This is a genomic window from Variovorax sp. efr-133-TYG-130 (genome assembly GCF_030208835.1).
Taxonomy (GTDB): domain Bacteria; phylum Pseudomonadota; class Gammaproteobacteria; order Burkholderiales; family Burkholderiaceae_C; genus Variovorax.
Genome location: NZ_JARVTD010000008.1, coordinates 1 through 56,953, shown reverse-complemented (window position 1 = coordinate 56,953; position 56,953 = coordinate 1). Strand labels below are relative to the sequence as shown.

The 56,953-nt window shown below is 68.4% G+C and carries 48 protein-coding genes and 1 riboswitch (1 of these 49 cut by a window edge); of the genes, 11 read left to right on the top strand and 37 right to left on the bottom strand.

From position 1 onward, the window contains the following. The 12 genes from QRN67_RS10285 to QRN67_RS10230 all read right to left on the bottom strand — a co-directional run. Window positions 1–3,429, bottom strand: the 5' portion of a protein-coding gene (locus tag QRN67_RS10285) for a molybdopterin cofactor-binding domain-containing protein (RefSeq protein ID WP_285411673.1). 342 nt of this gene lie to the left of the window's left edge; only the first 3,429 of its 3,771 coding nucleotides appear in the window; the start codon lies at window positions 3,427–3,429; its stop codon lies off the left edge, out of view. Continuing rightward, window positions 3,426–3,926: a (2Fe-2S)-binding protein gene (locus QRN67_RS10280; protein WP_285411672.1), complete on the bottom strand. Its 501-nt coding sequence runs from the start codon at window positions 3,924–3,926 to the stop codon at window positions 3,426–3,428. Before QRN67_RS10280 ends, QRN67_RS10285 begins: the two co-directional genes overlap by 4 nt. Then, complete coding sequence (locus tag QRN67_RS10275; RefSeq protein ID WP_285411671.1) at window positions 3,904–5,073, bottom strand: ABC transporter substrate-binding protein; 1,170 nt, start codon at window positions 5,071–5,073, stop codon at window positions 3,904–3,906. The genes QRN67_RS10280 and QRN67_RS10275 overlap by 23 nt, the downstream gene beginning before the upstream one ends. Before the next feature lie 43 nt (window positions 5,074–5,116). Next, window positions 5,117–5,842, bottom strand: a complete 726-nt coding sequence (pncA, locus tag QRN67_RS10270) for a bifunctional nicotinamidase/pyrazinamidase (RefSeq protein WP_285411670.1) — start codon at window positions 5,840–5,842, stop codon at window positions 5,117–5,119. A gap of 28 nt (window positions 5,843–5,870) precedes the next feature. Further along, window positions 5,871–6,605, bottom strand: a complete 735-nt coding sequence (locus tag QRN67_RS10265) for an ABC transporter ATP-binding protein (protein ID WP_285411669.1) — start codon at window positions 6,603–6,605, stop codon at window positions 5,871–5,873. Next, on the bottom strand, window positions 6,602–7,384 hold the full coding sequence (locus QRN67_RS10260) for an ABC transporter ATP-binding protein (RefSeq protein WP_081268101.1): 783 nt from the start codon (window positions 7,382–7,384) through the stop codon (window positions 6,602–6,604). The genes QRN67_RS10265 and QRN67_RS10260 overlap by 4 nt, the downstream gene beginning before the upstream one ends. Beyond that, window positions 7,381–9,312 (bottom strand): ABC transporter permease, encoded by a 1,932-nt coding sequence (locus QRN67_RS10255; RefSeq protein WP_081268100.1) that lies wholly within the window; start codon window positions 9,310–9,312, stop codon window positions 7,381–7,383. Before QRN67_RS10255 ends, QRN67_RS10260 begins: the two co-directional genes overlap by 4 nt. A gap of 79 nt (window positions 9,313–9,391) precedes the next feature. Beyond that, complete coding sequence (locus tag QRN67_RS10250) at window positions 9,392–10,597, bottom strand: ABC transporter substrate-binding protein (RefSeq protein ID WP_285411668.1); 1,206 nt, start codon at window positions 10,595–10,597, stop codon at window positions 9,392–9,394. A gap of 139 nt (window positions 10,598–10,736) precedes the next feature. After that, the gene (locus tag QRN67_RS10245; RefSeq protein WP_081268098.1) at window positions 10,737–11,321 is read right to left on the bottom strand and encodes an amino acid synthesis family protein; all 585 of its coding nucleotides are present in this window, start codon (window positions 11,319–11,321) and stop codon (window positions 10,737–10,739) included. A gap of 41 nt (window positions 11,322–11,362) precedes the next feature. Then, the gene (locus tag QRN67_RS10240) at window positions 11,363–12,004 is read right to left on the bottom strand and encodes an amino acid synthesis family protein (RefSeq protein WP_081268097.1); all 642 of its coding nucleotides are present in this window, start codon (window positions 12,002–12,004) and stop codon (window positions 11,363–11,365) included. A gap of 21 nt (window positions 12,005–12,025) precedes the next feature. Then, window positions 12,026–12,943 carry a UPF0280 family protein gene (locus QRN67_RS10235; RefSeq protein ID WP_285411667.1) on the bottom strand — a complete coding sequence of 306 codons (918 nt, stop codon included), beginning with the start codon at window positions 12,941–12,943 and terminating at the stop codon, window positions 12,026–12,028. An 8-nt stretch (window positions 12,944–12,951) separates the two neighbouring features. After that, window positions 12,952–14,571 (bottom strand): 6-hydroxynicotinate reductase, encoded by a 1,620-nt coding sequence (locus QRN67_RS10230; protein WP_285411666.1) that lies wholly within the window; start codon window positions 14,569–14,571, stop codon window positions 12,952–12,954. A gap of 324 nt (window positions 14,572–14,895) precedes the next feature. On the opposite strand from QRN67_RS10230, the gene QRN67_RS10225 reads away from it, so the two are divergent. The 3 genes from QRN67_RS10225 to QRN67_RS10215 are packed head-to-tail and all read left to right on the top strand — an operon-like array spanning window position 14,896 to window position 17,598. Beyond that, on the top strand, window positions 14,896–15,669 hold the full coding sequence (locus QRN67_RS10225) for a ferredoxin--NADP reductase (RefSeq protein ID WP_081268094.1): 774 nt from the start codon (window positions 14,896–14,898) through the stop codon (window positions 15,667–15,669). A gap of 19 nt (window positions 15,670–15,688) precedes the next feature. Next, on the top strand, window positions 15,689–16,444 hold the full coding sequence (locus QRN67_RS10220; protein WP_285411665.1) for a TetR/AcrR family transcriptional regulator: 756 nt from the start codon (window positions 15,689–15,691) through the stop codon (window positions 16,442–16,444). Then, the gene (locus QRN67_RS10215) at window positions 16,399–17,598 is read left to right on the top strand and encodes an amidohydrolase family protein (RefSeq protein ID WP_285411664.1); all 1,200 of its coding nucleotides are present in this window, start codon (window positions 16,399–16,401) and stop codon (window positions 17,596–17,598) included. The genes QRN67_RS10220 and QRN67_RS10215 overlap by 46 nt, the downstream gene beginning before the upstream one ends. 9 nt (window positions 17,599–17,607) lie before the next feature. On the opposite strand, the gene QRN67_RS10210 is transcribed toward QRN67_RS10215, so the two are convergent. The 4 genes from QRN67_RS10210 to metH are packed head-to-tail and all read right to left on the bottom strand — an operon-like array spanning window position 17,608 to window position 23,575. Next, a complete protein-coding gene (locus QRN67_RS10210) occupies window positions 17,608–18,009 on the bottom strand; it encodes a GtrA family protein (protein ID WP_081268091.1) in 402 nt (133 codons plus the stop codon). Then, window positions 18,006–18,980: a glycosyltransferase gene (locus QRN67_RS10205; RefSeq protein ID WP_285411663.1), complete on the bottom strand. Its 975-nt coding sequence runs from the start codon at window positions 18,978–18,980 to the stop codon at window positions 18,006–18,008. Before QRN67_RS10205 ends, QRN67_RS10210 begins: the two co-directional genes overlap by 4 nt. Further along, window positions 18,977–20,806 (bottom strand): ArnT family glycosyltransferase, encoded by a 1,830-nt coding sequence (locus tag QRN67_RS10200; RefSeq protein ID WP_503010889.1) that lies wholly within the window; start codon window positions 20,804–20,806, stop codon window positions 18,977–18,979. The genes QRN67_RS10205 and QRN67_RS10200 overlap by 4 nt, the downstream gene beginning before the upstream one ends. A gap of 54 nt (window positions 20,807–20,860) precedes the next feature. Beyond that, complete coding sequence (gene metH, locus QRN67_RS10195) at window positions 20,861–23,575, bottom strand: methionine synthase (protein ID WP_253819856.1); 2,715 nt, start codon at window positions 23,573–23,575, stop codon at window positions 20,861–20,863. 79 nt (window positions 23,576–23,654) lie between these two features. Further along, window positions 23,655–23,730: riboswitch (S-adenosyl-L-homocysteine riboswitch) on the bottom strand. Window positions 23,731–23,917: 187 nt separating this feature from the next. Between metH and QRN67_RS10190 the strand changes: the two genes are divergently transcribed. Both QRN67_RS10190 and QRN67_RS10185 read left to right on the top strand, forming a co-directional pair. Continuing rightward, a complete protein-coding gene (locus QRN67_RS10190) occupies window positions 23,918–24,874 on the top strand; it encodes an esterase/lipase family protein (RefSeq protein ID WP_285411660.1) in 957 nt (318 codons plus the stop codon). A gap of 16 nt (window positions 24,875–24,890) precedes the next feature. Then, on the top strand, window positions 24,891–25,826 hold the full coding sequence (locus QRN67_RS10185) for a lipase secretion chaperone (protein WP_285411659.1): 936 nt from the start codon (window positions 24,891–24,893) through the stop codon (window positions 25,824–25,826). A gap of 12 nt (window positions 25,827–25,838) precedes the next feature. Here QRN67_RS10185 and QRN67_RS10180 read toward each other — a convergent pair whose 3' ends face one another. Further along, window positions 25,839–26,276, bottom strand: coding sequence for a PACE efflux transporter (locus QRN67_RS10180; protein WP_285411658.1), 438 nt, complete (start codon window positions 26,274–26,276; stop codon window positions 25,839–25,841). 122 nt (window positions 26,277–26,398) lie between these two features. On the opposite strand from QRN67_RS10180, the gene QRN67_RS10175 reads away from it, so the two are divergent. After that, window positions 26,399–27,328: a LysR family transcriptional regulator gene (locus tag QRN67_RS10175; protein WP_106936154.1), complete on the top strand. Its 930-nt coding sequence runs from the start codon at window positions 26,399–26,401 to the stop codon at window positions 27,326–27,328. Between the two features lie 7 nt (window positions 27,329–27,335). Here QRN67_RS10175 and QRN67_RS10170 read toward each other — a convergent pair whose 3' ends face one another. The 15 genes from QRN67_RS10170 to QRN67_RS10100 form a co-directional block, all read right to left on the bottom strand. Continuing rightward, window positions 27,336–28,016 (bottom strand): SH3 domain-containing protein, encoded by a 681-nt coding sequence (locus QRN67_RS10170; RefSeq protein ID WP_285411657.1) that lies wholly within the window; start codon window positions 28,014–28,016, stop codon window positions 27,336–27,338. Between the two features lie 167 nt (window positions 28,017–28,183). Continuing rightward, on the bottom strand, window positions 28,184–29,236 hold the full coding sequence (locus QRN67_RS10165) for a homocysteine S-methyltransferase family protein (RefSeq protein WP_081271405.1): 1,053 nt from the start codon (window positions 29,234–29,236) through the stop codon (window positions 28,184–28,186). A 40-nt stretch (window positions 29,237–29,276) separates the two neighbouring features. Beyond that, window positions 29,277–30,101: an N-formylglutamate deformylase gene (gene hutG, locus QRN67_RS10160; protein WP_081271406.1), complete on the bottom strand. Its 825-nt coding sequence runs from the start codon at window positions 30,099–30,101 to the stop codon at window positions 29,277–29,279. Window positions 30,102–30,108: 7 nt separating this feature from the next. After that, window positions 30,109–31,491, bottom strand: a complete 1,383-nt coding sequence (locus QRN67_RS10155) for a formimidoylglutamate deiminase (protein ID WP_285411656.1) — start codon at window positions 31,489–31,491, stop codon at window positions 30,109–30,111. Then, window positions 31,488–32,714, bottom strand: a complete 1,227-nt coding sequence (gene hutI, locus QRN67_RS10150; protein ID WP_285411655.1) for an imidazolonepropionase — start codon at window positions 32,712–32,714, stop codon at window positions 31,488–31,490. Before hutI ends, QRN67_RS10155 begins: the two co-directional genes overlap by 4 nt. 27 nt (window positions 32,715–32,741) lie before the next feature. After that, window positions 32,742–33,314, bottom strand: a complete 573-nt coding sequence (locus tag QRN67_RS10145) for a HutD/Ves family protein (RefSeq protein WP_285411654.1) — start codon at window positions 33,312–33,314, stop codon at window positions 32,742–32,744. A gap of 148 nt (window positions 33,315–33,462) precedes the next feature. Further along, complete coding sequence (locus tag QRN67_RS10140) at window positions 33,463–34,131, bottom strand: amino acid ABC transporter permease (RefSeq protein WP_081271409.1); 669 nt, start codon at window positions 34,129–34,131, stop codon at window positions 33,463–33,465. A 7-nt stretch (window positions 34,132–34,138) separates the two neighbouring features. Further along, window positions 34,139–34,900, bottom strand: coding sequence for a transporter substrate-binding domain-containing protein (locus tag QRN67_RS10135; protein WP_285411653.1), 762 nt, complete (start codon window positions 34,898–34,900; stop codon window positions 34,139–34,141). 45 nt (window positions 34,901–34,945) lie between these two features. Then, window positions 34,946–35,680 carry an IclR family transcriptional regulator gene (locus QRN67_RS10130; protein WP_106936161.1) on the bottom strand — a complete coding sequence of 245 codons (735 nt, stop codon included), beginning with the start codon at window positions 35,678–35,680 and terminating at the stop codon, window positions 34,946–34,948. Window positions 35,681–35,811: 131 nt separating this feature from the next. Further along, the gene (gene hutU, locus QRN67_RS10125; protein ID WP_285411652.1) at window positions 35,812–37,539 is read right to left on the bottom strand and encodes a urocanate hydratase; all 1,728 of its coding nucleotides are present in this window, start codon (window positions 37,537–37,539) and stop codon (window positions 35,812–35,814) included. Between the two features lie 28 nt (window positions 37,540–37,567). Continuing rightward, a complete protein-coding gene (hutH, locus tag QRN67_RS10120) occupies window positions 37,568–39,127 on the bottom strand; it encodes a histidine ammonia-lyase (protein WP_081271413.1) in 1,560 nt (519 codons plus the stop codon). A 60-nt stretch (window positions 39,128–39,187) separates the two neighbouring features. After that, on the bottom strand, window positions 39,188–39,925 hold the full coding sequence (hutC, locus tag QRN67_RS10115; RefSeq protein WP_285411651.1) for a histidine utilization transcriptional repressor HutC: 738 nt from the start codon (window positions 39,923–39,925) through the stop codon (window positions 39,188–39,190). A 231-nt stretch (window positions 39,926–40,156) separates the two neighbouring features. Then, window positions 40,157–40,951 (bottom strand): ABC transporter ATP-binding protein, encoded by a 795-nt coding sequence (locus tag QRN67_RS10110; protein ID WP_285411650.1) that lies wholly within the window; start codon window positions 40,949–40,951, stop codon window positions 40,157–40,159. After that, complete coding sequence (locus tag QRN67_RS10105; RefSeq protein WP_172839971.1) at window positions 40,936–41,793, bottom strand: ABC transporter permease; 858 nt, start codon at window positions 41,791–41,793, stop codon at window positions 40,936–40,938. Before QRN67_RS10105 ends, QRN67_RS10110 begins: the two co-directional genes overlap by 16 nt. After that, on the bottom strand, window positions 41,774–42,745 hold the full coding sequence (locus QRN67_RS10100; RefSeq protein WP_081271417.1) for an ABC transporter substrate-binding protein: 972 nt from the start codon (window positions 42,743–42,745) through the stop codon (window positions 41,774–41,776). The genes QRN67_RS10105 and QRN67_RS10100 overlap by 20 nt, the downstream gene beginning before the upstream one ends. 290 nt (window positions 42,746–43,035) lie before the next feature. Between QRN67_RS10100 and recQ the strand changes: the two genes are divergently transcribed. Further along, window positions 43,036–44,928, top strand: a complete 1,893-nt coding sequence (gene recQ / locus QRN67_RS10095) for a DNA helicase RecQ (protein ID WP_081271418.1) — start codon at window positions 43,036–43,038, stop codon at window positions 44,926–44,928. Between the two features lie 19 nt (window positions 44,929–44,947). Next, window positions 44,948–45,829, top strand: coding sequence for a LysR family transcriptional regulator (locus tag QRN67_RS10090; RefSeq protein ID WP_285411649.1), 882 nt, complete (start codon window positions 44,948–44,950; stop codon window positions 45,827–45,829). A gap of 2 nt (window positions 45,830–45,831) precedes the next feature. Here QRN67_RS10090 and QRN67_RS10085 read toward each other — a convergent pair whose 3' ends face one another. The 5 genes from QRN67_RS10085 to QRN67_RS10065 form a co-directional block, all read right to left on the bottom strand. Continuing rightward, entirely contained in the window at window positions 45,832–46,824 is a 993-nt protein-coding gene (locus QRN67_RS10085; RefSeq protein WP_285411648.1) for a tripartite tricarboxylate transporter substrate binding protein, read from the bottom strand. Further along, complete coding sequence (locus QRN67_RS10080; RefSeq protein WP_285411647.1) at window positions 46,821–47,660, bottom strand: amidohydrolase family protein; 840 nt, start codon at window positions 47,658–47,660, stop codon at window positions 46,821–46,823. Before QRN67_RS10080 ends, QRN67_RS10085 begins: the two co-directional genes overlap by 4 nt. Before the next feature lie 127 nt (window positions 47,661–47,787). Continuing rightward, a complete protein-coding gene (locus QRN67_RS10075) occupies window positions 47,788–48,969 on the bottom strand; it encodes a nucleoside hydrolase (RefSeq protein WP_285411646.1) in 1,182 nt (393 codons plus the stop codon). Window positions 48,970–49,122: 153 nt separating this feature from the next. Beyond that, a complete protein-coding gene (locus QRN67_RS10070) occupies window positions 49,123–50,745 on the bottom strand; it encodes a S41 family peptidase (RefSeq protein ID WP_285411645.1) in 1,623 nt (540 codons plus the stop codon). Between the two features lie 117 nt (window positions 50,746–50,862). Then, a complete protein-coding gene (locus QRN67_RS10065) occupies window positions 50,863–53,187 on the bottom strand; it encodes an ATP-binding protein (RefSeq protein WP_081271423.1) in 2,325 nt (774 codons plus the stop codon). A gap of 115 nt (window positions 53,188–53,302) precedes the next feature. Between QRN67_RS10065 and QRN67_RS10060 the strand changes: the two genes are divergently transcribed. The 3 genes from QRN67_RS10060 (at window position 53,303) to QRN67_RS10050 (ending at window position 56,794) form a co-directional block, all read left to right on the top strand. Continuing rightward, complete coding sequence (locus QRN67_RS10060) at window positions 53,303–54,502, top strand: threonine ammonia-lyase (protein WP_285411644.1); 1,200 nt, start codon at window positions 53,303–53,305, stop codon at window positions 54,500–54,502. Between the two features lie 114 nt (window positions 54,503–54,616). Next, window positions 54,617–54,769 (top strand): hypothetical protein, encoded by a 153-nt coding sequence (locus QRN67_RS10055; RefSeq protein WP_172839973.1) that lies wholly within the window; start codon window positions 54,617–54,619, stop codon window positions 54,767–54,769. Window positions 54,770–54,922: 153 nt separating this feature from the next. After that, window positions 54,923–56,794, top strand: coding sequence for a phosphoenolpyruvate carboxykinase (GTP) (locus tag QRN67_RS10050; RefSeq protein WP_081271425.1), 1,872 nt, complete (start codon window positions 54,923–54,925; stop codon window positions 56,792–56,794). The last annotated feature ends 159 nt before the right edge of the window (window positions 56,795–56,953 follow it).

The following is a 56,953-nucleotide window of genomic DNA, read 5'->3' as shown; positions in this document are numbered from 1 at the left end:
GAGCAGCTGGCCCTGCGTGCGCGCCGCGTTGTCGACCATCTGTTGCGCCACGGCCTTGGGATCAGCGGCGGGCTCCGGGTTGAAGGAGCCGAGGTAGGTGGCCATCGCGCGCACGTCTTCGTCGGGAAGCTGCTGCATCTCGCGCACCACCTCGGCCATCGGGCCGCCGGCGATGCCGTGGCGCTGTGTGTGGCCGTGGCGCAGGTAGCGATAGAGCTCGTCGGCATCCCACGGCACGGCGGATTTCGACAGATGCGTGAGCGCCGGCGCTTCCCAGCCGTCGACCATCGCGCCCGAGAGGAATGCGCTGCCGCCCTGCTCCGCGCCCAGCGCGTTGCGCGGCGTGTGGCAGGCGCCGCAATGGCCCAGGCCGTTGACGAGATAGGCGCCGCGGTTCCACTCGGCGCTCTGCGTGGCCACGGGCTGCATGGGCGTGGGGTCGTGGAAGAGCGCGTTCCAGCCGGCCATCAGCGGCCGCATGCTGAACGGGAACCTGAGCTCGGACTTCGGCGTTTCCGCGCGCACCGCGGGCATGGACATGAAGTACGCATAGAGCGCCTGCAGGTCGTCGTCGCTGGTCTTGGCGAAGGCTGTGTAGGGGAAGGCGGGGTACAGGTAGTGCCCGTCGCGCGAGACGCCTTCGCGGATCGCGCGCTGGAAGGCGCTGAACGACCAGCGGCCCAGGCCGGTGTCGGCATCGGGCGTGAGGTTGGTGGTGTAGAGCGTGCCGAACGGTGTGTCCATGGCGCGGCCGCCCGCGTTGGGCACGCCGCCGGGCGCGGTGTGGCACACGGCGCAGTCGCCGGCTGCGGCGAGCACCCGGCCGCGCTCGATGGTGGCCTGGCTGTAGACCGGCGCGGTGAGCGACACGGGCGCGATGGCCGAACGCCAGCCGAGCAGGCCCGCAATGACGCCGATGCCGCCGACGACGAGGGCTGCGCCAGTCGCCCACACGCCCTTGCGGTGCGGCCAGGCTGCATTGCTCCTTGCCTCTCTGGGGGAAGGCCGGGATGGGGGTACGGCAGCGTCACCATCGGAGCGCCGCATGCCCCCACCCCCGCCCTCACCCGGAGGGGCAGCGAGCAGACCCCGGTTCAATTCAGCCAGCACCGTCTCCGGCGTGAACGGCGGCGAGCGGAACCGCACCCCCGTCGCATCGAAGATCGCATTCGCGATCGCCGCCGTGCCCGGCACCGACGACGACTCGCCCGCACCCAGCGAAGGCTCGCCCGGCCGCGGCATGTGCATCACCTCGATCACCGGCACTTCGCGGAAGTTGATGATCGGGTAGCTGCCCCACTCGCGGCTCGCGACCACGCCCGAAGGCAGCACGCCCGGCAGCTGCGCACCGGGCTGCCCTTGGTGGTGCTGCTGCTGTTGCTGCTGCGGCGCGAACTGCACCCGCTCCTTCAGCGCCCGGCTGGTGGTCTGGATCACGTTGCCGTGCACCTGGTGTTCCACGCCCGCCGGGTTGATCATCAAGCCCGCGTCATGCCCCACCACCACGCGGCGCACATGCACCTCGCCGGTCTTGCGGTTGACCTCCACGTCGGCCACCCATGCGGCCCACGCCGCGCCGAAGCCCGGCCACTTGCTGTGGATGTAGCGCGCATAGGCAAAGCCCTGGCCGAACAGGATGTCGCCGCCCTCGCCCAGCCCGCCGTCGGCGTTCTCCTGCGGGCCGGTGCGCATGCGCCAGCCGGCCTTCTGCGCGGTGGCCTGCACCAGCTCGGCCGCGCGCGGGTCCTGCAGGTAGCGCAGGCGGAACTGCACGGGGTCGACACCCGCCGCCGTGGCAAGCTCGTCGATGTACGACTCGTGCGCGAACGAGCTCGGCAATGCCGACACGCCGCGCAGCCATGAGGCGCGCACGATCGGCGCCATGTCGTTCACCTTCACGCGCAGGTTGTCGTAGCTGTACGGCGGGCGCGCGGTGCGGTCGCCCATCTCGTAGGCCTGCGCCACCGGCTCGATGGTGCGCGTGAGCAGCAGCGCCAGCGTGGGCGCGCCGTTCGACGGATACGAGGTCTCGAAGTCGTAGGCGGCGACGCGCCCGTCGGCCATGAGGCCGCCGTCGATCTCCATCAGCTGCGCGGCGCCCTTGGGCTCCCACGCATGCTCCTGCTCGCGCGTGAGCTGCACCCGCACGGGCGCACCCACGGCGCGCGCGAGCAGCGCGGCATCGGCGGCCACGTCGTCGGCGCCGTTGCGTCCGTAGCAGCCGGCCGCCTCCATGCGGACCACGTCGACCTGGACGTCTTCCACGCCCATGAGCTTCGCGAGGTCGGCGCGCAGCACGTGCGGGTTCTGCGAACCGGCCCAGCAGCGCAGCTGCATGCCGCTGCCGTCGGCCGGCTGCCACTCGGCCAGCGCGCACGACGGGCCGATGGACGCGTGCATCTGGTACGGCCACACGTAGGTGCGGTGCATCGGCTGCGCGGCGGCGGCGATGGCGCCATCGACATCGCCTTCGTCGACCAGCAGGCGCTGCGTCGAGGGGTTGTCGCGCAGCGCCTGCGCCACGTCGCCCAGGTCCGGCATGCCGGGCCACGGCTTCCAGGTGACGCGCAGCTCGCGCAGTGCCTGTTCGGCATGCTCTTCGCGCTCGGCCACGATGCCGACGAAGTCGCGAATGACCACCACCGCGCGGATGCCGGGAATGTGCCCGATTGACGACTCGTCGACCGCCTCCAGCGTGTTGCCGATGAACTCGCCGTGGTCCGCGCCCGCGTAGGGCGGGCGCACCACGCGGCCGTGCAGCATGCCCGGCACGCGCATGTCGTGCACGAACACCAGCTCGCCGGCAAGCTTGGCCGGAATGTCGACGCGCGCCTGCCGGGTGCCGACCACGCGATAGTCGGCGGGGTCCTTGGGCTGTGCCTTGGCATCGAGCCGCAACACGGTGCGCTGGCCCGCGACGAGATCGGCGTAGCCGACGTGGCGGTCAGGCGCTTCGGCGACACGCACGATGCCGTTGCGCACCTGCAGCGCATCGGCAGGCACGCCGAGCCGTTCGGCGGCGCGCGCCAGCAGCCATGCGCGCGCCTGCGCGGCCGCAAGGCGCAACGGCTGCGCATGGATCTGGATCGACGCGCTGGCGATGGTCGCGCCCTGGTTGGGGGCGCGCGCGGTGTCGCCGAGCATCATGCGCACGCAGGGCATGCCGAGGTCGAGCTCCTCGGCCACGATCTGCGCGAGCGCGGTCTGGATGCCGGTGCCCAGGTCGACGTGGCCGTTGAGCGCCGAGGCGCTGCCGTCGTCCCACACGGCGAGCAGCACCTCGTCGCCTTCGACGGGGTTGCTGGCGATGAAGGCGGGCTGGCCCTTGGCCGGTGGCGGCGGTGGTGGCGTCTCGCGCAGCACCAGCAGCACGCCGCTGGCAGCGAGGAACTCGGCGCGCGTCCGAGGCAGGTCGGCGCGGCGCGTCATGGCGCTTGCCCGACGCGCATGCGCAGCGCCGCGCGCTGCACGGCATCGAGGATCTCGATGTGCGTGCCGCAGCGGCACAGGTTGCCCGACAGCTCGCCGCGGATGCGCGCCTCGCTTGCGTGCGGATCGCGCGCCAGCAGGGCCGCGGCCTGCATGACCATGCCGTTGAGGCAGTAGCCGCACTGCGCGGCCTGCGCATCTTCGAAGGCGGCCTGCACCGGATGCCAGGCGCCGCGCGAGCCCAGCCCTTCGAGCGTGGTGACGGCGCGGCCCGCCACGCCGTGGGCGGGAATCACGCAAGAACGCGCGGCCACGCCGTCGACGTGCACGGTGCAGGCACCGCACTGCCCCAGTCCGCAGCCGTACTTGGGGCCGTTCAGCCCCAGGTCGTTGCGCAGCAGGTGCAGCAGCGTCGCCTCGCGCGGCAAGCCTTCGATCGACTGCGCCTGGCCGTTGACCAGCAGGTGCAGCGGCTCAGCGCCGCAACTGGCCGTCACGGGTGTACATCTCCAGGTCCACGAAGGTCGAGCCGTTGTGGTTCTTCGCGCTGTATTCGACGGGGAAGTCGCCGAAGCGCGTGCTGCCGATGCTCTCGAGCCCGGCGATGAAGCCGTCGCGCGTGAGCGCCTTGCCCGCGCGGCGCAGGCCCTCGACCATCACGCGCGCGGCGATGTAGCCTTCCAGCGCGGTGTAGCTGTCGATCTTCTCGCCGAACTCGGCGCGGTCGCGCTGGTAGTCGGCCACGATGGGCACGCGCAGCGCCTGCGGCGGCGGCACGATGCTGGCCGTGACCAGCCCCGCGAGCTTGCCGTCGAGCCGCTTGGCCGAGCCTGCCGCGTCGGTGATGCCGACCGACAGCGTGTACAGCGGAGCGCCCGCGCCGCTGGCACGGTAGTCGCGCATGAACACCTCGACCATGCGACCGGCCATGATCATCAGCACGGCGCCCGGCTTCGCATCCGCCAGGCCCGCGACGACCGGCTTCGCGTCTTCGGCGGCGATGGCCAGCGGGAAGGTCTTCACCACCTTCACCTTGTGGTCGGCCGCCAGCTCCTCGCAGGTCGCGAGGTTCGACTTGCCGAAGGCGCTGTCCTGGTAGACCACGGCGATCGACTGGATGCCGATGGTCGACAGGTGGCTGATGATCTTGCGCAGCTCGAGGTCGTAGCCCGCGCGCACGTGGAACAGGTAGCGGTTGGTCTTGGTGCGGAACGACGTGGTGCCCACCAGCGGCGCGAACATCGGCACGCCGGCCTTCTCGGCGAGCGGCATCGCCGCGGCCAGGTTGCCGGTGGCCACGTAGCCGGCGAGCGCGAAGACCTTGTCCTCGTCGATCAGCTTCGCGGTGTTGACGGCGGTCTTCGCGGGGTCGTATGCGTCGTCGTAGGTGACGAGTTCGATCTTGCGGCCGTTCACGCCGCCCGACTTGTTGACGCGGTCGAAGTACAGCTTGATGCCCGCGCGGTAGTCGACGCCGAAGTCCTTGGCCGGCCCGCTGAACACGGCCGACTGGCCGATGCGGATGGCGGTGTCGCTCACACCGTTCGTGCCGTTTTCCGCGCGTGCCGGCCGCAACAGGCCGGGGCCGAGGGCCATGGCAGCGCCGCCCGCCACCATGGCGCGCCTTGAAATGGAAAGCTTCATGCGTCGTGGGTCTCGTGCTTTTGTTGTTGTTCCCGGTGCGGGCTCAGGCGGCGTGGATGTCCGCGGACTGGATGCGCTTCACGCCCTTGGCCGTCATCTGCTTCCACGCGGCGGCCAGCGAGCCGTTGAGGTCGATGCCGCGCGTGGCGTCCTCGATCACGTAGGCCTCGAAGCCGGCCTTGCGCGCGTCCATGGCGGTCCAGGCCACGCAGAAGTCGGTGGCCAGGCCGGTGACGAACACGGTCTTGATGCCGCGCGCCTTCAGGTAGCCGGCCAGGCCGGTGGCCGTCTTGTGGTCGGCTTCCTCGAAGGCGGAGTAGCTGTCCATGTCCTTGTGGAAGCCCTTGCGGATGATGAGCTGCGCGGTGGGCACCTTCAGGTCCTTGCCGAGCGCGGCGTCGTCGGTGCCCTGCACGCAGTGGTCGGGCCACAGTACCTGCGTGCCGTAGCTGAGCTTGGTGGTCTCGAAGGGCTTCTTGCCGCTGTAGGTGCTGGCGAAGGAGGCATGGCCCGCCGTGTGCCAGTCCTGCGTGACGACGATGTTCTGGAACGCGGGCGCCAGCGCGTTGATGACCGGAATGACCTCGTTGCCGCCCTTCACCGCCAGCGTGCCGCCGTCGAGGAAGCAGTTCTGCACGTCCACCACGATCAGCGCGGCCTTGTCGCCGGGCTTGATCTTGCCCGCCGCGAAGGCGTTGAAACCGACACTGCCGAGGCCGCCTGCCAGCCCGAGGGCGGCGGCGGATTTCACGAGGGTTCTGCGATGCATGGCGTGGACTCCGGGGGTTGAAGAAAAATCAGACGCTGAGGTAGGCGCGGCGAACCTCGTCGTTTGCGGCAAGCTCGGTCATCGTGGCGTGATAGCGGATCTGGCCCTTCTCGAGCACATAGGCGCGGTCGGACACCAGTTCGGCGAAGTGCATGTTCTGCTCCGACAGCAGGATGCTCACGCCCTGCGCCTTAAGCTCCAGGATCATGTTGGCCATCTGCTCGACGATCACCGGCGCCACGCCTTCGGAGGGCTCGTCCAGCAGCACGAGGTAGGGGTTGCCCATGAGCGTGCGCGCCACGGTGAGCATCTGCTGCTCGCCGCCGCTCATGCGCCCGCCGGGACGGTTGGGCATTTCGCCGAGATTGGGGAACAGCTTGAACAGGCGCTCGGGCGTCCACAGCGGCGCGTCGGTGCCGTCGGCCCAGCGGCGCGCGGGCTGCTTGCCGACCTCGAGGTTCTCCATCACCGTGAGGTCGGTGAACACGCGCCGGTCTTCGGGCACGAAGCCCAGGCCCAGGCGCGCCGCGTGGTGCGGCTCGCTCTTCGAGATGTCGTGGCCCAGGAAACGCACCGCGCCGCGGCGCTTGGCGAGCATGCCGATCAGCGCCTTCAGCGTGGTCGACTTGCCCGCGCCGTTGCGGCCCATGAGCGCGACCACTTCGCCGCGCCGCACTTCGAGGTCGACGTCATAAAGAATCTGCGCGGCGCCGTACCAGGCGCACAGGGCCTTGGCCTGCAGGAGGGGTTCACGGTCGCTCATGCAGCTTCTCCAACGGCCGCAGCCTTCTTCTCGAATGTCTTGCCCGTGCCGAAGTACACCTCCTGCACCTTGGGATGGTCGCGGATCTCCAGCGGCTTGCCCTGCGCGATGAGCCGGCCGCGCGCCAGCACGATCATGCGGTCGGCATACGCGAACACCACGTCCATGCTGTGCTCGGTGAAGAGCACGGCCATGCCGCGCTGGATGACCAGTTCCTTGGTCAGCGCCATGAGCGAGTTGCGCTCCTTGGGCGCCATGCCGGCGGTGGGCTCATCCATCAGCAGCAGCTTGGGGCTGTTGGCCATGGCAATGGCGAGTTCGACGCGCTTCACGTCGCCGTACGCCAGCACGCTGCAGGGCCGGTCGGCCTGCGACTTCATGCCGACCTGGTCGAGCAGCGCCAATGCCTCGTCGCGCTTGTGGTCGGCCGCGCGGCGCCACATCGAGAACAGCTTGCGGTCATGCGAAAGCAGCGCCATCTGCACGTTCTCGACCACGGTGAGCGAAGCGAAGGTCTCGGCGATCTGGAAGGTGCGGCCCACGCCCATGCGCCAGATCTCGCGCGGCTTGCGCCCCACGAGTTCCTGGCCGTCGAGCGTGATGGAGCCCTGGTCGGCCTTGAGCTGCCCGTTCACCATGTTGAAGGTGGTGGACTTGCCCGCGCCGTTGGGGCCGATGAGCGCGAGCAGTTCTCCCGGCGGCAGCTCGAAGCTGATGCCGTCCACGGCTTTGACGCCGCCGAAAGACTTGCCGAGATTGTCGACTTTGAGGAGGCTCATGCCTTCACCTCCTCGAGCTTGGCTTTGTCGGCATCCGCGTCGTGCCGGGGCGAGCGCCAGCGTTCGGCCAGCTGCTTGATGGAACCCGCGATGCCCTGCGGGAACAGCAGCACCAGGATGAGGATGATGGCGCCGAGCATCGCGCGCCAGTAGTCGGTGTTGCGCGCCACGGTGTCGTGCAGCCACGTGAAGGTGACGGCGCCGACCACCGGACCCGCCAGCGTCTGGATGCCGCCCAGCAGCACCATCACGAGGCCGTCGACCGACTTGCCGACCGACAGGCTCTCGGGCGAGATGCTGCCCTTGGAGAATGCATACAGCGCGCCGGCCAGGCCCGCCACCGTGCCCGCGATGACGAACGCCGCCCACTGCATGCGCTTGACGTCGATGCCGATGGCGTCGGCGCGCAGCACCGAGTCGCGGCCCGCGCGCAGCGCATAGCCGAAGGGCGAGAACAGCACGCGCCGCAGCCACCACACGCCGGCGCCCACGAGCACCAGCGTGAGCCAGTAGTACGCCTGCTTGTTCGACAGCCACTCCGAGGGCCACACGCCCGTGAGGCCATTGCTGCCGCCGGTGAAGCTGTCCCACTGGTAGGTGATGGCCCAGGTGATCTGCGCGAAGGCCAGCGTGAGCATGGCCAGGTACACGCCCGAAAGCCGCACCGCGAACCAGCCGTAGACCAGCGCGCCGAGCGCCGCGACGACCGGCGCAACCAGCAGCGCCACTTCCATCGGCAGGTGCAGCGAACGCACCAGCAGCGCCGCGCCGTAGGCGCCGAGGCCGAAGTACGCGGCATGGCCGAACGAGTGCATGCCCGCCGGCCCCATGATGAAGTGCAGGCTGGTGGCGAACAGCGCGGCGATCAGCAGGTCGATCATCAGCACCATCGTGTAGGGCGAGTTGACGGTAAGCAGCGGCAGCGCGGCGAGCATCAGCGCGAGCACCGCGGCGGCCACGAGGTAGGCATTGCCGGGCCGGCGCAGCGGCTCTTCCTGCATGCCCACGTAGCGGCTCGGCGCCTGCGGCCGGCCGAACAGGCCCCAGGGGCGCCACACCAGCACGATGGCCATGACGAGGAAGTCGACCATCAGCGTGAGCTTGGAGAACGACACGTCGATGCCGAAGATCTGCACCACGCCGAGCCAGATGCACACCGCCTTGATCTCGGCAATGAGCAGCGCGGCCACGTAGGCGCCGGGCAGCGAGCCCATGCCGCCGACCACCACCACCACGAAGGCGGCGCCGATGGTGTTCAGGTCCATTTCGAGCGTGGCGGGTTCGCGCGGCAGCTGCAGCGCGCCGCCCAGGCCCGCGAGCAAGGCGCCGAGCGCGAACACGGCGGTGAAAAGCCAGGCCTGGTTGACGCCCAGCGCGCTGACCATTTCGCGGTCTTGCGTGGCGGCGCGCACCAGCGTGCCGAAGCGCGTGCGGGTGAGCAGCAGCCACACCAGCCCCAGCACCAGCGGGCCGACGACGATCAGGAACAGGTCGTAGGAAGGAAACTGCCGCCCGAGGATTTCGACCGAGCCCTTGAGGCCGGGCGCGCGCGGGCCGAGCAATTCGTCGGGCCCCCAGAGCCACAGCACGGCGTCCTTGATGACGAGCACCAGCGCGAAGGTCGCGAGCAGCTGGAACAGCTCGGGCGCCTTGTAGATGCGGCGCAGCAGCACCACCTCGATCAGCGCGCCGAGCACGCCCACCGCCACCGCCGCGATCAGCAGCGCGGGCCAGAAGCCCAGGCTCGAACCCAGCTTGTCGACGAGCGTGTACGCGACATAGATGCCCACCATGAAGAACGAACCATGGGCGAAGTTGACGATGCGCGTCACGCCGAAGATCAACGACAGACCGGCCGCCACGAAGAAGAGCGAGGACGCGCCGGCCAACCCGTTGAGCAACTGAACAACGAAGCCTGAGAAACTCATAAGGACCCTGAGGAAACTGGAGACATCCGCATCCGCGCCTTGGTGCAAGGGCTGCGGATGCGGTGCAGGAGCCGCGCGATCAGTCGGCGGGGCGCATCTTCTTCACTTCTTCGTCCGAAGGCTGGAACTTGGCGCCGTCGAGGTAGACATAGTCGACCATCACGCCCTTGCCGCCGTCGTTCTTGGTCTTGCCCACGTACGCGCCCATGGTGGACTGGTTGTCCTGCGCGCGATAGTTGATCTTGCCGAAGGGCGTTTCGACCTGCAGGCCCTTGAAGGCGGCCACCAGCTTCTCGGTGTCGGTGCCGCCGGCCTTCTGGATGCCGGCCACGATCGAGTGGATGGCGCTGTAGCCCACCACCGAGCCCAGGCGCGGGTAGTCCTTGAACTTGGCCTGGTAGGCGTCGAGGAAGGCCTTGTGCTCGGGCGTCTTCACGCCGTTCCACGGGTACCCGGTCACGATCCAGCCGTTGGGCGCCTCGTCCTTCAGCGGGTCGAGGTACTCGGGCTCGCCGGTCAGCACGCTGACGACTTCACGGTCCTTGAACAGGCCGCGCGTGTTGCCTTCGCGAACGAACTTGGAGAGGTCGGCGCCGAACAGCACGTTGAAGATGGCGTCGGGCTTGGCGTCGGCCAGCGCCTGCACCACGCTGCCGGAGTCCACCTTGCCCAGCGGCGGTGCCTGCTCGGCGACGAACTCGACGTCGGGCTGCGCGGCCTTCAGCAGCGTCTTGAAGGTGGCGACCGACGACTGGCCGTATTCGTAGTTGGGGTACACGACGGCCCAGCGCTTCTTCTTGAGCTTGGCGGCCTCGGGCACCAGCATCGCGACCTGCATGTACGTGGAGGGGCGCAGCCGGTAGGTGTACTTGTTGCCGTTGCTCCAGACGATCTTGTCGGTCAGCGGTTCGGCCGCCAGGTAGAAGAACTTCTTCTGCTTGGCGAAGTCGGCCAGCGCCAGGCCGGTGTTCGACAGGAAGGCGCCGGCCAGCACGTCGATCTTCTCGCGCGAGATGAGTTCTTCGGCCACGCGCACGGCGTCGCCGGGGTTGGCGTTGTCGTCGCGGCTGATGAGCTCGATCTTCCTGCCGTTGATGCCGCCCTTGGCGTTGACCTCGTCGACCGCGAGCTCCATGCCCTTCTTGTAGGGCTCCAGGAAGGCGGGCTGCGCCTTGTAGCTGTTGATTTCACCGATCTTGATCACGCCCTGCGCGTGCGCGGGGACGAGGGCCGTGGCCAGCGTGACGACGGAGGCGGCGCAGAAAACATGGCGCAATGGATTCATCGAGAAGCTCCTGGAAGGGACAAGAAAAACGGGGTCTTTGCGGGAAACACCGCGGAACCGGCTTTGCCGGGCCGCTGGTGTTGGCCCCGGCGAGGGGGTTGGCGAAGCGACACGCAGTGCGCGAAGACTGGGGGTGTACTCATCTGAGACCGTCTTCGCCCTTGATCTCGCTGGCCTGCAGGCCGCCGATGCGCGGCAGCGGTCGGCCGCTGTCGGTGACGGCAACCGCCACCACGATCTCGTTGGCGCGCGGCGCGTCGCTCACGCGGGCTTCCACCGCGTCGAAATGGCTGCGCACGAAGGCCGCGTCCTTGTGGCCCAGCGGCACGTCGATGGCGGTGCCCAGCGAGCCGCGCTTCTTGGCCGAAGGCACCAGCGCCGCGCCCTTCTCGACCGCCACGCGCAGCGGCGCGCCGAGCTTGGGATGCAGGATGGCGGCGGCATGCTCGAGCTCGCCGTTCTCGCCGACGATCGCGGCCTTGCCGTAGCTCTGTGCCTGGCCGGGCTCGATGCCCAGCGCCTTCACGGCCTTCTGGCCCAGCAGCGCGCCGAGCTCCTCGCCGATGGCGATCAGGTCGTCGAGGTTCTCGCTGTAGCGGCCAGCGTAGGGGTTCTCGATCACGGCGATGGCGACGGCGCGGCGCGTGGGCGGCGTGATGTCCTTGCCCATTTCGCGGCGGGTTTCATCGACCTGGACGACGAGCTTGCGGATGTTGGCGGTCATGTTCTGTGTTCCTTGTCTTGTCTCTGTATGGATGCCGCGGCTCAGCGCAGGCCGTCCCACTTGCTGATGTCCTTGGCGAGCAGGCCACCGACGCGTGCGTGGATGCGATACCCGGTGCTCATCGCGAGGATGAAGACGATCTCGTCGGCCGCCGGCGCGCCGGGCACGCGCACCTCGATGGCGTCGAACTGGCCGCGCACGTAGCTGGCGTTGATGTTGGTGAGCGGCACGTCGAGCGCGGCGCCGGGCGGGCCGACCTTCTTGGTCGAGGGCACGATCGACAGCGCGTTGCCGGGCTGGCCCGTCTTTTCCTCGGGCTTGCCCGCGGTGTAGGCCGCGCGGTCGCCCTTCCAGCCGAGCAGTTCGCGCATGGCATAGCCGCCGGGCACATGCCACAGCGCGCCGTGCTCCAGCTCGCCGTCGGCGCCGACGATGGCGCCCTTGCCGTAGGTGGCGATCTGCTCGAGCGGCACGTCCATGGCGTCGTGCAGGCGGTGCGCCATGTCGACGCCCACGGGGTCGAGCAGCGCCATCATCGGCAGGATGTCGGGCTCGTAGCGGCCCGCGAAGGGATTGGCCAGCACCGCGCCGATGGCACCGCGCACCAGCGGGGTGTCGGCGCGCGGTCCGAACTCGTGGTGGATGTGCTCGACATGGGTGAAGACGCGGCGGATTTCGATCATGAAAAAGAACCTTGCTTTTCGTTAAGCAAATACTGAACCAACTGTTCTGGGCAGCTCTGTCTCGAGCGCCTTCGAGCATAAGGGTTCGACAAGACGCCACTGCCCCTGGCAAACGAGTAGAGCGGCCCATACGAGCCCGCCTTTTTGCAGGACTTTGGCGCACACCGCGCCCGTATCGAGTGCGCTGCGCACCTGCGCGGGGGGCAGCGCGGGCACGTCGACAGTGACAAGGGTGTCGCCAAGGTCGCTGTCGTCCTTGCATTGGCTGGCGGGGCGGCGCGCGATGGCGGCGTCGTCGACATCGACCGCGTTGGCGATCACCGTGGCGGCGGCGTCGGCCTGCGCCGCGGTGGCGGCCAGCACCGTCACGCTGTCGGCGATACCCAGCGAGAAGCTACGCCCGCGCCAGCCGCTGGTGGCGACGCCGCGCACCGGCTGCTCGGCGCGCAGTTCGAACCGGCCGTCGGTGGTGAGCAGGCCGCCCTCGCCGGCCATGTGACTGCGCAAGTCGAAGCGCGCGAGGTCGGCGTACACGCCCACGCGCGCCGACTGTCCGGGCGCGAGATGCAGCGCGATGTCGCCGCCGTTGTTGATCCATGCGCGCTCGATGCCGGGGCGCTCGTAGAACGCGATGAGCTCCTGCGCAACGGAGCCGGCCACGGCGGCCATCGGCGTGATGAACATCGGCGAGAAGGCGGCGCACGCGTCCCACATGCGGCGCGCGACCACGTTGCGCGGCCGCATCCTGTCGGTCACGGGCAGGCGCAGCAGCGGCAGTTCGCGCACCAGTTCGTCGAGCACGTGGACAAAGCGCGCCCACGCCGCGTCGTGCGCGGCGGCCACGGCGTACGGGTCGCCATGCGCCTCGGCCACGATGTCGATCGGGCCGTGGTTGAAGTGCCAGCGCCCTTCGCCGAGCGCGCTGCGTTGGGCGGTCATGGCTGGCCTCAGCCGAGCATCGGTGCGTGGCCCAGGGGCCACGGGTTGGCGTCGTCCATGGCGAGCCATTGGCGCGCGAGCGGCGCGCCGTCTTCCTGCCAAGCACCGCGCGCGAGCGCCTGCTCGAGCGAGAAGATGTGTTCCATGTGGCCGCCGAGCGCCTCGTAGTCGTCGCGCCGCATGCTGAATTCGATGGGCGCGACGATGGCCGGCGTGGGCACGGTGCCGAAGCTGTTGTCGGGCATGCGCATGACGTCGGCCATCACCGTGATGCCGCCGCCGGGCCACACATAGGCCGGCGCGCCGCCGCAGGTGACGTTGACCAGCGCGCGCTTGATGGCGCGCGTGAGCAGCACCGGGTTCTCGGTGACGCCGGCGCGCAGGCTTCCGCCCGCACCGCCGAGGAACAGCACGGTGCACAGGGAAGGCTCGCAGTTCTCGCCGATGCGCTCGACGATGCGGCGCACCTCGGGCGGCATCGGCTGCTCGACGGGCTGGAGCGCGTCGTCGAGCACGTACCACTGCGCGTGCTCGCCGGTGGTCGAGGTCATGAGCAGACGCAGGCCGGGCCGGGCCACGCCCTCTTCCCAGCCTTCGATGATCGCGAGCGGATCGGCGATGTCGGTGCCGCCCCAGCCGTTGCCCGGGTTCGCCACCTGGAAGTAGCGCCCCGGCGTCGACTTGCGCCCCAGCATCTGGATGCCCGAGGGCGCCATGTCGAGGCAGCGGCCGGCCTGGTGCTCGGTGAGCACGCCGGTGATGTGGTCGTCGACCACCACCACCTCGTCGGCCACGCCGGCGAACTGCCGCGCGAAGATGCCCACCGCCGCGGAGCCGCAGCCCACGCGCATGCGCTGCTCTTCCACACCGTTGACGATGGGCGCCTTGCCGGCCTGGATGACGAGCGTGGAGCCGCCGTCGATGGTGCACTCCACCGCCTTCTTGTTGCCCAGCAGCTGCATCAGCTCGGCAGTCATGCGGCCTTCCTTCTTGCTGCCGCCGGTGAGGTGATGCACGCCGCCCAGCGACAGCATCTGCGAGCCGTACTCGGCCGTGGTGACGTGGCCGACCACCTCGCCGCGGTAGCGCACGTTGGCCTGCTCCGAGCCGAGGAAGCGGTCGGTGTCGATCTTCACCTTGAAGCTGCAGTAGCTGAAGATGCCTTCGGTGACGACGGTGACCATGTCGACGCCCTTGGCCTTGGACGCCACGATGAAGGGCGCGGGCTTGTAGTCGGGGTAGGTGGTGGAGGAACCCACGCCGGTGACGAAGACTTCGTCGGCGTGCAGCAGGTCGCCGTTCCAGTCGGGCTCGGCCGGGGCCTCGGCGGGCGTTGCCCCGGGGCGGTCGAAGGGCACCAGCACCGGAGCCTCGCTTTCGACCGCGCGGCGCAGCAGCACCACGGGGTCGACGCGCACCAGCACGCCTTCGCGGTTGGCGTAGCGGTCGCAGGCGCCGGTGCGACCGTCGGAAATCTGGCACAGCACGGGGCAGGCGTTGCACTCGACCTTGGCCGTGCTCATGCGTTCGTTGCGCGGAGGCGCCTTGCCGAAGGCGCCGCTGCCGGCGTCGGCCACCACGGGCATGTCGATGCCGGGCAGTCCGTCTGTCTTGGTGTGTTCTGTCATCGGGGCGATCTCGTGGGCGTGTCGGTCGTGTGCGAAGGTGCAAACCAGGAAGCCGGTCTTTGCAACAAACGTGCCGTCCGCCCGCTTGTGCGCCGAGTTCCGTTTGTGTAGCATTCCCTACACTTTCATGTTGCGTTCACTACATTCGAGGGCAATGTAGCAAACAGGCCCGATGCTTGCAATGGTGTTTTCTCGCGATGTTCATCGGGGTTTTTCCGACCAACGACAATGGAGGGTTCGAAGCCGGCCGACGGCCGCATGCCCCTCAGGCGTGCATTTCGGCTCAGCCACCTTCCTCCGTCCCAACCAACTCTTGAGTTTCGTATGAGTGCATTCAGCGAAGAACGCGTCCTGAGCGTCCACCACTGGACCGACCGCCTGTTCACCTTCACCACCACGCGCGACCCGTCGCTGCGCTTCTCGAACGGTCATTTCACGATGATCGGCCTGAAGGTCAACAACAAGCCCCTGCTGCGTGCCTACAGCATCGTGAGCGCGAACTACGAGGAGCATCTCGAGTTCCTGAGCATCAAGGTGGAAGACGGCCCGCTCACCTCGAAGCTGCAGCACATCCAGGTGGGCGACACCATCATCGTGGGCCGCAAGCCCACCGGCACGCTGCTGATCGACTACACGCTGCCGGGCAAGCGCCTGTACCTGTTCGGCACCGGCACCGGCCTTGCACCGTTCATGAGCATCATCCGCGACCCGGAGACCTACGAGAAGTTCGAGCAGGTCATTCTGGTGCACGGCGTGCGCCAGGTCGACGAACTGGCCTACCACGACCTGGTGACCGACCACCTGCCCAAGCACGAGATCCTGGGCGAGATGATCGCCAACCAGCTGCTGTACTACCCCACCGTCACGCGCGAGGAGTTCCGCAACCAGGGCCGCATCACCGACCTGATCGAGAGCAACAAGCTCACCGACGACCTCGGCCTGCCGCCGCTCAACGTCGAGGAAGACCGCGTCATGCTGTGCGGCAGCCCCGGCCTGCTGGTCGACCTGAAGCACATCCTGGAGAAGCGCGGCTTCAAGGAAGGCAACACCAGCACGCCGGGCGACTTCGTCGTCGAACGCGCCTTCGCCGAAAAGTAGGCAGGACGTCGCGCGCACGATGGCCGACAGCCGCTCCACCGCCAAGCCCAAGCCGCAGCGCCGCACGGGCGTGCGCGAGGCGGCCGCACAGGCCACGCGCGACAGCATCCTGAAGTCGGCGACCAAGGTGTTCGCCAAGTACGGCTACGACGGCGGCAGCGTGGAGAAGATCTCCAAGGCCGCCAAGTCGTACGACCGCATGATCTATTACTACTTCGGCAGCAAGGAAGGTCTCTTCATCGCGGTGCTCGAAGGCATCTACCAGCGGATGGACGACGCCGAGGCCGCCATTGCGCTCGACGCTTCGCGGCCGGTGGAGGCGCTCACCGAAGTCATCCGTTTCGTGCTGGGCTACTACCGCAAGAACCCCGAGTTCGTCACGCTGCTGAACACCGAGAACCTGCACAAGGGCCGGCACATCTCCAAGTCGCTGCGCGCTCGCGAGTATTCGTCGCGCGCGGTGGCGATCATTGCGGAAATCCTGGCCAGCGGCGCCGCGCAGGGCCTGTTCCGCAAGGACCTTGTGGCGCGCGACATCTATCTGCTGATCGCGTCCACCGGCTATTTCTACACCTCCAACAGGCACACGCTCACCGCCTTCCTCGGCGAGCCGCTGGAGTCGCAGGAGGCGATCACGCACTGGGAAGACTTCGTGATCGAGACCGTGCTGCGCACCGTGCGCGCGGACGACGTACAAGACAATACCCCACCCCACGAGGAAAACACGAAATGGCAGAAATCGCAGCCGGCGGCAAGTCGGGCAAGGTCGTCATAAAGAACATCGGGCTGCTGCTCTCGGGCGACATCGACAAGCCCATCCTCGATGCCGACACCATCGTGGTGAACGACGGCCTGATCGTCGCGGTCGGCAAGGAGAAAGACTGCGACCTCGAAGGCGCGAAGACCGTCATCGACGCGAAGAAGACCTGCGTGGCGCCCGGCCTGATCGACAGCCACGTGCACCCGGTGTTCGGCGACTGGACGCCGCGCCAGGGCCAGATCGGCTGGATCGACTCGACCATGCACGGCGGCGTGACCACCATGATTTCCGCCGGCGAAGTGCACCTGCCCGGCCGCCCGAAAGACATCGTCGGCCTGAAGGCCCTGGCCATCACGGCGCAGCGCGCGTTCGACAACTTCCGCCCCGGCGGCGTGAAGGTACTGGCCGGCGCGCCGGTCATCGAGAAGGGCATGGTCGAGAGCGACTTCAAGGAACTCGCCGAAGCCGGCGTGGGCCTGCTCGGCGAAGTGGGCCTGGGCTCGGTCAAGGCCGGCTATGAAGCGAAGGAAATGGTGGCCTGGGCACGCAAGTACGGCATCCAGAGCACCATCCACACCGGCGGCCCGTCGATTCCCGGCTCGGGCCTGATCGACAAGGACGTGGTGCTCGAAGCCGACGCCGACATCATCGGCCACATCAACGGCGGCCACACCTCGCTGCCCGAGGCGCACGTGTGCGAGCTTTGCGAGAAGAGCTCGCGCGCCATCGAGATCGTGCACAACGGCAACGAGAAGGTCGCCATCGCCGCGGCCAAGGCAGCACTGGAGCTCAAGTGCCCGCACCGCGTGATCCTCGGCACCGACGGGCCCGCGGGCTCCGGCGTGCAGCCGCTGGGCATCCTGCGCATGGTGGCGATGCTGTCGTCCATCGCGAACATCCCGGCCGAACTGGTGTTCTGCTTCGCCACCGGCAACACCGCGAAGATCCGCAAGCTCAACTGCGGGCTGGTCGAGGTGGGCCGCGACGCCGACTTCGTGTTCATGGACCGCGCGCAGCATTCGCCCGCGCCGGGCCTGCTCGAAAGTGTGCAGCTCGGCGACATTCCGGGCGTGGGCATGGTGATGATCGACGGCATCGTGCGCTGCGGCCGCAGCCGCAACACGCCGCCTGCGACCGAGATTCCGGTGGTGGTTTCAGGCGCGCACTGACCGGCGGCCTCAGCCGCCGCGGTGCGAGCGAAACACCAGGTAGCGCGCCGACAGGAAATTGGCGCTCATCCCGGCAAGGCTGCCCATGGCCACGCCGAGCGCGGCGGCCCAGCGGCCTTCGACCCAGTGCAGGGTCAGCACGTAGGCGCCGTAGTTCAGCACCGCGCCGGCGGTCATGGTGGCGAGATAGCCGAAGTACTCACGCCAGATGGAACGGCTGGCCGCCGCGCCGGCCGCGAAGGTGTAGCGGCGGTTGAAGGCCCAGGTGGTGGTCGCCGCCGCCAGGAACGACACCACGCGCGCGACGTACCAGCCCAGCAGCGGCGCCAGCAGGTACAGCACCACCACGTCGACGACGAGCCCGATCACGCCGATCAAGGCGAACGACAGGAACTCCCGGCCGATCTTCATCGGTGCACAGCCGCGCGCACGCCCGGTATCGCGAGGTAGCGCAGCCGCTTGGCCTCCCGCCGCCCGAGCGTGATGGCGTGCATCACGATGCCGCAGACGAAGGACAGCATCGCGGCCAGCATGGCGCCCGTCACCAGCACCGCCGTGGGAAGGCGCGGCACGAGGCCGGTGTGCATGTAGGTCATGAAGAGCGGCACCGACAGCACGACCGACAGGGCCACCAGGAAGGCCCCGATGATCGAGAAGAACTGCAGCGGCCGTTCGCTCACGAACAGCTTGCAGATGGTCTTGAGGATGCGCCAGCCGTCGCGGTAGGTCGAGAGCTTGCTCTCGGAGCCTTCGGGCCGCGTGCTGTAGGCGGTGCTTTCCTCCGCGTAGGGCATGCGCAGCTCGAGCGCGTGCACGGTGAGTTCGGTCTCGATCTCGAAGCCGCGCGACAGCGCCGGGAACGACTTGGCGTAGCGCCGCGAGAACACGCGGTAGCCCGAGAGCATGTCGGTCAGGCCGCCGCCGAAGAGCTGCACCACGGCGCCGGTCAGCAGCCGGTTGCCGAAGCGGTGGCCCGCACGGTAGGTGAGCGCGTTCCGGCCGTCGTCGACGCGGTTGCCGACCACCATGTCGAGGTTGCCCTCCACCAGCCGGTCGATCAGCCGGCGCGCGGCGGCGGCGTCGTAGGTGGCGTCGCCGTCGGCCATGACGTACACGTCGGCCTCGACGTCGGCGAACATGCGCCGCACCACGTTGCCCTTGCCGCGCGCGGCCACGTGCGTGACGACGGCGCCGGCCGCGCGCGCGACGGCGGCAGTGCCGTCGCTGGAGTTGTTGTCGAAGACGTGGACCTCGGCCTCGGGCAGCGCCGCGCGAAAGCCCTCGACCACCTGCGCGATGGCCAGCGCCTCGTTGTAGCAGGGGATGACGACTGCGATGCGCAAGGGATGGCGGGCGTGGGCGTGGGGGTCGGCGTCGGTCATGGTGCGACGGGGAGGATACGGTAGACGCGGCTGCCGTCCTGTTCGAACTGCACGGCGAAGTACTTGTCGAAGTCGACCCGGGCGCTGAACACGGGGACGACGGAGTCCGGCAGCACCACGGCGACGAAGCCCAGGCCCGCGAGCTTGCGCGCGAGGTCGCCGCCCGACAGCTTGCCGAAGTCGGTGTAGCGCCAAGGGCCGAGGGTGTCGCCCCAGATCGGGTTGGGGCCGTAGTAGATCGCCTCGTTCAGCGCGACCTGGTAGACCCGGCCGGTGGCGTTGCGGCGTAGGTAGTCCATGGCGGCATAGCCCGGCACGTGCTTGCGCAGGAAGGCTTCGCGCGTCTCGGGCGTGACCGAGATCATGCCGACCTTGACCGCGGTCTGGCGCACCGCCACGGCGGCCAGCACGGCCAGCAGCAGCACGGCCACCCAGTCGCCCATGCGGGCGCCGGCGCGGGCGGTGTCGCGGCTCATGGCGCCTGTCGCGACCGCAGCACCGGCCTCGCGCTCGTCCTTGCGGCCGAACAAGCGGCGCAGGCCCGACGAGATCCAGCCGAACAGCACCTGCCAGCCGACGGCCGAGACCAGGGCCAGCAGCGGGAACGACGCCATCAGGTAGCGCGGGTAGCGCGAGGTCACGACCCACACCGCCACCGAGTAGAAGCAGAACCAGCCCGCCGCGCGCACGGCGGCGGAGCGCTTCCACAGCACGCCGAAGGGCGCGAGGAAGAACGACCAGATCAGCGCATTGGGCATTTCGGCGTGCACGCGCACGTCGGCCACCTGCTGCACGTAGTCGGCCGGCGTCCATTCGGTGAAGCCGAACACACGCGCGCCGATGGGATTGAAGGGATCGCCCGTCATGACGAAGTTGCGCGCGTACCAGTAGATGCACGGCAGCAGGAAGCACACCAGCGCCAGCCCCCAGGCCTTGAGGCTGCGCTCCTGACGCACCACGAACAGCGCCACCAGCGGCATGAAGACCAGCGCCTGGTACTTGGAGCCGGCCGCCACCCCCAGGAAGAAGGCCGCGAGCCCCAGCCAGCGCATGCCGCCGTGCACCGGCCTGCCGGGCTGCGACTCGCGCCACCACCACAGCGCCACGCAGGCCGACAGCACGAACAGCGCGACGCCCATGTCGATGAGCGCGTTGGAGTAGTCGCCGAGCCCCAGCCAGATGGCCGCGCCGATGCAGGCGGTGAGCCGGTTGGCATGCTGCATGCCGAGGCGGTAGAGCATCACCACCGACAGCGCACCCGCCAGCGCGTTGAGGAAGTGCGGCAGCACGTCGTCGCCCAGTTGCAGCGCGGCGGCATACAGCAGGTTGTAGTTGTACGGGAACCAGGGGTAGCGCAGCCAGTCGTGGATGCCCAGCGTGCCCTGCTGCGCGACCTGCCGCGCATAGGGCAGGTGGTACATCAGCTCGTCGAAGGCGAAGGGCGGCGCGAGCGGCGCCACCAGGGCGGGCAGCGCGACCAGCGCCAGCGCGATGGCGGCGATGCGCTCGTAACGGGTCCAGGGCGCCGCGGCCTCGCCGGAGCGCAGGGCACGCCGCTCGCGCAGCCAGCCGGGCAGCTGGATCGCGGCGGCCGCCACGCCCGCCAGCACCAGTGCCAGCGTGGCCCCGGGCCGGAAGGCACCGAAGATGGCCAGCGCCTGGAACGCGCAGATGAAGAGCCCCATGCCCAGGGCCACGGCCATCGCGGCCTCCAGCCAGGCGTCACGCCGGGGCGGCGGAGCCAGGCGGCCGAGCAATGCGCGGCCGAAACCCCAGCTGCTGGTGATGAAGACCGCCAGTGCCGCGTAGTGCGCGGCCGCGAATATCAATTTCTGAATAGCAACTCCCGGTGCCGGTCGGCTGGGGACCGGCCGGCGGGTTCAAAGATTGGGTGCCAGCAGGCGCTCCAGGTCGGCCTCGCTCTCCTTGCGCCGCGCGGCCTGGTCCTGCAACTGGTCATGCCCGATCTTGCCGACGTTGAAGTAGGTGGAATCGGGGTGACTTAAGTAAAAACCACTCACGCTGGCGGCGGGCATCATAGCGAGGCTTTCCGTCAGGGTCATTCCAATGTCCGCGCAGCCCAGAAGGTCGAACATCGGCCGCTTCACGCTGTGGTCGGGGCAGGCGGGATAGCCGGGCGCGGGGCGGATGCCGCGGTATTTCTCGGCAATCATGTCGTCGTTGCTCAGGCTTTCGTCGCTCGCGTAGCCCCAGAGGTCGGTGCGCGCGCGGTGGTGCAGCGACTCGGCGAAGGCCTCGGCCAACCGGTCGGCCAGGGCCTTGAGCATGATGGCGGAGTAGTCGTCGAGGTCGTCGATGAAGTACTTCTCTTTTTTCTCCACGCCCAGGCCGGCCGTCACGGCGAACACGCCCACGTAGTCCTTCAGGCCGCTCGCCTTGGGCGCGACGAAGTCGGCCAGGCAGCGGCTCGGGCGCATCACGCCGTCGATCACCTGCTTCTCGGTCTGCTGGCGCATGCCGTACCAGGTGAGCGCGACCTCGCTGCGCGTCTCGTCGGTGTAGAGCTCGATGTCGTCGTCGTTCACCGTGTTGGCGGGCCAGAAGCCGACGATGCCGCTCGCGCTGAGCCAGCGGCCTTCGATCAGGCGCTTGAGCATGCGTTGGCCGTCGGCGTACACGCGCACGGCCTCGGTGCCGACGATCTCGTCCTTCAGGATGGCCGGGAACGGGCCGGCCAGGTCCCAGGTCTGGAAGAACGGGCCCCAGTCGATGTACTTGGCAAGCTCGGTCAGGTCGAAGTTCCTGAACACGCGCCGGCCGATGAACTTGGGCACCGGCGGCGTATAGCTCGACCAGTCGATCGGCGTCTTGTTGGCGCGCACCTTGGCCAGCGGCCACAGCGGCACCTGCTTCTTGTTGGCGTGCTGCTGGCGCACCTTCTCGTAGTCGGCGTTGATCTCGTCGATGTACGCGGTCGCCTGGTCGCTCAGCAGGCTTTGCGCCACGCTCACGCTGCGCGAGGCGTCGGGCACGTAGACCACCGGGCCTTCGTAGTGCGGCGCGATCTTCACCGCCGTGTGCACGCGGCTGGTGGTGGCGCCGCCGATGAGCAGCGGGATCTTCCTGATGCGGAAGTGGTCGTCCTTCTGCATCTCGCCGGCCACGTACTGCATCTCTTCGAGGCTGGGCGTGATCAGGCCCGACAGGCCCACGATGTCCGCGCCCTCGACCTTCGCCTTGGCCAGGATCTCGTGGCACGGGACCATCACGCCCATGTTCACCACTTCGAAGTTGTTGCACTGGAGCACGACGGTGACGATGTTCTTGCCGATGTCATGCACGTCGCCCTTCACGGTGGCGATGATGATCTTGCCCTTGGTGCGCACGTCGCGGCCCGCGGCCTCGTCCTGGCGCTTTTCTTCCTCGATGTAGGGAATGAGGTGGGCCACGGCCGACTTCATGACGCGCGCCGACTTCACCACCTGCGGCAGGAACATCTTGCCCTGGCCGAACAGGTCGCCCACGATGTTCATGCCGTCCATCAGCGGGCCTTCGATCACGTGCAGCGGGCGGCCGCCCTTGGCGAGGATCTGCTGGTAGGCCTCTTCGGTGTCCTCGACGATGAAGTCGGTGATGCCATGCACCATGGCATGCGACAGGCGCTGGTTGACGTGCACCGGGTTCTCGGGCGTGCCGCGCCATTCGAGCTTCTTGCTGTCGTCCTTGGCACCGCTCTTGGCGGTTTCGGCCACCTCGACGAGGCGCTCGCCGGCGTCGGGGCGGCGGTTGAGCACCACGTCTTCCACGCGCTCGCGCAGGGTCGGCTCCAGGTCGTCGTACACGCCCACCATGCCGGCGTTGACGATGCCCATGTCCATGCCGGCCTTGATGGCGTGGTACAGGAACACGGTGTGGATCGCCTCGCGCACCGGGTCGTTGCCGCGGAAGCTGAAGCTCACGTTGCTCACGCCGCCCGACACCTTGGCGCCCGGCAGGTTCTCCTTGATCCAGCGCACGGCGTTGATGAAGTCGACCGCGTAGTTGTCGTGCTCCTCGATGCCGGTGGCAATGGCGAAGATGTTTGGGTCGAAGATGATGTCTTCGGGCGGGAAGCCCACCTCGTCGACCAGGATGCGGTAGGCGCGCTCGCAGATCTCGATCTTGCGCGCGTAGGTGTCGGCCTGGCCCTTCTCGTCGAAGGCCATGACCACGGCGGCGGCGCCGTAGCGCTTGACCAGCTTGGCCTCGTGCTTGAACTTGTCGACGCCCTCCTTCATGGAGATGGAGTTGACGATGCCCTTGCCCTGGATGCAGCGCAGGCCGGCCTCGATGACCTCCCACTTCGAGCTGTCGACCATCACCGGCACGCGCGCGATGTCGGGCTCGCTGGCAATGAGGTTCAGGAAGCGCACCATGGCGGCCTTGCTGTCGAGCATGGCCTCGTCCATGTTGATGTCGATCACCTGCGCGCCGTTCTCGACCTGCTGGCGCGCCACGGCCAGCGCCTCTTCGAACTGGCCGTTCAGGATCATCCGCGCAAAGGCCTTGGAGCCGGTGACGTTGGTGCGCTCGCCGATATTGACGAACAGCGTGCCTTCGCCGATGGCGACTGGCTCGAGGCCGGACAGCTTCATGGGCGGGGGTGCCAGGGGGGCGGAATCGGGGGTAGCTGGAGCGGGAATCTGGGACATGGCCTCACCTGCGGAAGAGTCGAACAGGCGAGCGTCGTTGTCGCCCCAAGCCTGACGGCCGGCCGCTGTGGCCCGCCGCTGCAACGCTCCTTGGGAAGGCGAGCATTTTAGGGCGATTCAACCCGCCACGGGGAAAACCCCAGTTTCCATTCCCGCCCGCATCCACAGAATGCGGCCACCGTTTCCGAACGAACGTTCGTTTTTTCAACCGACGTCAGGGAGTGCCGGATGGCCATGAAGTGGAATGTGGTTCTTTGCTGCGGGCTTGCCGCGGCGACGATGGCGATGACCCCCATGGCCCGCGCGGCCGCCAGCGGCGGCTCGACGCTGGTGACGGCCCGGGCGGCCTCCGACGAGGCCAGGACCAGATACCCCATCGTGCTGGTCCACGGCCTGCTGGGCTTCGACAACCTGCTGGGCGTCGACTACTTCTACGGCATCCCCGACAAGCTGGCCGGCGCCGGCGCGCGGGTCTACGTGGCGCAGGTCTCGGGTACCAACACCTCGGAGATCCGCGGCGAGCAGCTGCTGCAGGAGCTCAAGACCATCCGCGCGCTGGAAAAGAACCCGACGCTCAAGTTCAACCTGATCGGCCATTCCCAAGGCGCGCCCACGGTGCGCTATGTGGCGGCGGTGGCGCCCGACCTGGTGGCGTCGGTCACCTCGGTGGGCGGCGCGAACGGCGGCTCCAAGGTGGCCGACCTGCTCGCCAGGCTGCCCGAGGGCGGCATCGCGCAAGGCGTGGTCGTCAAGGCCGTGGGGCTGCTGACCAGCGTGATCGGCTTCCTCTCGGGCAAGGACCCGAGCCAGCTGCCGGAAGTCCCGCTGAACGCGCTGGCCTCGCTGACCACGACCGGTGGCGCGGCCTTCGACGCCAAGTTCCTGCAGGGACGGCCCGCGCAGGGCTCGTCGTGCAGCGTGAAGAGCGGCGCGGCGGTGGTGAACGGCGTGCGCTACTACTCGTGGTCGGGCGTGTCGACCGGCTTCAGCCTGTTCGACCCGAGCGACGCGCCGCTGTCGGCGCTGGGCACCCTCGCCTTCTTCGGCGAGGACAACGACGGCCTGCTCGCGACCTGCACCACGCGGCTCGGCACCCACCTGGGCGACTACCGCCAGAACCACCTCGACGAGGTCAACCAGGTGCTGGGCAACACCTACGGCAGCCAGTTCCCGTACTACGAGAAGAAGGTGCCGGAGCTCTTCAAGGACCAGGCCGCGCGGCTGAAGAGCGCGGGACTCTGAGGCGCCGGCCGTGGGAATGCGGTGGGTGCCTTGGGCGGCGGGCGGGGCGGTGCTGATCGCGGTCGGCGGCGGCTGGCTCGCGAGCCTTCCCGACGAAGACGGCCCCTTCACCGCCGAACGCGGGCCTGCCGCGGCGACCACCGCCACGGCCAGCCCCGAGCCACGACCGGCGCAGACCGCAACGGCAGCCGCCATGCCCGACGCCCTGCTGAACAGCTCGCTCATCTCCGTCTTCGACCAGGTGCTGTCCGAGGCGCAGGCCGACAACAAGGCCGCCTTCATGGCCAAGGCCCCCGCCCTGCTGGCCAAGTACCTGCGCGAGGACTGGCGCGTGCGCGCGCTCGGACTGCTCGAACGCTATGTCGACATGCAGGAGGCCCTGACGTCGATGCCGCCGCCCGCGCCCGGCGACCCCGCGCAACTGCGCCGCGCCCTGCAGGCGCGCGAGGCGATGCGCCGGCGCTACTTCGCGCCCGAGGAAATCGAAGGCCTGTTCGGCGACCAGATCCGCCAGGACAACTTCATGGCCGACAAGCTGGAATTGCTCGCCAACACCGCCCTGACGCCCGAGCAGCGCACCGCTGCCTTGAAGCAAAGCGAGCAGGCATGGCTGTCGCCGGAACAGCGCGAAGTGCGCCGGGAAGCCGTCGCCCATGCCGACGTGATGCAGCAGACCGCCGCGCTCGAGGCGCGAGGCGCGAGCCCGCAGGAGCGCTTTGCCGCGCGCAGCGAGGCCTACGGCTACGAAGTGGCCCGCAACCTCGCGGCGCTCGACCAGGAAAACCAGGACTGGAATGCGCGCCTCGACCGCTACGCGGCGGCGTCCGAAGCCGAACAGGCCCGGTTGCGCGAAACGCTCTTCAACGAAACCGAGCGCCTGCGCCTGAGCGGCGCGCTGGCGATGCGCTCGGCCGCGGCGCGCAAACCCGTCGCGCCGCCGGGCGGGCAGTAGGCACCTGGCGCCTCAGGCCGGCTGCGCCTTGCCCATCGCCGAGGCCGGCAGGCCGAAGATGCGGTCGAAGGCCCAGTTGAAGACGAAGGTGTAGACCAGGAAGAACACCACCAGCCCCAGGTCCATCACCAGCGCCTGCCAGAGCGACACGCCCAGGCCCCAGGCGAACATCGGCACCAGGAACGCGACCAGCCCGCCCTCGAAGCCGATGGCATGGGCGATGCGGCGGCGCACGCTGCGCCCGCGAACCGCCTGGCGCGACTCCCAGCGCTCGAACAAGGCGTTGAAAGCCAGGTTCCAGAGCACCGCGATCACCGATGCAGCCACCGCCAGCGCGCCGGAATGGCCCAGGCCGGCGTCGGTCATCAATGCCAGGCCGGCGCTTGCGGCGACGATGGCGATCCCTTCGTAAAGGGAGATGTAGACAACACGACGGCGAAGCCCCTGCATGATTTTTCCTCTTGCGTTCTGGATGAATGAAATGCGATGGGTGGACTTTATGTGTCTCTTGCTGATATAAAAAGTTAACTTATTTCAGTTTTATTGATAGATCGACCCGAAAGCGCAAGCCAATGGCCTTCACCAGCGAGAACGTCGAAGTCTTCCTGGCCGTGATCGACCACGGCTCCTTTTCGGCCGCGGCCCGGGCGCTGCGCCGGGTGCCTTCGGCCGTGAGCATGGCCATCGCCAACCTCGAGGCCGAGCTCGATCTGCCGCTGTTCGACCGCAAGGGCCGCGAGCCCCAGCCCACCGCCGCCGCGCGCTCGCTGGAGCCGCAGGCGCGCATGCTGGCGACCCAGCTCAAGCAGTTGCAGGTGCAGGCCCTCGCGCTGACCCAGGGCCTGGAAGACCGGCTCACGCTGGCCATCGCACCCGAGCTGCTGGCCGCGCCGTGGAGCGGCCCGCTGGCCACGCTGGCGCAGGAATACCCGCTGCTGCAGGTCGAGGTGCTGGCCGCTCCGCAGGCCGATGCGCTCGAACTGCTGCACAGCGGCCGCGCGCAACTGGCGCTGGTGTTCGAGCGCCCCAGCCTCGACGGCCGGGAAGGCTTCCAGGAAGTCGGCAGCGACCTCATGGTGGCGGTGATGGCGCCCGACCACCCGGTGCTGCTCGCCGCCCCCGGCGGCAAGCTGCGCGAGGACCACCTGACGAACACACGGCAGATCGTCGTCGCCGGGCGCGACCTTGCCACCAGCGACCCACGCTTCGTGTTCGCCCGCCATGTCTGGCGCACCGACAACGCGCTGGCCGCGCTGAGCCTGATCACCGCCGGGCTGGGCTGGGGCTGGCTGCAGCGCAACTTCGCGCGGCCTCACGTGGCGGCAGGCGCGCTGGTGGAAATTCCGTTCGAAAACCTCAGCAACGGGCTCGACCTGTGGGTCGACGTGGTGTGGTCACGCGAGCGCCCGCTCGGCCTGGGGGCGCAGCGCTTCGTGTCGCTGATCGGGCGGGATCGCCGACCGCCCGGCGAATGCGGGCCCAAGACCGGCGGCGAAGGCTGACGGCCGGTCAGGGCCGGTGGCCACCGCCACCGTGGTGTCCGCCACCGCCGTGGTGCCAACCGCCGCCACCGCCTGGATGCGGCATGCCGGGAGGCGGCCCGGGCCGGAACCCCGGATGCGGCCGCGGCGGCCGGAAGCCGGGGTCGACCGGAGGACGGATGCCGGGCGGGGGCGGTGGACGCACGCCAGGCCCCGGCGGCCGGAAGCCCGGTCCCGGCCAGGGACGCGGCTGCCATCCCGGCCGGATCGGCGGCGGTGGCTGCCAGCCGGCCACCGGCGGCGGCGGCCTGCCGCCCCACCAGCGCCGGTCGCCGTACCACGGCCGGTCGCGGTAATAGTTGCCCCAGTAGCTGCCGATCGCGAAGCCGACGATCGGCACGCCGATCACCGCGCCGTAGGTGGCCAGCGGCACGCGCTGCTCCTGGTATGCGTAGTCGAGGTTGCGCGCCCAGACCCAGCCGCGCCCGCCGTCTGGCAGCAGCACGTCGCACCAGCCGTAGCCGCTGGTGCAGCCCACCACATCGAGCGGCTGCCCGGGCGCCAGGCGCGCCACCAGTGGATAGTCGCCCGACGGGCCGGCCCGCAGGTTCACGGCGCCGCGCGTGAAGGCCTGCTGCGCCGCCGCCGAAAGCGGCAGCACCAGGGCGACCGCGGCGATGCCGGCCCAGCGTCGTGGGAATGAGTTCATGGCAAGGCTCCTTGCGCCCAGCCTATGCCGGGACCCCCAGCCCGTCAATCGGCGCGGGGCCGGTTCAGTGAACACCGAGGAACCGGCTCAGCCGGGCCTCAGGTGTTGCCCCCGGCAGGGGGAAGGCGCAGCGACACGAAGTGCGCGAAGCCTGGGGGCGAGCCTCTTTATGCCGCTTCGCGGTAGAAGCCCGCGCTGTGGGCGCCCAGCGCACGCCCCGGCATCGGTGCCACGGCCTGGCCGATGGCGGCGATGTGGTCCGGCGTGGTGCCGCAGCAGCCGCCCACGATGTTCACCAGCCCCTCGGCCGCGAACTCGTGCAGCAGGCGCGAGGTGACGTCGGGCGTCTCGTCGAAACCCGTGTCGCTCATCGGGTTGGGCAGGCCGGCGTTCGGGTAGCAGCTGATGAAGGTGTCGCCGGCCACGCGCGCCAGCTCCTGGATGTACGGGCGCATCAGCGCCGCGCCCAGCGCGCAGTTCAGGCCGATGGCCAGCGGCTGCGCATGGCGCACGCTGTGCCAGAAGGCGGTGACGGTCTGGCCGCTCAGGATGCGACCCGAAGCGTCGGTCACCGTGCCGCTGATGATCAGCGGCAGCCGGTTGCCGCTGTTGTCGAAATACTCGTCCACCGCGAACAGCGCGGCCTTGGCGTTGAGCGTGTCGAAGATGGTCTCGACCAGGATCACGTCGGCGCCGCCCTCGACCAGCGCTTCGGTCTGCTCGTAGTAGGCCGCGCGCAGCTCCTCGAAATTGACGTTGCGCGCGCCCGGGTCGTTCACGTCGGGGCTGATGCTCGCCGTCTTGGGCGTCGGGCCGAGGGCGCCGGCCACGAAGCGCGGCTTGTCCGGCGTACTGAACTTGTCGCAGGCCGCGCGCGCCAGCCGGGCGGATTCGAGGTTCATCTCGCGCGCCAGGTGGGCCATCTTGTAGTCCTCCTGCGCGATGGTGGTCGCGCCGAAGGTGTTGGTCTCGATCAGGTCGGCGCCGGCCGCGAGGTAACCCTCGTGGATGTCGCGGATCACGTCGGGCCGCGTGAGCGACAGCAGTTCGTTGTTGCCCTTGACGTCGCGATCGAAGTCCTTGAAGCGCTCGCCGCGATACTGCTCCTCGGTGAGCTTGAAGCGCTGGATCATCGTGCCCATGGCACCGTCGAGGATGGCGATGCGCTTGGCGAGGATGCCGGGCAGGGCCTGGCCGTGGGTGTAGATGACGGGCTTCATAGCCTCCGATTGTAGAAAGCGGGCCCGCCCCTGGCGGGCGTCAGCCCTTTCGGCGGCTCTCCACGAACGCCAGCACCGCCTCGATCATGCGCCGCACATGCGGCTGCACGCCTGCCGCCACCTCGGGCAGGTAGTCGAACGGCAGCTTCTCCTGCATGTAGCTCGACTGCGTCATCTCCAGCTGCACCGCGTGCACGTTCTGCGCCGGGTTGCCGTAGTTGCGCGTGATGTAGCCGCCGGTGAAGCGGCCGTTGAGCACGCCCGTGTAGCCGGTGGCGCTTTCGGCGATGCCCAGCAGCGTCTGCGCCAGCGCCGGATCGCAGCTGACGCCCTTGCCGGTGCCCAGGTTCAGGTCGGGCAGCTTGCCTTCGAAGAAACGCGGCAGCACCGAGCGGATCGAGTGGGCGTCCCACAGCGCGGCCACGCCGTGCTGCGCGCGGATGCGGGCGAGTTCTTCGGCCAGCTTGGCGTGGTAGGGCTGCCAGATGGCGTCGCGGCGCTCGGCGGTTTCCTCATCGCCCGGCAGGTCGCCGGGGTCGGCATACACCGGCGTGTCGTCGAAGGTGTCGACCGGGCACAGGCCGGTGACGCTCTGGCCGGGATACAGGCTCGCGCCGTCCGGCGGACGGTTCAGGTCGATCACGTAGCGCGAGTGCGTGGCCACGAGCACCGAGGCGCCGAGTTCGTCGGCAAAGTCGTAGAGCCGTTCGAGGTGCCAGTCGGTGTCGGGCACGTGGCGCGCTTCTTCCGTGAAGCGCTCTGCAAGCGCCGGCGGCACGTGCGTGCCGACGTGCGGCATCGAAATGAGCAGCGCTCGCGTGCCCTGGCGAAAACGGAATGGCGGTTCGGCGGTGGTGAAGGCCATGGTGGGGTCAGTCCTTGAGTAGTTGGGTGCGCGCGGCCACGAAGGCGGCCGCGGCTTCGTCGTGCAGCGCGTGGCGGCCGGCCGACACGCGCGGGCGGCCCGCCACCCAGACGCTGTCGATGGCCGAGGTGCGGTGGCTCGCGAAGACGTGGGCCGAGAGCATATCGGGCGCCGGCAGCCCCTGCAGCGCGAGGTGCGACGCGTCGAGCACGGCGAAGTCGGCCTGCTGCCCCGCCGCAAGTCCGCCGACCGCGCGGCCCGCGGCCTGCGCGCCGCCCTGCACCGCCTCGAGCGTGAGCGCGCTCGCCACATGCGGCTGCGCCGCGCTGGCGCCGACGTTGCGCTGGCGCCTGGCCAGGCGCTGGCTGTATTCGAGCATCAGCAGTTCTTCGGCCGCGTTCACGCTGGCGTGGCTGTCCGAGCCCACGCCCCATGCGCCGCCGTGGCCGCGCCATTTGGCGAAGTCGAAGATGCCGTCGCCCAGGTTGGCTTCGGTCGTCGGGCACAGGCCCGCGACCGCGCCGCTGCGGGCCGCGTATTCGTACTCCGCGTCGTTCATGTGCGTGGCGTGCACCAGGCACCAGCGCGCATCGACCGGCGCGTGGTCGAGCAGCCACTCCACGGGGCGCAGCCCGCTCCAGGCCACGCAGTCGTCCACTTCCTTCGTCTGCTCGGCGATGTGGATGTGGATGGGCGCGGTGCGGTCGATGGCTTCGAGCCCCGCGATCGCATCGCGCAGGCCTTCGGGCGGCACGGCGCGCAGCGAGTGCGGCGCGAGGCCGAGGCGCGCGCCCTGCGCGTCGCAAACCGGCTTGAGCGCTTCGAGCAGGCGCAGCATCGATTCGGTCGAGCGGATGAAGCGGCGCTGCCCCTCGGTGGGCGGCAGGTCGCCGAAGCCGCCGGTCTGGTAGAGCACGGGCAGCAGCGTGAAGCCGATGCCGGCCTTCTTCGCCGCGCGCAGCAGGGCCAGGCTCAGCGTGGCCTCGTCGGCATAGGGGCGGCCGTCCACGTCGTGGTGCACGTACTGGAACTCGCACACGCTGGTGTATCCCGCTTCGAGCATCTCTGCGTAGAGCCAGGTGGCGATGGCTTCCATGTGCTGCGGGCCGAGGCGCGCGGCAAAGCGGTACATCAGCGTGCGCCAGCTCCAGAAGCTGTCCTGCTGCTCGGCGCGGTGCTCGGTGAGGCCGGCAAAGGCGCGCTGGAAGGCGTGCGAATGCAGGTTGGGCATGCCGGGAATCACGGGGCCGGTGGCGGCTTGCGTGTCCGCCGGATGTTGCGCACCGGCTTGCACCTGCGTGAGCTGGCCCGCATCGTTCCACGCCAGCAGGACGTTCCTGGCCCAGCCTTCCGGCAGCAGCGCGTCGGCCGCGAAAAGAGTGTTTGTCATGCGTTGGCTCCGATGGCGATGCGGCCCTGGCGCACCACGGTGCGCACGGGCTGCTGGCCGAACCAGTAGGCCAGTTCGGCCGCTTCGCGCACGTTCCACAGCACGAAGTTGGCGGGCATGCCGGGCGCGATGGCGCCGTGCGTGTCTTGCAGGCCCAGGGCGCGCGCGGCGTGCGCGGTGACGCCGTCCAGCGCCTCGGGCACCGTCAGGCGGAACAGCGTGCAGGCCATGTTCACCATCAGCAGCAGGCTCAGCGCCGGCGAGGTGCCGGGGTTGTGATCTGTAGAAACCGCCATCGGCACGCCCGCGGCGCGCAGCGCGTCGATGGGCGGCAGGTGCGTGTCGCGCAGCGTGTAGTAGGCGCCGGGCAGCAGCACAGCCACGGTGCCCGAGCGGCGCATCGCCTCGATGCCCTCGGCCGACAGGTGCTCGATGTGGTCGCACGAGAGCGCGCCGTAGCGCGCGGCCAGCGCGGCGCCGCCCATGTCCGACAGCTGCTCCGCATGCAGCTTGACCGGCAGGCCCAGCGCCTTGGCGGCCTTGAAGACCTGCTCGGTCTCCCCGAGCGTGAAGGCGATGCGCTCGCAGAACACGTCGACCGCGTCGACCAGCCCTTCGGCCGCCAGCGCGGGCAGCATTCCGTTGCAGACGAGGTCGATGTAGTCGCCGCTGCGGCCCGCGTATTCAGGAGGCAGCGCGTGCGCGCCGAGGAATGTGGTGCGCACCGTCACGCCATAGGCCTCGCCCAGACGCCGCGCCACGCGCAGTTGCTTGCGCTCGTGTTCCAGCGAAAGGCCGTAGCCCGACTTGATCTCGATGGCGCACACGCCGTCTGCCAGCAACTGTTCGAGCCGCGACGCGGCCTGCGCGAACAGCGTGTCTTCGTCGGCCTCGCGCGTGGCGCGCACCGAAGAGACGATGCCGCCGCCGGCCTTCGCCACTTCTTCGTAGCTCGCGCCGGCGAGGCGCATCGCGAATTCATTGGCACGCTGGCCGCCGTAGACCAGGTGCGTGTGGCAATCGACCAGCCCCGGCGTGACCAGCGCGCCGCCGCCGTCGTGCTGCTTGAGCCCGGCGAATTCCGCCGGCAGTGTGCTGCGTGCGCCGACCCAGCGGACAGCGCCCTGCGCCACGACGATGGCGCCCTCCACCGCGGCATCGGTGGCGAGGCGAAGACCGGCCCAGAGGCCGTCGGCGGAAGGAAATTCGTTGGCGGGTTTCATCGTCTTTCTTCTCGTTGGCTTTGCGGGTCAGGCAGGCAGGATGCGCACCGCGAGCAGCCGTGCGTCGGCGCCCTCCGGCAGCGCCTGCCAGGCCTGCGTGGCGTCGGCCCACTGCAGGCCCTCGCCTTCGCGGCACGCTTCATCATTCAGGCGCCACGCGCCGCGCAACGCGAGCAGCACGCCGTGCGGCGCGGTTTCGATGGCCGATGCGCTGTCGAGAACCCGCACCTCGGCGCGCCACTGTCCGCGTCGCGTCATCACGTTGAAGTCGTTGGATGCACCGCCGAGCAGCGTGCAGTCGATGGCCTCGTCGCCGCTGAAGGCGAAGGGCCGGTGCGGCACGTCGAGGCGATGGTCGATGCGCCCGTCGTGCGTGAAGAGGCGCACGCCGTCGCCTTCCAGCAGCGTGATGCTGCGGTCGACGCCTGCGAATACCGAGAACGGCCCCGCCGCCGCGATGCTCGCGATGCTCACGCGCCAGCCGAAGCTGTCGAGCCCCGCGCCCTGCGGCCAGCTCATGATTTGCTGCGTGGTGCCGCCGCCGTTTTTCCAGGGCGCGACGGGAAGCGAGGTGCGCGAGAAGCGCTGCGCGCCGCTCATTGCCGAGCCTCTTGCTCCTTCCCCCTCTGGGGGAAGGCGGGGATGGGGGCGGCGCCCGATGAGCGTTGCGACTGGGTCGAGGCCGTCGTGCCCCCACCCCAACCCTCCCCCGGAAGGGGAGGGAGAAAGACAAATGCAGTCGCGCCGCTCATCGCATCAACCCGCCCTGGCGCAGCTTCTGCTCGAAGTGCCTCAGGATCAGCGTCATCGTGCCCGTGAGCACGAAGTACACGACCGCGATCGCCAGGTACACCTCCAGCGAACGGTAAGACACGCTGATGATCTTCTGCCCCTCGTGCATCACGTCGTGGATGGTCAGCAGCGACACCAGCGCCGAGTTCTTGATGAGCGCGATGAACTCGTTGCCAAGCGGCGGGATCATGCGCACCACCGCCTGCGGCAGCACGATCTGGCGCATGGCCACCCCGGGCGTCATGCCCAGCGACTGCGCCGCCAGCGTCTGGCCCTTGTCGATCGACTGGATCGCGCCGCGCACGATCTCCGACACGTATGCGCCCGAATACACGCCGAGCCCCAGCACGCCGCACACGAAGGCCGGCAGCAGGATGCCGAAATGCGGCAACCCGAAGAACAGGATGAACAGCTGCACCAGCAGCGGCGTGCCGCGGATGGCCGCCACGTAAGCGGTGCACGCGCCGTAGATCCAGCGCCGCTTCGGGTTCAGCCGGCCGATGCCGACCAGCAGGCCCAGCACGCAGCCCAGGGCCAGCGCGCAGGCGGTGATCTCCACCGTGACCAGCGCGCCGCGCAGCAGGTCGGGCCAGCCCTGCCAGACTGGCGAGAAATCGAGATCCATGGCCTGCTTACTTGGCGTTGGCGCTGAACCACTTCTTCACGATCTGGTCGTAGGTGCCGTCCGCTTTCAGCTTCTCGATGGCGCCGTTCACCGCTTTGGTCAGCTCGGGCGTGTCCTTGCGAATGGCCATGCCGTATTCCTCGGTCGTGATCTGCTCGGGCAGCACCTTCAGGCCACCGCGCGTGCGCACGTACTGGTAGGCGGCGGGCTTGCCGGTCACGGCGGCGTCGGCGCGGCCGATGTCGACGAGGTTGAACATCTCCTGGTTCTTCTCGACCTCCATCAGCTGCACCTGCGGGAATTTCTCCTTGGTGTAGCTCACCGACTTGGTGCCCACCTGCACGCTGACTTTCTTGCCGTTGATGTCGGCCGGCGTCTTGATGGCGGTGTTGCCGTCCTTCACCATCACCACCAGGCCGCCCGCGTAGTACGGCACGGTGAAGTCGACGACCTTCTTGCGTTCTTCGGTGATGTAGATGCCCGAGACGGCCATGTCGAAGCGCTTGGAAATGAGGCCCGGCACGAGGCCCTTGAAGTCGATGTCGATCCACTCGATCTTGCGGCCCAGCGTCTTGCCGATGGCCTCGACCAGCTCCACGTCGAAGCCGGTGCGCTTGCCGTTCTCCACGAATTCCATCGGCGGGAAGGTGGCGTCGGTGGCCACGCGCAGCGGCTCGCCCTGCGCCTGGGCGGCGCCGGCGAAGCCGAAGAGAGCAAGGCCGGAGAGCGCGGCGGCGGCAACGGAAATGAGGGAGCGGCGGGTGTTCATGGTGAAAGGCTTCCGAGGGAATGAAAAAGAAAAAGCAGCGCGCGACTACTGCAGGGCGCGAGAGATGCGGGCCGCCGTGACGACGGTCATGTGGAGCAATGCAGCTTCCATGCCCTCGACCCGCGTGAGCGGCGCCATGAGCGTGATCGCGCCGCGCAGCCGGCGGCCCGAGGCCAGCACCGGCGCGCTCGCGCCCCACACGCCGGCATCGACCTCGCCGTGGGTCACGGCATGGCCGGCTTCGCGGATGGCATCGAGTTCGGCGGCGCGTTCGGCGCGGCGTTCGGGGCTCTCGCCGAGCCCGTCGAGCAGCGCGTCGCGCTGGTCCGGCGGCATGTGGGCCAGCAGGCACTTGGCGCTGGCGCCGTCGCGCGCGGGCACGCTGCGGCCGCGGTCGAAGGAGCAGCGCAGCGACTGCTCGCTGTCGATCATCTCCAGGCAGACCACGCGGTCGTTCACCGCCGTGACCAGCGCCACGCTTTCATGCGTCTGCCGGGCCAGCTCGCGCATGTCGGTGCGCGCCGCCATCACGAGGTCGGAGTTGCCGTCGAAGCCGGTGGCGAGCTGCACGCTCACCGGGCCCGGCGAGTAGCGGCCTTCCGACTCCATCACGAAGCCCCAGCGGCGCAACGTGGCGATCTGCCGGTACAGCGTGCTCTGCGACAGGCCGGTGGCCTGCACCAACTCGGCCGCCGTCATCGCCGACTTGCTCTGCGCCAGCACCGACAGCACGAACAGGGCGCGGTCGTTGTGGGCGGGAGCGTCGGTCGGAGACGTCATCGGAGGCAGTCGCTGGCGGTCGAAAGTGGATGAAGCGGCGTGCAGTATCTTGCTCGCCGTTCTCACTTCCAAGCCTTGATTCCCATTCGATGGGAATGAGCGCGTTTTTTCTTTCTACCTTCGTCTTACCGTCACTTCACCATCGGCAGCTTCAGGCCCTGCTTCTTCGCGGTGGCCACGGCAATGTCGTAGCCGGCGTCGGCATGGCGCATGACGCCGGTGGCCGGGTCGTTCCACAGCACGCGCTCGATGCGCTTGGCCGCGGCGTCGGTGCCGTCGCACACGATCACCACACCCGAGTGCTGCGAGTAGCCCATGCCCACGCCGCCGCCGTGGTGCAGGCTGACCCAGGTAGCGCCGCCGGCCGTGTTGAGCAGCGCGTTGAGCAGCGGCCAGTCGGACACGGCATCGGTGCCGTCCTTCATGGCCTCGGTCTCGCGGTTGGGGCTGGCGACCGAGCCGGTGTCCAGATGGTCTCGGCCGATGACGATGGGCGCCTTCAGCTCGCCGTTCTTCACCATCTCGTTGAAGGCCAGGCCCGCGATGTGGCGCTCGCCCAGGCCCAGCCAGCAGATGCGCGCCGGCAGGCCCTGGAAGCTGATGCGCTCGCGCGCCATGTCGAGCCAGCGATGGGTGTGCTTGTTCTCGGGGAACAGCTCCTTGATCTTGGCGTCGGTCTTGTAGATGTCTTCCGGGTCGCCCGAAAGCGCCACCCAGCGGAACGGGCCCTTGCCTTCGCAGAACAGCGGGCGGATGTAGGCGGGCACGAAGCCGGGGAAGTCGAAGGCGTTCTTCACGCCTTCGTCGAAGGCCACCTGGCGGATGTTGTTGCCGTAGTCGACCGTGGGGATGCCCATGGCCTGGAAGTCGAGCATGGCCTGCACGTGCACGGCGCACGACCTGGCGGCGGCCTTCTTGAGCGCGTCGTGCTGCGAGGCGTCCTTCATGGCGGCCTGCCATTGCGGCACGCTCCAGCCCGAAGGCAGGTAGCCGTTGATCAGGTCGTGCGCGGAGGTCTGGTCGGTCACGAGGTCGGGCTTCAGTCCACCGGCCTTCGCGCGCTTGACCAGCTCGGGGAGGATGTCCGCCGCATTGCCCAGCAGCGCGATCGACACGGCTTCCTTCGCGTCGCAGTGCTGCTTGATCAGCTCGAAGGCATGGTCGATGTCGCGCGCCTGCTTGTCGACGTAGCGCGTGCGCAGGCGGAAGTCGATGCTCGACTGCTGGCACTCGATGTTGAGCGACACCGCACCGGCCAGCGTGGCCGCCAGCGGCTGCGCGCCGCCCATGCCGCCCAGGCCGGCCGTGAGGATCCACCTGCCCGCGAGGCTGTTGTCGTAGTGCTGGCGGCCGGCTTCGACGAAGGTCTCGAAGGTGCCCTGCACGATGCCCTGGCTTCCGATGTAGATCCAGCTGCCGGCCGTCATCTGGCCGTACATGAACAGGCCCTGGCGGTCGAGCTCGTTGAAGTGCTCCCAGTTGGCCCACTTCGGCACGAGGTTCGAGTTGGCGAGCAGCACCCGCGGTGCGTTCTCATGCGTCTTGAAAACGCCGACCGGCTTGCCAGACTGGATGAGCAGCGTCTCGTCGTCGTTCAGTTCCTTCAGCGACGCGAGGATCTGGTCGTAGCAGGCCCAGTTGCGCGCGGCTCGGCCGATGCCGCCGTACACCACCAGGTCTTGCGGGCGCTCGGCCACCTCGGCGTCGAGGTTGTTCTGCAGCATGCGGAACGGGGCTTCGGTGAGCCAGCTCTTGCAGTTGAGCTCGCTGCCGCGCGGGGCGCGGATCACGCGCGTCGGGTCATGGCGCGGGTCGGTTGCGTCGGGGTTGTTCAGGGCGAATTTCTCGGGAGCGTTCATGGCGTGTTTCTCCTATCTGTCATGTGTTTCAAGAGTGGCTGGGCAGGATGTCGAGCAGCGCGGCCGGCAGCTCGGCCTTCAGCGCCCACTGGCGCATGGCTTCGATGTCGGGGGCGAGGTAGCGGTCGCGTTCGAGGAAGGCGACCTTCTGGCGGATGGCAGCGAATTCGGCTTCCACCAGCGGCGAGCTCTTGAGCTTGCGCTTGAGCTCGATGCCTTGCGCGGCGGCCATGGCTTCGATGCCGACGACCACGGCCGTGTTGTCGACCATGTCGGCCAGGCGGCGGCCCGCGAAGGTGGCCATCGACACGTGGTCTTCCTGGTTGGCCGAGGTGGGCAGGCTGTCGACGCTGGCGGGGTGCGCGAGCGACTTGTTCTCCGAGGCCAGCGCCGCGGCCGTGACCTGCGCGATCATGAAACCCGAGTTGAGGCCGCCGTCGCGCACCAGGAACGGCGGCAGGCCCGACAAGCCGCTGTCGAGCAGCAGCGCAAGCCGGCGCTCGGCGATCGCGCCGACTTCGCTCACGGCCAGCGCAATGATGTCGGCCGCGAAGGCGACGGGCTCGGCGTGGAAGTTGCCGCCCGAGATGACCTCGCCCGTGTCGGTGAAGACCAGCGGGTTGTCCGATGCGGCGTTGGCTTCGATCACCAGCACGCGCGCGGCATGCGCGAGGTTGTCGAGGCACGCGCCCATGACCTGCGGAATGCAGCGCACGGAATACGGGTCTTGCACGCGGCCGCAGTCGGCGTGCGACGGCACGATCTCGCTGCCCTCGAGCAGCGTGCGCACCGCAGCAGCTACAGCGATCTGGCCCGGCTGGCCGCGCGCGGCGTGGATGCGCGCATCGAAGGGCTTGATCGAACCCTGGATGGCCTCGAGCGACAGCGCGCCCGACATCAGCGCCGAGGCGAACACGTCTTCCGCGCCGAACAGGCCGGCCAGCGCCAGCGCGGTCGACACCTGCGTGCCGTTGAGCAGCGCCAGTCCTTCTTTGGGGCCGAGCACGAAGGGTTCGAGGCCGATGCTGCGCATCGCCTCGGCACCGCCGACGAGCTTGCCGTCTGCCAGCGTCGCCTGGCCTTCGCCGATCAGCACGCAGGCCATGTGCGCGAGCGGCGCGAGGTCGCCGGACGCGCCGACCGAGCCCTTGCACGGAATGCTCGGCGTGACGCCCGCGTTGAACAGGGCCAGCAGCGCATCGACCAGCGCGGGCCGCACGCCCGAATGACCGCGCGCCAGGCTCACCGCCTTGGTCGCGAGGATCATGCGCACGACGGGCGCAGCCAGCGGCTCGCCCGTGCCCACGCTGTGCGACAGCACCAGGTTGCGCTGCAGTTCGGCCAGGTGGTCATTGCCGATGCGCGTGCTCGCGAGCTTGCCGAAGCCGGTGTTGATGCCGTAGACGACCTGGTCGTTCTCGACGATGTGGCGCACGGCGGCCTCTGCACGCAGCATGCCGTCGCGCACCGACGGGTCGAGCGCAAGCCGCACGCCGCCGGCCTGGATGCGACGCAGCGTCGCAAGGTCGACCTTGCCGGGCGTGAGGGTCAAGGTGGCATCTGGATGGGCGGTGTGTTTGCTTGGCATGTGAACCTGTCTATACAAGTGGTTGCGAGAGAAAACGTAGGTCTTCGAGGACGAAAAAAACTAGCCGAAGCTCGGGTTGCCGTCGGCCTTGAAGCGGCTGCCCAGGCTGTAGCGCGAGGCGGGATGCAGGCAGCGCACCCAGGTCACGGGCGTGTTGCGTATCCAGGTGCGGCGCGTCAGCAGCAGGCAGGGGTCGGTGGGCGCCATCGCGAGCCGGCCGGCCTGTTCGGCGTTGGGCAATACAGCATCGACGACGTGTTCGATCTGGTCGAAGGGCACGTTGCGCACCAGGTACTCGCTGGGCGGCATGGCGCTGAAGTCCTGCTCGAGGTAGTCGGGCACGACCTGCGGATTGACGTAGCGCTCTTCGAGCTGCACCGGCGTTTCGTTCTCCAGGTGCAGGCAGGCGCTGTGGAACACCGAGTCCCCCGCGCGCAGGTCGAGCCATGCGGCCACGTCGGGCGAAGCGGCGATGCGTTCGACCTCGATCATTTCGCAGCGGTAGTCGTGCCCGCGCTGGCGGATCTCGCTGGCGATGTTGGCGATCTGCAGCAGCGTGGACTGCGGCTTGTTCTCGGCCACGAAGCTGCCGACGCCCGCCACGCGCACGATGCGGCCCTGCTCCACCAGTTCGCGCAGCGCGCGGTTCACCGTCATGCGCGCCATGCCGAACTGCGCGACCAGTTCATGCTCCGAAGGCAGGCGGTGGCCGGGCGGCCAGGTGCCGTCCTGGATCTTGCGGGAGATGTGATCCTTGACTTGCGCGTAGAGCGCGAGGGTTGGGAGGTCGCGCTTCATCTTTGCGCTTTCGGCTGCTGTTCGGGGCGTGTGCACAGGGCGCGGCTCTGGTGCCGGCCGATCAACGACGGCTCTGAACGATCACGACGATGGGGTGCCTTGCGCAGCGAAATAAAGGAGGAGGCCGAAGGCCGGGGGACATTCGCGGAGCAAGGCACCCCGTCGGCGTGAGCGCGCCCCGAACAGCGCCTCCCACACACAACGCGAAGAACAGAAAAGCCAAGGTTCATGTCAGTGCTCGGCCGCAGCCATCGACTCGGCGCGGATCTCTTCCGTCAGCCGCGCCTTGATTTCCATGAACTCCGGCGACGTCTTGATCGTGTAGCTGCGCGGATGCGGGAAGTCGACCGCGATCTCCGTCTTGATGCGCCCCGGCCGCGCGCTGAACACCGCCACGCGGTTGGCCATGAAGATGGCTTCGTCGATGTCGTGCGTGACGAACAGCACCGTCTTCTGCGCCGACTCCCAGATGCCCAGCAGCAACTCCTGCATCAGCACGCGCGTCTGGTTGTCGAGCGCGCCGAAAGGCTCGTCGAGCAGCAGCATCTTGGGGTCGTTGGCCAGCGCGCGCGCAATCGCCGTGCGCTGCTGCATGCCGCCCGAAAGCTGCTTCGGAAAATGGTGCTCGAAGCCGCGCAGCCCGACCTTGGCGATGAAGAACTCGCTGCGCTCCTTCTGCTCGGCCTCGCTCATGCCGCGCTCGCGCAGGCCGAAGCGGATGTTCTGCGCCACCGTGAGCCACGGGAACAGCGTGTAGCTCTGGAACACCACGCCGCGATCGGCGCCCGGGCCTTCGATGCGCTGGCCGTCGAGCAGCACCTGGCCGGTGGTCGGGAAGTCGAGCCCCGCGACGATGCGCAGCAGCGTCGACTTGCCGCAACCCGATGGGCCGAGGATGGTGACGAAGTCGTTCTCCTTCACCTCGAAGTCGATCGGCTGCAGCGCCTGCGTGCGCTGGCCCTTGCTGCCGGTGAAGACGCGCGAGACGCCCTGGATGGAAAGTTGGTTCTTCACAGTGCGGCCCATGCGAACAGACGGCGGTTCAATGCCTTGAAGGCGAAGTCGGACAACAGGCCGATGACGCCGATCACGATGATCCCGAAGATGATCTGGCCGGTGTTCAGCAGCGCCTGGCTGTCGGTGATCATGTGGCCGATGCCCGACGAGGAGCCGATCAGCTCCGCCACGATCACGTAGGTCCACGCCCAGCCCAGCACCAGGCGCAGAGTTTCCGCGATGCCCGGCGCGGCGCCCGGAATGAGCACGCGCGCCACGATGCCGCGGCTGTTGGCGCCCAGCGTGTAGGCCGCTTCGACGAGGTCGCGCCGCGCGCCGCCCACGGTGACGGCCACCATCAGCACGATCTGGAAGAACGAGCCGATGAAGATCACCAGCAGCTTCTGCATTTCGCCCAGGCCCGCCCACAGGATGAGCAGCGGAATGAAGGCCGAGGCCGGCAGGTAGCGGCAGAACGAGACGAAGGGCTCGAAGAAGGCTTCCACCGTTTTCCATGTGCCCATGGCAATGCCCAGCGGCACCGCGAACACGGCCGCCAGCAGGAAGCCGCCGAACACGCGCCACACGGTCATGCCGATGTCGCCGATGAAGCCGTACTCGGTGAAGAGCAGCCAGCCTTCCTTGACCATGGTCGGCGGGCTCGCCAGGAAGGTCGGCGGCACGAAGCCGCCGAGCGTGGCCACGGCCCACACCAGCACGAAGACGACGAAGAACGCGAGCCCCAGCAGCACGCGCGCACGCGTGCCGATGGGTTCGAGCGGCGCGAGCGCGCGGCGGCGCGCGGGCACCGGCACGGCAGCGGACGGCGCCTGCGCCATCTGCGGCATGGCCTTACTTGACGAAGCTTGCATCGAAGGTCACGGACAGATCTTCAGGCGCCTTGCGGATCACGCCGGCTTCCAGAAGGATGGGCGTGGCCTCCTTCATGAAGCTGGTGAGCTCGCCCGCAAAGAACTTCTGGTTGGCCGCCTTGTCCTGCCAGCGCAGGAAGGCCGACGACTTGGCGAACTGCTCGCCGCTCTGCTTCACGGCGGAGCCCATGAGTTCGTTCGACTTCTCGGGCTCTGCCTTGATCATGTCCAGCGCGTCGAAGTACGACTTGGTGAGCGCGGCGGCAGCCTTGGCATTGGCCTTGAGCCAGGTGGGCGCGCAGCCGACGGTGTCCATCACCATCGGGTAGTCGAGCGTGGTGGCCAGGATCTTGCCGGCGGCGGGGTTGGCGCGCACGGTCGAGAGGTACGGCTCGTAGGTCATGGCGGCGTCGTTCTGGCCGGCCACGAAAGCCTGGGCCGAAGCCTGCGGCGACAGCGTGGTGGTCTTCACGTCCTTCAGCGTCATGCCGTTCTTGCTGAGCATCCAGGCCAGGCCGAAGTAGGGCGCGGTGCCGGGTGCGTCCACGCCGATGGTCTTGCCCTTGAGGTCGGAGAACTTGCTGACGTCGCCGCGCACCGCAAGGCCGTCGGCGCCATAGGACTTGTCCATCTGGAAGATCTGCACGATGGGCACGCCGTTGGCGTTCCAGGCCACGTGCGTTTCCACCGTGGTGGCCGCGCACTGGATGGCGCCGGAGGCCAGCGCCAGGTGGCGGTCCTTCTGCGGGATCATCTTGAGTTCGACGTCGAGCCCGTTCTTCTTGAAGATGCCGGCCTTGTCGGCCAGCGAGAGCGGCGCGAAGCCGGTCCAGCCCGACATGCCGAGCGCAATCTTCGTTTCCTGGGCGGCGGCCGTTCCGGCCATGCCCGCTGCACATGCACCTGCTGCCAGCAGCGAAGCGACTTTCACAACTACCGTCTTCTTGACCATGGGTACTCCTGGGTCTGTTCTTTGGAAAAAGGCTCGGCGGCGGGCCGGATGACCGGGCTGCGCGCGCCTCGCATTGTTGCCAAGCGCCCCAACTTGTATATACAGGATAACCCGGAAGGTCATTTTTGGTGCACTCCCTTGGGAAATGCACCGATTTGCTGTCTAGACAAGAAAGAGCGCGGGACGGGGGCGACCATTGCAAACCTCGTGCCACGGCCACTCGGGTGCCACTGGGGGACAATCGACGGCCCGCGCCCCTCAGCCACTTTCCGCCCCTCACTCCCCCGCCTGTGTCCTCTCTCGCTCCCCGCCCCATCGACGCCTCCGGCAGCAGCGCTCCCGCCGACATCCTCCACGAGGTCTTCGGCTATTCGCAGTTCCGGGGGGCCCAGCAGGACATCGTCGACCACGTGGTGGGCGGCGGCGACGCGCTGGTGCTGATGCCCACCGGCGGCGGCAAGTCGCTGTGCTACCAGATTCCCGCCATCGCCAGGCAGCGCGCGGGGCAAGGCGTGGCGATCGTGGTGTCGCCGCTGATCGCGCTCATGCACGACCAGGTGGGCGCGCTGCACGAGGCCGGCGTGAGCGCGGCCTTTCTCAATTCCACGCTCGACTGGGAAGAAACGCAGGACGTGGAGCGCCGCATGCTGCGCGGCGAAATCACGCTGCTGTACGCGGCGCCCGAGCGGGTGAACACGCCGCGCTTCCTGTCGCAGCTCGATTCGCTCAAGGAGCGCGGCAAGCTGTCGCTCTTCGCCATCGACGAGGCGCATTGCGTGAGCCAGTGGGGCCACGACTTCCGCCCCGAGTACCGCGCGCTCACCGTGCTGCACGAGCGCTATGCGGGCGTGCCGCGCATCGCGCTCACGGCCACGGCCGACGCGCTCACGCGGGCCGACATCGTCGAGCGGCTGCAGCTGGAAGAGGCGCGCCAGTTCGTCTCCAGCTTCGACCGGCCGAACATCCGCTACACCATCGTCGAGAAGAAAGACGCCACCACGCAGCTGCTGCGCTTCATCGAGCGCGAGCACGAAGGCGACGCCGGCGTGGTCTATTGCCAGTCGCGCAAGCGGGTGGAAGACGTGGCGGTGACGCTGCGCGACGCGGGCATCAACGCCCTGCCCTATCACGCGGGCCTGGACGCGGCGGTGCGCCAGAAGCACCAGGACCGCTTCCTGCGCGAGGAAGGCATCGTGATGGTCGCGACCATCGCCTTCGGCATGGGCATCGACAAGCCCGACGTGCGCTTCGTCGGCCACCTCGACATGCCGAAGAACATCGAGGGCTACTACCAGGAAACCGGCCGCGCCGGCCGCGACGGCGGCCCGGCCGACGCCTGGATGGCCTACGGCCTGCAGGACGTGGTGAACCAGCGCCGCATGATCGACGAGAGCCCCGCCGGCGAAGAGTTCAAGCAGGTGATGCGCGGCAAGCTCGACGCGCTGCTCTCGCTGGCCGAGGCCAGCGACTGCCGCCGCGTGCGCCTGCTGGGCTACTTCGGCGAGAAGAGCACGCCCTGCGGCAACTGCGACAACTGCCTGAACCCGCCGCAGGTGTGGGACGGCACCGATGCCGCGCGCAAGCTGCTGAGCACCATCTACCGCGTGCAGCAGCTGAGCGGCATCAGCTTCGGCGCGGGGCACATCATGGACATCCTGCGCGGCAAGGCCACCGAGAAGGTCAAGCAGTTCGGGCACGAGCGGGTCAGTACCTTCGGCATCGGCGCGGAGTTCAGCGAGGTGCAGCTGCGCGGCGTGCTGCGCCAGCTGATCGCCACCGGCGCGCTGGCGGTGGACGCGGAGGCGTTCAACACGCTGAAGCTCACCGAAGGCTCGCGCGCCGTGCTCAAGGGCGAGGCGCAGGTGACGCTGCGCGAATCGGTGTCGTCGCCGGCGGAGCGCAAGTCCCGGCGCGAGAAGACCGTCAAGGGCGCGCCCTCGCCCGCCGCCGCCAAGCTCGACGACACCGGCAAGAAGCGCTTCGAGGCGCTCAAGGCCTGGCGTGCCGAGGTGGCGAAGGAACACAACCTGCCGGCCTACGTGATCTTCCACGACGCCACGCTGGCGGCCATTGCCGAGCGCGCGCCGGCGACGCTCGAAGACCTGCAGGGCATCAGCGGGATCGGCACCAAGAAGCTCGAGGCCTACGGGTCCGAAGTGCTGCGGGTCTGCGAAGCGTTCTGACGCAAAAGAGAGCGCCGCCTTGGACACCCGGCAGATGCGCTGCGTCGTCGCGATTGCCGAAGCCGGCAGTCTCACCAAGGCGGCCGAGCGGCTGGGCCTGGCACAGCCGGCACTCACGCAGACGCTGAACCGGCTGGAGCAGGAACTCGGCACGCGGCTGTTCACGCGCTCGCGCCGCGGCGCCGCGCTGACCGACGCGGGCCTGGCCGTCATCGACGACATGCGCGCCAGCCTGGCCTACGGCGACACGGCCGCCGAGCGCGCACGCGCAATGGGCGCCGGGCGCGCGGGCCGGCTCACGATCGGCTTCGTGACGCACGCGGTCTACGAGGTGCTGCCGAACGCGCTGCGCCGGCTGCGCGCCGGGCATCCGCAACTCGACGTGGTGCTGCGCGAGATGAGCAATGCCGAGCAGGTGGCGGCGCTGGAGGGCGGGCGCATCGACATCGCGCTGCTGCATCCGCCGGTGTCGGTGTCGGCCCGGGTGCACGAGCTGCGGCTGGGCGAGGAGTCGCTGATCGCCGCGCTGCCGGCCGCATGGCCGCTGGACGCGGACGGCTGCGTGTCGCTCGCCGACATCGCGCGGCACGGGCTGGTGTGGTTCCCGGAGCAGCAGATTCCCGCCCTGCGCGCGCAGCTGCTGGGTGCGCTGCGCCGCGCCGGCCACGAGACGCGGGTGGTGCAGGACGCCAACCGCACGCTGACGGTGCTGTCATGCGTGGCGGCGGGGCTGGGCTGGTCGCTGCTGCCGCGCTCGGTGCGCGCGCTGCGGCACGAGGGCGTGCGCTATGCCGAGGTGCGCGACGGCGCGGGCTTGCCGCCCTTCGAACTGTCGGCGCTGTGGCTGGCGCGCTCGCGGCCGACCTTTGCCGATGCATTCGCGGCGATGCTGCGCGGCTGACGTCAATCCATCTGGATCCTGTTGTCCTTCGCGAGCTTGGTCCACTTGGCGATCTCGGCGCGGCGGAAGCCGTCGAGTTCGGCGGGGCTGGAGCCGATCACCTCGGCGCCCAGCGCTTCGAGCCGGCTGCGCACCTCGGGGTCCTTGAGCGTGGCCGCGAACTCCTTCGAGAGCCGTTCGGCCACAGGCGCGGGCGTGCCCGCCGGCACGAACACCGCGTTCCATTCGTAGACCTCGTAGCCGGGCAGGCCGGCCTCGGCCACGGTGGGCAGCTGCGGCAGGGCCGGCGCGCGCGCCTTGCCGGTCACGGCCAGCGGGCGCAGCTTGCCGTCCTTGATGAAGGGCAGGCTCGAAGCCAGGCTGGCGAAGAACACCGGCACATGCCCCGACATCACGTCGGTGAGCGCGGGACCGCCGCCCTTGTAGGCCACGTGCGTCATCTGCACGCCGGCCATCGAGGCGAACAGCTCGCCCGCCAGATGCTGCGCCGAGCCGTTGCCCGACGAGGCGTAGTTGATGGCGCCCGGCTTCGCCCTGGCCTGCGCGATCAGGTCGGCCACGCTCTTGATCGGCGCCGACGGGTTCACCACCAGCACGTTGGGCACCCTCACCAGCAGCGACACCGGCGCCAGTTCGCGCAGGGTGTCGAAGGGCATCTTGCGCAGCGCCGGGTTCTGCGCATGGTTGGAGGCGTCGAGCAGCACGGTGTAGCCGTCGGGCGCGCTCTTGGCGACGAGGTCGCCGCCGATGGCGCCACCGGCACCGCCGCGGTTGTCGATCGCCACCGGCTGGCCCAGCTTCACCGACAGCTTGGGCGCGACGATGCGCGCCACCGCTTCGACCGTGCCGCCCGGCGGATAGCTGACGACCAGCCGCACCGGCTTGGAAGGCCATGTCTCGGCATGGGCGCAGATGCCGCTCAGCAACAGGGCCGCGCCCGCGAGGGCGAGGGGAATGGCGCGCAGCAGTCGCGCGCGCGGAATTTCGTTGGTCATTTGTCGATGTCTCCTGTCTTGAACTTGAACAACCTGGCGGGCGTCTCGACCAGGATGCGGCGCCGCGCGGCGGCGTCGGGCACCCAGTCGGCCAGCGCCGCATGGGCGGCGGCGTAGTCGGCAATCTCGCGGTGCTGGGTGTGCGGCCAGTCGCTGCCCCACACCAGGCGATCGGGGCCGAAGGCCTTCAGCAGCGCCTGGGCGGCATCGCGGGCGGCGGCGGCTTCGGAGGCCACGGGCCAGTTGCGATAGGCGGCCGAGAGCTTCACCCAGACGCGCCCGCAGGCCGCGGCATCGAGCAGCCAGGCAAAGCCTTCGTCGGAAGATGCAGGCGCCGATGCGGGCCGGCCGAAGTGGTCCACCACCAGCGCGCAGCCGGCGTCGAGCACGGCTTGCGCGGCCAGAGGCAGGTCGCGCGATTCGCGGTGCAGCTCCACATGCCAGTCCAATGCGCGCACGCGGGCGAAGAGCCGCCGCCAGCCGGGCTGCGAGAAATCGGGCAGCGGCATGCCCACGAGGTTGAGGCGGATGCCGCAGACACCGGCGGCGGCCATCGCCTGCAGCGTGGCGTCATCCACCCCCGGGTCGACCACGGCAACGCCGCGCAGGCGCTCCGGGCACGCATGCAGCGCGTCGATCAGGAAGCGGTTGTCGGTGCCGAGAAAGCTGGGCTGCACCAGCACGCCGTGCGAGACGCCGTGCGCATCGAGAAACCCGAGATATTCATCCAGCGTGGCGTCGTAGTCGGGCGCATGCCGGCGCGTCGCCGCCAGGGGCAGGCCGCGCACGAACACATGGGCATGGCTGTCGACGGCGGTGATGGCGGCGGAGGGCACGGCGTTGTCTCTGGTGGAATCGTTGTGCGTCCGCGAGGTTGCGGACGTGGGCGAGTATCCGAAGGACGGCGCCTGCCTGGAAGGTATCTCCCGGTTGTGTTTGGATAAGTGTGGCTTATGGAACCGTTCAGTTCGCCGCCGGCAGCGTGATGGGTACCGGCCGCGTCAGCAGGTCGACATAGAGCTCGAAGAAGCGCGCGTTGTCGAACTTCTTCACCACCGTCATCTTCTGCAGCGTGGGGCCTGAAGGCTGCGAGGAATAGCCGATGGAGCGGCCGTTGTCGGGCGCGCCGGGCCTGGCGATCACGTCGACGTAGCGGTCGACCGTCTGGGTGGCGTAGCTCGGGTCGATCAGGTAGGCCAGCGTGAGGGTGTCCCAGATGTTCTGGGTGTAGTTCGGATTGGTCTCGAAGCCGTTCTTGCCGTCGAAGCCATAGCCGTTGAGCTTCTGGAACACGTCGGTCACGGCCGTGGGCTTGGCCGGGTGCGCGATGCGGTCGTAGATGGGCTTGGTGAGGAACACGGTGTCGGTCACGTCCAGCGGCACCACCACCTGCGGGATCGGCAGGCGCACCACGAACTGCGCGGCGTCGGGGTCGAACCACCAGTTGAATTCCGCCGCCTTGGTGGTGTTGCCCGGCACGTCGATGGCGCCGCCCATGTAGATGATCTGCTTGATGAGCGGCACGATCTCCGGGTTCTGCTTGACCGCGAGCGCGATGTTGGTGAGCGGGCCGATGGCCAGGATGGTGATCTCGCCGGGGTTGGCCTTCACCGTGTCGACGATGAAATCGACCGCGCCCTTGCGCTGCGCCACGGTGTGGGTGGCAAAGCCGTCGGGCGAGGGCTTGAGGTCGGCGTCGGTCCTGGGCTCCGGTCCGCCCCAGGCGCCCAGGTAGCCGTCGCCGCCGGCACCCGCGGCCAGCTCGGCCTGCACGTCGGCATAGGTGTGGTTGAGCGCGTAGTTGGCTCCCACGTAGACGCCGATGCGCTCGCCCACGCCGAGCCGCTCGACCGACTTCAGCGCATCGGCCACGCCCTGCCTGAGCCACTGGTTGCCCGAAACCACGCTGATGCCCATGACCTGCACCTTGCCCTGCGCCTGCAGCTGCGCGGCCATGACGCCGAGCTGGCCGTCGTCGCTCATGGTGTTGTAGTCGCTGTCGATGATGATCTTCTGCGCGGTGGGCGCGGGCATGCCACCGAAGCCCGGGCCGAGGCCGATGCCTCCGCCTCCCCCGCCGCCACCACCGCAACCAGCCAGCACCGCGATGACGACGATGAACATCGTCCCGATCCATTTGCGCATCTGCTTCTCCTAAGCGTTTGGTTTTCAGTCGAGAAAATCTGAAATACAAACGTTTCGCAAAGGTTTGCGCAAACGTTTGCCAAACTTTAGGGCGCAAGCCGGCAGCGTGGCAAGCGCTCCGGCTCAGGGTTTTCCGCGAGGCGGGGTGGAAGGTCAGCCCGGGCTGGGGGCGAAGTCGAGCAGGCGGTTGCGGCGCAGCGGCGACTGGTCGATCAGGAAAGGCGTCTCGGCTTCGGCCGGCTCGGCCTTCTCCATGCCGCGCGCCATGGCCTTGGCCATCGGCACGGGGCAGGAGCCTCCGCTGCGCAGCGCGAGGGCCGCGGCCAGCCGGGCTTCGTTCGGGTCGCCGAGCTGGTGGTCGTAGTCGTCGGCCACGGCGCAGTTGGGCGCGAAGCCGTCGCCGTAGTCGCCGAAGCCCTGCTGGTTCACGCCCTTGACCTGGATCGCGAAGTAGGTGGTGCCGCAGTTGTCCTGCGGGTAGAAGCCGTAGGGCTTGCCGCAGGTGGTGCCGCCGACGAGGTTGACCGTCACACCCACGCCGCGCAGGCTGTTGATGACCGACTCGCTGGCCGAGCAGGTGTCGGGGCTGGTCAGCACGGTCACCCGCGACAGGCCGAGCGACGGCAGCGCCGCGCCGATGCGGCTGGTGCTGTAGAACGGCATCAGGCTCTGCGCCACCGAGAGGCGGAACGGGTTCTTGTCGTTGAAGGTCAGCAGCTCGAAGGTCTTGCCCGCCGTGGCCGACGGCGCGGCGATCATGTAGGCCAGCCGGCTGGCAATGGCGAGCTGGCCGCCGCCGTTGTAGCGCATGTCGAGCACGAGGTCCTGGATGCCCGGCCCGGTCTTGAGAAAGTTCACCGCGTCGATGAGCTGCTGCTCGGACGTCGTGATGTGGTCGTTGAACAGCATGTAGCCCACGTGGTTGCCGCCGCCCACGTCGATGGACTTGACGTTCTGCACCGGCGTGCTCGTGACGTTGGCCGCTTTCAGGTTGTAGGAAACGGCAGGATCGCTGCCCAGCTTGAACGTGAAGTTGTGCGACTCGCCCACGGTCTTCGGCGAGAGCGCGTTGTTGATCGTGGCGGCGTTGGCGGCTCCGGTCGCATTGACGAAATCGACGCCGTCCACGCTCAGCAGCCTGGCGCCGCGCTTAAGCCCGGCGAGGTCGGCAGGCGAGCCGGGCTCGACGAGGACCACGCGCAGTTCGCGCGGCGGGCTGGTGGCGATGGAAACGAACTCCGCGCCGTAGCTGACCGACACGCCGCCCTGCGAGAGCTGGCGGTATGCCTCGGTGTCGTACACGAAGTGGAAGCGGTCCTTGGGCCTGCCCGACGACGTGGTGAGTGGCGTCTTGAGCACGTTGAACCATGCGACGGGCGTGGCGTAGTCGGAAGCCTTGAGCGTGGCCGGCACTTCGCTGTACCAGAGGTAGGTCTCGTCGATCCAGGCGCGCACCCAGCTCTTCTCGTTGTCCAGGGAGCCGGCGCTGTCGGGATAGGCCCGGCCGGTCTCCGGATTGGTGCCGGTGCGCGGCGCGGCGCAGAGGCCGGCGACCGATGACGATGGCACGATGCCCGTGCTGTTGCTGGCGGGCGGCGTGGTGACGGGGGGCGTGGCAACGGGCACGAGACCGATCGGCAAGCCGCCGCCGCCGCCGCCACCTCCTCCGCCTCCCCCGCCGCAGGCTGCCACGAGGCAAGCCGCCGCAAGCGCCGCACATGCCGCCCACGCCCCTGACCGCGGCGAGCGCCGCACGTCGACCTTGCGAAATTCCATCTGCTGCTCCTCCTCGTGTCCGCGCCGGCGGACGGGTGTTCCGCTTGGAGGGCGAAGGCTCGCCTTCCAAGCGCTCCTGCGGGTTTCGAACCCGGTTCTTCTATCCGCCGTCCGCGGCTACTGCAGGAAGCCCATGCCGCGGGACTCGCGCACTTCGGGCTTGATGCGGTGCTCGGCCTCGAGCTGGTCGAGGAATTCGTCCGCGGAGAACTCGGTCGCGAGAATATCGGTCTGCCGTTTCACCGCCGCGAAATCCCCTGGGCACAGCTGTGTCAATTGCGCGAGCCGCGCCTGCATGGCGCCCGTGATGCGCCCGGCATCGCCCGCCAGCGCCTCGGTCACGAACATGCGTTCGCGCTGCGCGGAGGTAAGCGGCATGAACTTGATCTTGAAGGTGAAGCGCCGCAGCGCCGCCTGGTCGAGCCGCTCGAGCAGGTTGGTGGTGCAGACGAAGACGCCGTTGAAGCGCTCCATTCCCTGCAGCATCTCGTTGACCTCGGTGACCTCGTAGGTGCGCTGCGCGCCTCGGCGGTCCTGCAGGAAGCTGTCGGCCTCGTCGAGCAGCAGCACGGCCTTTTCGTTCTCGGCCTCGCGGAACATGGCGGCCATGTTCTGCTCGGTCTCGCCGACGTACTTGCTCATGAGGTCGCTGGCCTGCTTGATGATGAGCGGCCGGGCCAGGGCCTTGGCGATGTGTTCGGCCAGCGCGGTCTTGCCGGTGCCGGGCGCGCCGTAGAAGCACAGCGTGCCGTGGCCGCGCGCCTTCAGCGCCTGGACGATGCGCGGTATCTCGAAGCGGGTTTCGACATTGAGCATGTCGAGGTCGTAGGTGGTGACGCTGCGGCGCTCGCCGCGGCCGGTGTCGAGCGTGCCGAGCGCGAGGTCGGCATTGCGCAGCTGGCGCTCGATGAGCGCCTCGACGGAGGCGTCGTCGGTCTTCGCGAGCCCTGCGAAGCGCACGGCGGTGCGGATCTGCGCGGGCGTGAGGCCCTTGCGCTCGGCCAGCTTGGCGGTGAAGGCCTCGGACACGACCACGCCTTCGAGCGTCTTCTTCACGAGCTGCTCGCGCGCGCCGGGCGGCGGCGACTTGAGTTCTAGGTGGTAGGCAAAGCGGCGACGGAAAGCCGGATCGATCTGCTCGATGCGGTTGGTGACCCACAGCGTGGGCACGGGGTTGGCCTCGAGGATCTGGTTGACCCAGGCCTTGCCGCTGACGCTGCCGCTGGTGGGCGCGGGAATCTGCTCCGCGCGCGCCATGAACTGCGCAGCCTCCGTGCTGATGGGCGGGAAGACGTCCTCGACCTCGTCGAACAGCAAGGCCGCCTGCGCGCTGCCCTTGAGGAACACCTGCGCGATCTGCAGCGAGCGGTAGCGGTCGCGCCCGCTGAGCGAGTTGCCGTCGCGGTCGGCGTATTCGACTTCGAAGAGCTCCAGCCCCGCCGCTTGTGCGACGACCTTGGCCAGCTCGGTCTTGCCGGTGCCCGGGGGGCCGTAGAGCAGCACGTTGACGCCGGGCTCCTTGCGCGCGACGGCGGCGCGCAGCAGCGTGACGAGCATCTGCGCGTCTTCCTGCACGAACGAGAAGTCGTGCGGCGTCAGCGCGCTCTTGGCCGAGGGCCGCGTGAACACGGCCATCAGCTCGTTGTGGTCGCGGTACTCGCGCATGAGCACCGGCGGCAGCTTCTCGCTGACCTTCATGAGGTCGGCGAGGTCGGTGATGTTGTGCTCGGAGATGAGGTTTTCGACGAGGCCGATGCGTTCGAGCCGCGAACCCGCGCGCAGCGCCTCGCCGACTTCGCTCGCATTCACGCCCGCGATGTCGGCGATGGCGGCATAGGCCTCGGGGGCGTTGTTGACCTTGAACTCGACCAGCAGCGAACGCAGGTCGCGCTGGTAGCGCGCGAGCGTGCCGTACAGCAGCAGCGCACGCTCGGCCTTGTTGAGCTGAAGCAGGCCCGCGAGCGCGTCGATGTTCTTCTCGACCAATGTCGACTGCTTGCGCAGTGCATGCGTGAGCCAGTCGCGCGTGACGGCCAGCACCGAGAGCAGGTCCTTGGGCTGGTCCTTGGCGTATTCATCGAGGTAGAAGAACAACGTGCCCTCTTCGTACGGACCGCGCCACACGCCGTGGCGTTCCAGCAGCGTGCGGCCGTCGAAGTCTTCGACGCCCTTCCATGCCTCGTTGCCGGCGCAGCGCCGCCCGAGGAATTCGCGCAGCCGCTGCAGCACTGCCGCGGGCCACACCAGGTGCCGGCCCGTGAGCGACAGCAGGCCGTTGATGTCGCGCCGCACGTTGAAGCGCGGCCCCTGCTTGGCAGCGAGCGTCAGCACGAAGTGCGAGCACATGAGCTCGAGCACCGGCGCCTCCTTTAGGCCGGGCGACGGCAATGCCTGCCCGCGCACCGCAGCAGCCACCACATCGACACCCGCACGCTTCGCCATCAGGCAACCTCCAACGAGGAAAATCTCGGAGAGACCATAACGCAGACTTTTGGCTTCGGGAAGACCAGCAAACGGTAAAAACCCTCATGGTGCGATTCCAGCCACAATGCGCGCCATGGTCGGAATCGAAGAAATCCAGCGCGCCGCGGCGCGCCTGCAAGGCCAGGTGCTCGATACGCCCTGCGTCGAATCGCGCACGCTGTCGGAGATCGTCGGCGCCCAGGTGTTCCTGAAGTTCGAGAACCTGCAGTTCACATCGTCGTTCAAGGAACGTGGTGCGTGCAACAAGCTGGTCGATCTGTCCGAGAACGGTACACGGGGAGTGATCGCCATGTCTGCCGGCAACCATGCGCAGGGTGTGGCCTATCACGCGCAGCGGCTCGGCCTGCGCGCGCTCATCGTGATGCCGCGCTTCACCCCCGGCGTGAAGATCGAGCGCACGCGCGGCTTCGGCGCGGAGGTGGTTCTTCACGGCGACACCCTCGATGCGGCCCGCGCCCATGCCCTGGAGCTTGCGGCGCGCGAAGGACTGACCTTCGTCCATCCCTACGACGACGAGGCGATCATCGCGGGACAGGGCACCGTGGCGCTCGAGATGCTCGACGCGGTGCCCGATCTCGACACCCTGGTGGTGGCCGTCGGCGGCGGCGGGCTGATCGCCGGCATGGCGGTGGCGGCACGCGAGCGCGAGCCCGGCATCGAGATCGTCGGCGTGCAGACCACGCGTTTTCCGGCTATGGTCAACGCGGTCAAGGGTACGCATCATGCGCAGGGCAAGAGCACGATCGCCGAGGGCATCGCGGTCGGCACGCCGGGTGTGCTGACCCGGGAAATCATCGCGAGCAAGGTCGACGACCTGCTGCTGGTGGACGAGGGCGACATCGAGCAGGGCGTCCTGATGCTGCTGGAGATCGAAAAGACGCTGGTCGAGGGGGCCGGCGCGGCGGGGCTGGCGGCGCTGATCCGGCATCCGGAGCGCTTCAAGGGCAAGCGCGTGGGGCTGGTCCTGTCCGGCGGCAACATCGATCCGCTGCTGCTCGCGGCCATCATCGAACGAGGCATGGTCCGGGCCGGGCGGCTGGCGCGCGTGCGCGTGAGTGCGCGCGATGTGCCCGGCTCGCTGGCCCAGATCACAGCCACTGTGGCGGAAGCGGGCGCTAACGTCGACGAGGTTCATCACCAGCGCGCGTTCACGATGCTGGCGGCCCAGAACGTCGACATCGAGCTGGTGCTGCAGACCCGTGGACGCGCGCACCTGGCAAGCGTGCTCACAGCGCTGAGGGATGCGGGCTTCGAGGCGGAGGAGCAGCATTGACCCTCCCCCGGCAAGAACTGCGGTGGGGGCTCGGAAGCCCCTAGAGCCGTTCAGGGCGACCCGCCGGTAAAATGGCCCTCAGTCTGTCAATTCGAGTCTTCGAGGTACTTCCCGATGTCCAACCCAACTCCCGTCGAGCCCAGCCACAGCGCTGCCGTCGAAAAGGACGCCGTCGAATCGGTCGTTCACCTGATGCCGCTGGTGCTTCCGCTGGCCGGCGGCGTGCTGATGCTGCTGCTGGCGTCTATCGCGGTGTACATGGCCTGACGCTGACAGTCATTGCCGCTTTTGTCCGCGGGCGGTGCGGCCCGCGTTGACGCAGTCTCCCGAAGCGAAACGTTTTCTCAAACGGACCTCCGTGCCTGAGCAGGTACGGCGCCCCGTTCGGAAAGACGATTTTTCAACTTAGGAGATTTTCCGATGAACGCACCCACGATGAAGGGCCTCACCATTCAGGCGCCCTCATACGTCAAGAACGCCAAGCTGATCGCCTGGGTGGCCGATATGGCCGCGCTGTGCAAACCCGAAGCCATCCATTGGTGCGACGGCAGCAAGGAAGAATACGACCGCCTCTGCCAGCAGCTGGTCGATGCAGGCACGTTCAAGAAGCTCAATCCGGTCAAGCGCCCCAACTCGTTCCTCGCGATCTCGGATCCGAGCGACGTGGCGCGCGTCGAAGATCGGACCTACATCTGCTCCGCGCAGAAAGAGAATGCCGGCCCGACCAACAACTGGATGGCGCCCGCCGAGATGCGCGCGACTCTTCAACCGCTGTTCGACGGCTGCATGAAGGGCCGCACGATGTATGTCGTGCCGTTCAGCATGGGTCCGCTGGGCTCGCCCATTGCGCACATCGGCATCGAGCTGTCCGACTCGCCCTATGTGGCGGTCAACATGCGCATCATGACCCGCATGGGCAAGGCCGTTTACGACGTGCTGGGCACCGACGGTGAATTCGTGCCTTGCGTGCACACCGTCGGCGCACCGCTCGAAGCTGGCCAGAAGGATGTCTCCTGGCCCTGCAACAAGACCAAGTACATCGTCCACTATCCCGAGACGCGCGAGATCTGGAGCTACGGCTCCGGCTACGGCGGCAACGCACTTCTGGGCAAGAAGTGCTTCGCGCTGCGCATCGCCTCGAACATGGGCCGCGACGAAGGCTGGCTGGCCGAACACATGCTGATCCTGGGCGTGACCAATCCCGAGGGCAAGAAATACCACGTGGCGGCCGCATTCCCTAGCGCGTGCGGCAAGACGAATTTCTCGATGCTCGTGCCCCCGGCCGGTTTCGAAGGCTGGAAGGTCACGACCATCGGCGACGACATCGCCTGGATCAAGCCGCAAGCCGATGGCTCGCTGCGTGCCATCAATCCGGAAGCTGGCTATTTCGGCGTTGCCCCCGGCACCAACATGCTGACGAACCCGAACTGCATGCGCAGCCTCGACGACGGCGTGATCTTCACCAACGTCGCGCTGACGGACGACGGCGACGTGTGGTGGGAAGGCATGGAGCAGGACGCACCGGGCAAGGCGCTGCCGGCGCACCTGATCGACTGGCAGGGCAAGGACTGGACGCCGCAGATCGCCAAGGAAACCGGCGCCAAGGCCGCTCATCCGAACGCCCGCTTCACCGTGGCGGCCACCAATAATCCCGCACTCGACGAGGCTTGGGACGATCCGAAGGGCGTGACCATCGACGCCTTCATCTTCGGCGGCCGCCGCTCGACCACCGTGCCTCTGGTCACCGAGGCCCGCAACTGGGTCGAGGGCGTGTACATGGCAGCGACCATGGGCTCGGAAACGACCGCCGCCGCCGCCGGCCAGCAAGGCGTCGTGCGCCGCGACCCCTTCGCGATGCTGCCGTTCATGGGCTACAACATGAGCGACTACTTCCAGCACTGGCTCGACTTGGGCAAGAAGCTGGAAGCCTCTGGCGCCAAGCTGCCCAAGATCTACACGACCAACTGGTTCCGCAAGGGCGCGGACGGCAAGTTCGTGTGGCCCGGTTATGGCGAGAACATGCGCGTCCTGAAGTGGATGATCGATCGCGTCGAAGGCAACAAGCAGGACGGCGTCGAGCACATCACCGGCGTGAGCCCGCGCTATGAAGATCTGAACTGGACGGGCCTGGACTTCAGCGCCGAGCAGTTTGCGACGGTGACCAGCATCGACAAGGCAGCTTGGGAAGCCGAATTGAAGCTGCATTCAGAGCTGTTCAAGCAGCTGGAGCATCATCTGCCCAAGGAATTGCCGCAGACGAAGGCTGCGATCGAGCAGCGCCTGGCTGCCTGATTAGCATCAGCGCTTAAATAAAAAAGCCCGGTGGACGCGAGTCCATCAGGCTTTTTTTGTTTCTGCTTATTTTTTAGAACAACGCTGTTTGCAATCAGGTTCATTCGCCCCAAAGCAAAAAACCCCAGTCAATTGCTTGACTGGGGTTTTCTGGGCTGT

Excerpts from the sequence above, each read along its gene's own strand:
- QRN67_RS10275 (WP_285411671.1), bottom strand. The coding sequence starts at position 5,073 with ATGAAGCTTTCCATTTCAAGGCGCGCCATGGTGGCGGGCGGCGCTGCC.
- pncA (WP_285411670.1), bottom strand. The coding sequence starts at position 5,842 with ATGCATCGCAGAACCCTCGTGAAATCCGCCGCCGCCCTCGGGCTGGCA.
- QRN67_RS10265 (WP_285411669.1), bottom strand. The coding sequence starts at position 6,605 with ATGAGCGACCGTGAACCCCTCCTGCAGGCCAAGGCCCTGTGCGCCTGG.
- QRN67_RS10260 (WP_081268101.1), bottom strand. The coding sequence starts at position 7,384 with ATGAGCCTCCTCAAAGTCGACAATCTCGGCAAGTCTTTCGGCGGCGTC.
- QRN67_RS10255 (WP_081268100.1), bottom strand. The coding sequence starts at position 9,312 with ATGAGTTTCTCAGGCTTCGTTGTTCAGTTGCTCAACGGGTTGGCCGGC.
- QRN67_RS10250 (WP_285411668.1), bottom strand. The coding sequence starts at position 10,597 with ATGAATCCATTGCGCCATGTTTTCTGCGCCGCCTCCGTCGTCACGCTG.
- QRN67_RS10245 (WP_081268098.1), bottom strand. The coding sequence starts at position 11,321 with ATGACCGCCAACATCCGCAAGCTCGTCGTCCAGGTCGATGAAACCCGC.
- QRN67_RS10240 (WP_081268097.1), bottom strand. The coding sequence starts at position 12,004 with ATGATCGAAATCCGCCGCGTCTTCACCCATGTCGAGCACATCCACCAC.
- QRN67_RS10235 (WP_285411667.1), bottom strand. The coding sequence starts at position 12,943 with ATGACCGCCCAACGCAGCGCGCTCGGCGAAGGGCGCTGGCACTTCAAC.
- QRN67_RS10230 (WP_285411666.1), bottom strand. The coding sequence starts at position 14,571 with ATGACAGAACACACCAAGACAGACGGACTGCCCGGCATCGACATGCCC.
- QRN67_RS10225 (WP_081268094.1), top strand. The coding sequence starts at position 14,896 with ATGAGTGCATTCAGCGAAGAACGCGTCCTGAGCGTCCACCACTGGACC.
- QRN67_RS10220 (WP_285411665.1), top strand. The coding sequence starts at position 15,689 with ATGGCCGACAGCCGCTCCACCGCCAAGCCCAAGCCGCAGCGCCGCACG.
- QRN67_RS10215 (WP_285411664.1), top strand. The coding sequence starts at position 16,399 with ATGGCAGAAATCGCAGCCGGCGGCAAGTCGGGCAAGGTCGTCATAAAG.
- QRN67_RS10210 (WP_081268091.1), bottom strand. The coding sequence starts at position 18,009 with ATGAAGATCGGCCGGGAGTTCCTGTCGTTCGCCTTGATCGGCGTGATC.
- QRN67_RS10205 (WP_285411663.1), bottom strand. The coding sequence starts at position 18,980 with ATGACCGACGCCGACCCCCACGCCCACGCCCGCCATCCCTTGCGCATC.
- metH (WP_253819856.1), bottom strand. The coding sequence starts at position 23,575 with ATGAAGCTGTCCGGCCTCGAGCCAGTCGCCATCGGCGAAGGCACGCTG.
- QRN67_RS10190 (WP_285411660.1), top strand. The coding sequence starts at position 23,918 with ATGACCCCCATGGCCCGCGCGGCCGCCAGCGGCGGCTCGACGCTGGTG.
- QRN67_RS10185 (WP_285411659.1), top strand. The coding sequence starts at position 24,891 with ATGCGGTGGGTGCCTTGGGCGGCGGGCGGGGCGGTGCTGATCGCGGTC.
- QRN67_RS10180 (WP_285411658.1), bottom strand. The coding sequence starts at position 26,276 with ATGCAGGGGCTTCGCCGTCGTGTTGTCTACATCTCCCTTTACGAAGGG.
- QRN67_RS10175 (WP_106936154.1), top strand. The coding sequence starts at position 26,399 with ATGGCCTTCACCAGCGAGAACGTCGAAGTCTTCCTGGCCGTGATCGAC.
- QRN67_RS10170 (WP_285411657.1), bottom strand. The coding sequence starts at position 28,016 with ATGAACTCATTCCCACGACGCTGGGCCGGCATCGCCGCGGTCGCCCTG.
- QRN67_RS10165 (WP_081271405.1), bottom strand. The coding sequence starts at position 29,236 with ATGAAGCCCGTCATCTACACCCACGGCCAGGCCCTGCCCGGCATCCTC.
- hutG (WP_081271406.1), bottom strand. The coding sequence starts at position 30,101 with ATGGCCTTCACCACCGCCGAACCGCCATTCCGTTTTCGCCAGGGCACG.
- QRN67_RS10155 (WP_285411656.1), bottom strand. The coding sequence starts at position 31,491 with ATGACAAACACTCTTTTCGCGGCCGACGCGCTGCTGCCGGAAGGCTGG.
- hutI (WP_285411655.1), bottom strand. The coding sequence starts at position 32,714 with ATGAAACCCGCCAACGAATTTCCTTCCGCCGACGGCCTCTGGGCCGGT.
- QRN67_RS10145 (WP_285411654.1), bottom strand. The coding sequence starts at position 33,314 with ATGAGCGGCGCGCAGCGCTTCTCGCGCACCTCGCTTCCCGTCGCGCCC.
- QRN67_RS10140 (WP_081271409.1), bottom strand. The coding sequence starts at position 34,131 with ATGGATCTCGATTTCTCGCCAGTCTGGCAGGGCTGGCCCGACCTGCTG.
- QRN67_RS10135 (WP_285411653.1), bottom strand. The coding sequence starts at position 34,900 with ATGAACACCCGCCGCTCCCTCATTTCCGTTGCCGCCGCCGCGCTCTCC.
- QRN67_RS10130 (WP_106936161.1), bottom strand. The coding sequence starts at position 35,680 with ATGACGTCTCCGACCGACGCTCCCGCCCACAACGACCGCGCCCTGTTC.
- hutU (WP_285411652.1), bottom strand. The coding sequence starts at position 37,539 with ATGAACGCTCCCGAGAAATTCGCCCTGAACAACCCCGACGCAACCGAC.
- hutH (WP_081271413.1), bottom strand. The coding sequence starts at position 39,127 with ATGCCAAGCAAACACACCGCCCATCCAGATGCCACCTTGACCCTCACG.
- hutC (WP_285411651.1), bottom strand. The coding sequence starts at position 39,925 with ATGAAGCGCGACCTCCCAACCCTCGCGCTCTACGCGCAAGTCAAGGAT.
- QRN67_RS10110 (WP_285411650.1), bottom strand. The coding sequence starts at position 40,951 with ATGGGCCGCACTGTGAAGAACCAACTTTCCATCCAGGGCGTCTCGCGC.
- QRN67_RS10105 (WP_172839971.1), bottom strand. The coding sequence starts at position 41,793 with ATGCAAGCTTCGTCAAGTAAGGCCATGCCGCAGATGGCGCAGGCGCCG.
- QRN67_RS10100 (WP_081271417.1), bottom strand. The coding sequence starts at position 42,745 with ATGGTCAAGAAGACGGTAGTTGTGAAAGTCGCTTCGCTGCTGGCAGCA.
- QRN67_RS10085 (WP_285411648.1), bottom strand. The coding sequence starts at position 46,824 with ATGACCAACGAAATTCCGCGCGCGCGACTGCTGCGCGCCATTCCCCTC.
- QRN67_RS10075 (WP_285411646.1), bottom strand. The coding sequence starts at position 48,969 with ATGCGCAAATGGATCGGGACGATGTTCATCGTCGTCATCGCGGTGCTG.
- QRN67_RS10070 (WP_285411645.1), bottom strand. The coding sequence starts at position 50,745 with ATGGAATTTCGCAAGGTCGACGTGCGGCGCTCGCCGCGGTCAGGGGCG.
- QRN67_RS10065 (WP_081271423.1), bottom strand. The coding sequence starts at position 53,187 with ATGGCGAAGCGTGCGGGTGTCGATGTGGTGGCTGCTGCGGTGCGCGGG.
- QRN67_RS10060 (WP_285411644.1), top strand. The coding sequence starts at position 53,303 with ATGGTCGGAATCGAAGAAATCCAGCGCGCCGCGGCGCGCCTGCAAGGC.
- QRN67_RS10055 (WP_172839973.1), top strand. The coding sequence starts at position 54,617 with ATGTCCAACCCAACTCCCGTCGAGCCCAGCCACAGCGCTGCCGTCGAA.
- QRN67_RS10050 (WP_081271425.1), top strand. The coding sequence starts at position 54,923 with ATGAACGCACCCACGATGAAGGGCCTCACCATTCAGGCGCCCTCATAC.